At 34.9% G+C, this 57,671-nt stretch carries 54 protein-coding genes, 1 tRNA gene and 4 pseudogenes (1 of these 59 running past the window's edge); 39 read left to right on the top strand and 20 right to left on the bottom strand.

What is annotated here, in order from left to right:
- Window positions 1-68: 68 nt before the first annotated feature.
- From JN080_RS20775 to JN080_RS20785, 3 genes are all read left to right on the top strand, one after another.
- The gene (locus JN080_RS20775) at window positions 69-1,109 is read left to right on the top strand and encodes a DNA sulfur modification protein DndB (RefSeq protein ID WP_256237891.1); all 1,041 of its coding nucleotides are present in this window, start codon (window positions 69-71) and stop codon (window positions 1,107-1,109) included.
- A gap of 167 nt (window positions 1,110-1,276) precedes the next feature.
- Window positions 1,277-1,840 (top strand): competence protein ComK, encoded by a 564-nt coding sequence (locus JN080_RS20780; protein WP_256237892.1) that lies wholly within the window; start codon window positions 1,277-1,279, stop codon window positions 1,838-1,840.
- A gap of 96 nt (window positions 1,841-1,936) precedes the next feature.
- A tRNA-Sec gene (locus JN080_RS20785) sits at window positions 1,937-2,032 on the top strand.
- 121 nt (window positions 2,033-2,153) lie between these two features.
- Here the strand turns inward: JN080_RS20785 and JN080_RS20790 are convergent.
- Window positions 2,154-2,777 carry a site-specific integrase gene (locus JN080_RS20790; protein WP_256237944.1) on the bottom strand — a complete coding sequence of 208 codons (624 nt, stop codon included), beginning with the start codon at window positions 2,775-2,777 and terminating at the stop codon, window positions 2,154-2,156.
- A gap of 159 nt (window positions 2,778-2,936) precedes the next feature.
- Window positions 2,937-3,044, bottom strand: a pseudogene (locus tag JN080_RS20795) (tyrosine-type recombinase/integrase); the annotation flags it as partial.
- Window positions 3,045-3,628: 584 nt separating this feature from the next.
- Here JN080_RS20795 and JN080_RS20800 point away from each other — a divergent pair.
- The 3 genes from JN080_RS20800 to JN080_RS20810 all read left to right on the top strand — a co-directional run bounded on the left by JN080_RS20800 (window position 3,629) and on the right by JN080_RS20810 (window position 5,097).
- Window positions 3,629-4,378, top strand: a complete 750-nt coding sequence (locus JN080_RS20800) for a site-specific integrase (protein ID WP_256237893.1) — start codon at window positions 3,629-3,631, stop codon at window positions 4,376-4,378.
- Window positions 4,314-4,853, top strand: coding sequence for a hypothetical protein (locus tag JN080_RS20805; RefSeq protein WP_256237894.1), 540 nt, complete (start codon window positions 4,314-4,316; stop codon window positions 4,851-4,853). The genes JN080_RS20800 and JN080_RS20805 overlap by 65 nt, the downstream gene beginning before the upstream one ends.
- A 94-nt stretch (window positions 4,854-4,947) precedes the next feature.
- The gene (locus JN080_RS20810; RefSeq protein WP_256237895.1) at window positions 4,948-5,097 is read left to right on the top strand and encodes a hypothetical protein; all 150 of its coding nucleotides are present in this window, start codon (window positions 4,948-4,950) and stop codon (window positions 5,095-5,097) included.
- Between the two features lie 116 nt (window positions 5,098-5,213).
- On the opposite strand, the gene JN080_RS20815 is transcribed toward JN080_RS20810, so the two are convergent.
- Window positions 5,214-6,662 carry a restriction endonuclease subunit S domain-containing protein gene (locus JN080_RS20815; protein ID WP_256237896.1) on the bottom strand — a complete coding sequence of 483 codons (1,449 nt, stop codon included), beginning with the start codon at window positions 6,660-6,662 and terminating at the stop codon, window positions 5,214-5,216.
- 13 nt (window positions 6,663-6,675) lie between these two features.
- Window positions 6,676-8,826: an HsdM family class I SAM-dependent methyltransferase gene (locus JN080_RS20820; RefSeq protein WP_256237897.1), complete on the bottom strand. Its 2,151-nt coding sequence runs from the start codon at window positions 8,824-8,826 to the stop codon at window positions 6,676-6,678.
- A gap of 1,251 nt (window positions 8,827-10,077) precedes the next feature.
- Here JN080_RS20820 and JN080_RS29685 point away from each other — a divergent pair.
- Window positions 10,078-10,956 carry a GIY-YIG nuclease family protein gene (locus tag JN080_RS29685; protein ID WP_256237898.1) on the top strand — a complete coding sequence of 293 codons (879 nt, stop codon included), beginning with the start codon at window positions 10,078-10,080 and terminating at the stop codon, window positions 10,954-10,956.
- Here the strand turns inward: JN080_RS29685 and JN080_RS20830 are convergent.
- Window positions 10,844-11,984: pseudogene (locus JN080_RS20830) on the bottom strand (IS3 family transposase). The gene JN080_RS29685 and the pseudogene JN080_RS20830 overlap by 113 nt on opposite strands.
- 358 nt (window positions 11,985-12,342) lie before the next feature.
- Here JN080_RS20830 and JN080_RS20835 point away from each other — a divergent pair.
- Window positions 12,343-12,585, top strand: a complete 243-nt coding sequence (locus tag JN080_RS20835) for a hypothetical protein (protein ID WP_256237899.1) — start codon at window positions 12,343-12,345, stop codon at window positions 12,583-12,585.
- A 186-nt stretch (window positions 12,586-12,771) separates the two neighbouring features.
- On the opposite strand, the gene JN080_RS20840 is transcribed toward JN080_RS20835, so the two are convergent.
- Window positions 12,772-13,932, bottom strand: coding sequence for a thermonuclease family protein (locus tag JN080_RS20840; RefSeq protein WP_256237900.1), 1,161 nt, complete (start codon window positions 13,930-13,932; stop codon window positions 12,772-12,774).
- Window positions 13,933-14,216: 284 nt separating this feature from the next.
- Here JN080_RS20840 and JN080_RS20845 point away from each other — a divergent pair, with 284 nt between their 5' ends.
- The 5 genes from JN080_RS20845 (at window position 14,217) to JN080_RS20865 (ending at window position 20,247) form a co-directional block, all read left to right on the top strand.
- Window positions 14,217-14,357: a helix-turn-helix domain-containing protein gene (locus JN080_RS20845; RefSeq protein WP_256237901.1), complete on the top strand. Its 141-nt coding sequence runs from the start codon at window positions 14,217-14,219 to the stop codon at window positions 14,355-14,357.
- Between the two features lie 425 nt (window positions 14,358-14,782).
- Window positions 14,783-15,034 carry a hypothetical protein gene (locus JN080_RS20850; RefSeq protein ID WP_256237902.1) on the top strand — a complete coding sequence of 84 codons (252 nt, stop codon included), beginning with the start codon at window positions 14,783-14,785 and terminating at the stop codon, window positions 15,032-15,034.
- Between the two features lie 521 nt (window positions 15,035-15,555).
- A complete protein-coding gene (locus JN080_RS20855; protein ID WP_256237903.1) occupies window positions 15,556-15,987 on the top strand; it encodes a DUF6884 domain-containing protein in 432 nt (143 codons plus the stop codon).
- A 26-nt stretch (window positions 15,988-16,013) separates the two neighbouring features.
- Complete coding sequence (locus JN080_RS20860) at window positions 16,014-17,201, top strand: HNH endonuclease (RefSeq protein WP_256237904.1); 1,188 nt, start codon at window positions 16,014-16,016, stop codon at window positions 17,199-17,201.
- A 232-nt stretch (window positions 17,202-17,433) separates the two neighbouring features.
- Complete coding sequence (locus JN080_RS20865) at window positions 17,434-20,247, top strand: DEAD/DEAH box helicase (protein ID WP_256237905.1); 2,814 nt, start codon at window positions 17,434-17,436, stop codon at window positions 20,245-20,247.
- Window positions 20,248-20,252: 5 nt separating this feature from the next.
- Here JN080_RS20865 and JN080_RS20870 read toward each other — a convergent pair whose 3' ends face one another.
- A complete protein-coding gene (locus JN080_RS20870; RefSeq protein ID WP_256237906.1) occupies window positions 20,253-20,666 on the bottom strand; it encodes a (deoxy)nucleoside triphosphate pyrophosphohydrolase in 414 nt (137 codons plus the stop codon).
- 317 nt (window positions 20,667-20,983) lie between these two features.
- On the opposite strand from JN080_RS20870, the gene JN080_RS20875 reads away from it, so the two are divergent.
- From JN080_RS20875 to JN080_RS20900, 7 genes are all read left to right on the top strand, one after another.
- Complete coding sequence (locus JN080_RS20875) at window positions 20,984-21,967, top strand: AAA domain-containing protein (protein WP_256237907.1); 984 nt, start codon at window positions 20,984-20,986, stop codon at window positions 21,965-21,967.
- Window positions 21,968-22,384: 417 nt separating this feature from the next.
- Window positions 22,385-22,642 (top strand): AAA domain-containing protein, encoded by a 258-nt coding sequence (locus JN080_RS29960; protein WP_375141721.1) that lies wholly within the window; start codon window positions 22,385-22,387, stop codon window positions 22,640-22,642.
- A gap of 25 nt (window positions 22,643-22,667) precedes the next feature.
- The gene (locus tag JN080_RS20880) at window positions 22,668-23,777 is read left to right on the top strand and encodes a lactonase family protein (protein ID WP_256237908.1); all 1,110 of its coding nucleotides are present in this window, start codon (window positions 22,668-22,670) and stop codon (window positions 23,775-23,777) included.
- Window positions 23,778-24,765: 988 nt separating this feature from the next.
- Entirely contained in the window at window positions 24,766-25,416 is a 651-nt protein-coding gene (locus JN080_RS20885) for a plasmid pRiA4b ORF-3 family protein (protein ID WP_256237909.1), read from the top strand.
- Window positions 25,417-25,531: 115 nt separating this feature from the next.
- Window positions 25,532-25,909, top strand: a complete 378-nt coding sequence (locus JN080_RS20890; protein ID WP_256237910.1) for an HIT family protein — start codon at window positions 25,532-25,534, stop codon at window positions 25,907-25,909.
- 1,146 nt (window positions 25,910-27,055) lie between these two features.
- Window positions 27,056-27,406, top strand: coding sequence for a hypothetical protein (locus JN080_RS20895; RefSeq protein WP_256237911.1), 351 nt, complete (start codon window positions 27,056-27,058; stop codon window positions 27,404-27,406).
- A gap of 100 nt (window positions 27,407-27,506) precedes the next feature.
- Complete coding sequence (locus JN080_RS20900) at window positions 27,507-27,722, top strand: hypothetical protein (protein ID WP_256237912.1); 216 nt, start codon at window positions 27,507-27,509, stop codon at window positions 27,720-27,722.
- A 372-nt stretch (window positions 27,723-28,094) separates the two neighbouring features.
- Here JN080_RS20900 and JN080_RS20905 read toward each other — a convergent pair whose 3' ends face one another.
- On the bottom strand, window positions 28,095-28,313 hold the full coding sequence (locus tag JN080_RS20905) for a helix-turn-helix domain-containing protein (protein ID WP_256237913.1): 219 nt from the start codon (window positions 28,311-28,313) through the stop codon (window positions 28,095-28,097).
- A 10-nt stretch (window positions 28,314-28,323) separates the two neighbouring features.
- Window positions 28,324-28,809 (bottom strand): DUF2975 domain-containing protein, encoded by a 486-nt coding sequence (locus JN080_RS20910; RefSeq protein ID WP_256237914.1) that lies wholly within the window; start codon window positions 28,807-28,809, stop codon window positions 28,324-28,326.
- Between the two features lie 955 nt (window positions 28,810-29,764).
- Between JN080_RS20910 and JN080_RS20915 the strand changes: the two genes are divergently transcribed.
- The 4 genes from JN080_RS20915 (at window position 29,765) to JN080_RS20930 (ending at window position 32,538) form a co-directional block, all read left to right on the top strand.
- The gene (locus JN080_RS20915) at window positions 29,765-30,172 is read left to right on the top strand and encodes a helical membrane plugin domain-containing protein (RefSeq protein WP_256237915.1); all 408 of its coding nucleotides are present in this window, start codon (window positions 29,765-29,767) and stop codon (window positions 30,170-30,172) included.
- A gap of 39 nt (window positions 30,173-30,211) precedes the next feature.
- Window positions 30,212-31,390, top strand: coding sequence for an NAD(P)/FAD-dependent oxidoreductase (locus JN080_RS20920; protein WP_256237916.1), 1,179 nt, complete (start codon window positions 30,212-30,214; stop codon window positions 31,388-31,390).
- A gap of 246 nt (window positions 31,391-31,636) precedes the next feature.
- A complete protein-coding gene (locus JN080_RS20925) occupies window positions 31,637-31,765 on the top strand; it encodes a hypothetical protein (RefSeq protein WP_256237917.1) in 129 nt (42 codons plus the stop codon).
- Between the two features lie 56 nt (window positions 31,766-31,821).
- Entirely contained in the window at window positions 31,822-32,538 is a 717-nt protein-coding gene (locus JN080_RS20930; protein ID WP_256237918.1) for a hypothetical protein, read from the top strand.
- Between the two features lie 362 nt (window positions 32,539-32,900).
- On the opposite strand, the gene JN080_RS20935 is transcribed toward JN080_RS20930, so the two are convergent.
- The 4 genes and pseudogenes from JN080_RS20935 to JN080_RS20945 form a co-directional block, all read right to left on the bottom strand.
- A complete protein-coding gene (locus tag JN080_RS20935; protein ID WP_256237919.1) occupies window positions 32,901-33,089 on the bottom strand; it encodes a hypothetical protein in 189 nt (62 codons plus the stop codon).
- A gap of 471 nt (window positions 33,090-33,560) precedes the next feature.
- Window positions 33,561-33,929 (bottom strand): annotated as a pseudogene (locus tag JN080_RS20940) (cupin domain-containing protein); the annotation flags it as partial.
- The gene (locus JN080_RS29965) at window positions 33,907-34,053 is read right to left on the bottom strand and encodes a cytochrome c oxidase assembly protein (protein WP_375141719.1); all 147 of its coding nucleotides are present in this window, start codon (window positions 34,051-34,053) and stop codon (window positions 33,907-33,909) included. The gene JN080_RS29965 and the pseudogene JN080_RS20940, both read right to left, overlap by 23 nt.
- Before the next feature lie 32 nt (window positions 34,054-34,085).
- Window positions 34,086-34,397, bottom strand: a complete 312-nt coding sequence (locus JN080_RS20945; protein WP_256237920.1) for a cytochrome c oxidase assembly protein — start codon at window positions 34,395-34,397, stop codon at window positions 34,086-34,088.
- 825 nt (window positions 34,398-35,222) lie between these two features.
- Between JN080_RS20945 and JN080_RS20950 the strand changes: the two genes are divergently transcribed.
- The 6 genes and pseudogenes from JN080_RS20950 (at window position 35,223) to JN080_RS20975 (ending at window position 42,045) form a co-directional block, all read left to right on the top strand.
- Window positions 35,223-36,524, top strand: a complete 1,302-nt coding sequence (locus JN080_RS20950; protein ID WP_256237921.1) for an aromatic ring-hydroxylating oxygenase subunit alpha — start codon at window positions 35,223-35,225, stop codon at window positions 36,522-36,524.
- Window positions 36,521-37,000, top strand: coding sequence for an aromatic-ring-hydroxylating dioxygenase subunit beta (locus JN080_RS20955; protein ID WP_256237922.1), 480 nt, complete (start codon window positions 36,521-36,523; stop codon window positions 36,998-37,000). The genes JN080_RS20950 and JN080_RS20955 overlap by 4 nt, the downstream gene beginning before the upstream one ends.
- 877 nt (window positions 37,001-37,877) lie before the next feature.
- Window positions 37,878-38,975 carry a 3-phosphoserine/phosphohydroxythreonine transaminase gene (gene serC / locus JN080_RS20960; RefSeq protein ID WP_256237923.1) on the top strand — a complete coding sequence of 366 codons (1,098 nt, stop codon included), beginning with the start codon at window positions 37,878-37,880 and terminating at the stop codon, window positions 38,973-38,975.
- A 131-nt stretch (window positions 38,976-39,106) separates the two neighbouring features.
- A complete protein-coding gene (locus JN080_RS20965) occupies window positions 39,107-40,282 on the top strand; it encodes a phosphoglycerate dehydrogenase (RefSeq protein ID WP_256237924.1) in 1,176 nt (391 codons plus the stop codon).
- 176 nt (window positions 40,283-40,458) lie between these two features.
- Window positions 40,459-40,638, top strand: coding sequence for a hypothetical protein (locus JN080_RS20970; RefSeq protein WP_309144705.1), 180 nt, complete (start codon window positions 40,459-40,461; stop codon window positions 40,636-40,638).
- 177 nt (window positions 40,639-40,815) lie between these two features.
- Window positions 40,816-42,045 (top strand): annotated as a pseudogene (locus tag JN080_RS20975) (sigma-54 interaction domain-containing protein).
- 65 nt (window positions 42,046-42,110) lie between these two features.
- On the opposite strand, the gene JN080_RS20980 reads toward JN080_RS20975, so the two are convergent.
- The 5 genes from JN080_RS20980 to JN080_RS21000 form a co-directional block, all read right to left on the bottom strand.
- Entirely contained in the window at window positions 42,111-42,911 is an 801-nt protein-coding gene (locus JN080_RS20980; RefSeq protein ID WP_256237925.1) for a carbon-nitrogen hydrolase family protein, read from the bottom strand.
- A 1,241-nt stretch (window positions 42,912-44,152) separates the two neighbouring features.
- Window positions 44,153-44,476 carry a hypothetical protein gene (locus JN080_RS20985; RefSeq protein ID WP_256237926.1) on the bottom strand — a complete coding sequence of 108 codons (324 nt, stop codon included), beginning with the start codon at window positions 44,474-44,476 and terminating at the stop codon, window positions 44,153-44,155.
- Window positions 44,477-44,613: 137 nt separating this feature from the next.
- Window positions 44,614-44,934, bottom strand: a complete 321-nt coding sequence (locus JN080_RS20990) for a hypothetical protein (protein ID WP_256237927.1) — start codon at window positions 44,932-44,934, stop codon at window positions 44,614-44,616.
- 105 nt (window positions 44,935-45,039) lie between these two features.
- Window positions 45,040-45,294, bottom strand: a complete 255-nt coding sequence (locus JN080_RS20995) for a hypothetical protein (protein ID WP_256237928.1) — start codon at window positions 45,292-45,294, stop codon at window positions 45,040-45,042.
- Window positions 45,295-45,504: 210 nt separating this feature from the next.
- Window positions 45,505-46,611, bottom strand: a complete 1,107-nt coding sequence (locus tag JN080_RS21000; protein WP_256237929.1) for a GerAB/ArcD/ProY family transporter — start codon at window positions 46,609-46,611, stop codon at window positions 45,505-45,507.
- A 900-nt stretch (window positions 46,612-47,511) separates the two neighbouring features.
- On the opposite strand from JN080_RS21000, the gene JN080_RS29695 reads away from it, so the two are divergent.
- The 5 genes from JN080_RS29695 to JN080_RS21025 all read left to right on the top strand — a co-directional run bounded on the left by JN080_RS29695 (window position 47,512) and on the right by JN080_RS21025 (window position 52,236).
- Window positions 47,512-47,673, top strand: coding sequence for a hypothetical protein (locus JN080_RS29695; protein ID WP_309144706.1), 162 nt, complete (start codon window positions 47,512-47,514; stop codon window positions 47,671-47,673).
- Between the two features lie 1,129 nt (window positions 47,674-48,802).
- Entirely contained in the window at window positions 48,803-49,750 is a 948-nt protein-coding gene (locus JN080_RS21010; RefSeq protein WP_256237930.1) for a DMT family transporter, read from the top strand.
- Between the two features lie 363 nt (window positions 49,751-50,113).
- A complete protein-coding gene (locus tag JN080_RS21015) occupies window positions 50,114-50,530 on the top strand; it encodes a MarR family winged helix-turn-helix transcriptional regulator (protein WP_256237931.1) in 417 nt (138 codons plus the stop codon).
- Window positions 50,531-50,532: 2 nt separating this feature from the next.
- Entirely contained in the window at window positions 50,533-51,738 is a 1,206-nt protein-coding gene (locus JN080_RS21020) for an MFS transporter (RefSeq protein ID WP_256237932.1), read from the top strand.
- A gap of 288 nt (window positions 51,739-52,026) precedes the next feature.
- The gene (locus tag JN080_RS21025; protein WP_256237933.1) at window positions 52,027-52,236 is read left to right on the top strand and encodes a hypothetical protein; all 210 of its coding nucleotides are present in this window, start codon (window positions 52,027-52,029) and stop codon (window positions 52,234-52,236) included.
- Window positions 52,237-52,560: 324 nt separating this feature from the next.
- Here JN080_RS21025 and JN080_RS21030 read toward each other — a convergent pair whose 3' ends face one another.
- Window positions 52,561-52,896 (bottom strand): L,D-transpeptidase, encoded by a 336-nt coding sequence (locus JN080_RS21030; protein ID WP_256237934.1) that lies wholly within the window; start codon window positions 52,894-52,896, stop codon window positions 52,561-52,563.
- A 556-nt stretch (window positions 52,897-53,452) separates the two neighbouring features.
- Between JN080_RS21030 and JN080_RS21035 the strand changes: the two genes are divergently transcribed.
- The 4 genes from JN080_RS21035 (at window position 53,453) to JN080_RS21050 (ending at window position 57,367) form a co-directional block, all read left to right on the top strand.
- Window positions 53,453-54,538, top strand: a complete 1,086-nt coding sequence (locus tag JN080_RS21035; RefSeq protein WP_256237935.1) for a patatin-like phospholipase family protein — start codon at window positions 53,453-53,455, stop codon at window positions 54,536-54,538.
- 438 nt (window positions 54,539-54,976) lie between these two features.
- Complete coding sequence (locus tag JN080_RS21040) at window positions 54,977-55,111, top strand: hypothetical protein (protein WP_256237936.1); 135 nt, start codon at window positions 54,977-54,979, stop codon at window positions 55,109-55,111.
- A 28-nt stretch (window positions 55,112-55,139) separates the two neighbouring features.
- On the top strand, window positions 55,140-56,774 hold the full coding sequence (locus JN080_RS21045) for an MDR family MFS transporter (protein WP_256237937.1): 1,635 nt from the start codon (window positions 55,140-55,142) through the stop codon (window positions 56,772-56,774).
- A gap of 203 nt (window positions 56,775-56,977) precedes the next feature.
- Window positions 56,978-57,367, top strand: coding sequence for a cupredoxin domain-containing protein (locus JN080_RS21050; RefSeq protein ID WP_256237938.1), 390 nt, complete (start codon window positions 56,978-56,980; stop codon window positions 57,365-57,367).
- 264 nt (window positions 57,368-57,631) lie between these two features.
- Here the strand turns inward: JN080_RS21050 and JN080_RS21055 are convergent, their stop codons facing one another.
- On the bottom strand, window positions 57,632-57,671 hold the 3' portion of the coding sequence (locus JN080_RS21055) for an IDEAL domain-containing protein (RefSeq protein ID WP_256237939.1). The gene runs 149 nt beyond the window's last position; 40 of the gene's 189 nt are visible here — the last part of the coding sequence; its start codon lies off the right edge, out of view; the stop codon is at window positions 57,632-57,634.

The following is a 57,671-nucleotide window of genomic DNA, read 5'->3' on the forward strand; positions in this document are numbered from 1 at the left end:
ACTACCAAATCAATTGAAAACACAGCGGACGAATTCCTGTCAATCATCGAAAAGGATGGGTTGCTATTATGATGATCCACAACGTGTTTACCAAAAAACAAGCGATGCTGACTATGAACATAACAGAACTGGTGAAACGCGTTTCAGACGGAACGATCCTGATAAGAGAAGTAAATCAGCCGCATGTCAGGGCGATCAAACGGTACATTTTTGATAATTGTCATAATGGACAAGTATACTTTCCACCAATTGTCGCTCACTTAGAGGAAGGAACCTTAGAGGGGGGAGGTAATGGAATCCTCTCCATTATCGACGGCTCACACCGAATCAAAGCCTACGTTCAAGCGAAAGAATTAATGCTAAAAGCAACCAACAGTGAAAATGAAGAAGAAATGAAAAAAGGCTACAAGCTTCTTTATCTGCTTGAACACACGCAACTTGCCCTGCAGATTTTTGAAGGCTTTACTCCAGAAGAAAAGGACCAATTGTACATTGATCTAAACACAAAAGGCAAAAAGGTTTCGCTGTCAAAACGGATTTCCTATGATTCAAGAAATCATATTAATCAAATAACCAACATGGTTTTACAGACAAATAGAGGCCTTCAGACAGCAGGCGTTGAGATGGAAAAAGCAGCGATTATCAGACCCAGCAACAAAAAACTGTTGTCACTGACCCAATTGCGGCAGATTGTCGGCATCTTTCTAACGGGAAAAATCCAACACAGCACCGCTGAATTAACGTTTAAGGTTCCGTTAGACAGCAGGGAGTACATCGACTTGAATAATGTATGGTTTGATGAACTGTTTTCCATTTGTCCGGCAGCAATGATTGGAGATTATCATGAATCGATGCTGGCGGGATACCCTCTCCTAGTAAGCATTGCGCTTTATGCCAATAATGGTCTGGTGCATTCCTCTTTTGAAAAAAGAAAAAAAGCATTGATCATTAGAATGGACAGTATAAAAACAGTTGATTTTAGTAGAAAAAATGAAGCTTGGAAACAATTCTCGGGGACTGTTAAATGCAAAGAGAAATACTTTTATTTAGCTAATAATAAGAAAAATATTGAGCAGCTTGTCAATTGGCTGCAGCTGCAAGGGAGGTGAGGTGGATGTGAGAAAAAATATAAAAAACCCATAGGTGATAATGTCGTGGTGGACAGCACCCATGGACTTTCGCAAGTTGGGTATACCAACTTTATTGTAGTATACCCTTTTTCGTAAAAAAATCAATGTATTAAACTAGTAGGTTAATATTTGAAGGAGAAGGGTGAATGAAAATGGAAATAAGAATTAACTACTTAATTAATGCTAAAACAGTAGTTTTTAAAGGCGTCTATTATAAAAATGGTGAATTGATTACTGTAGTCGTAGAGGGTGACGACAAATTTCTAGTAGCTCAATCACCTGTACAGATCATCAAACATTCATTATTAAGCTATGGGTCGGATTTTAATGGGGCGTTAAACAGTTCCAAAGAACTGCTTGGAACCAAAATTAATCTGCATCCAATTATGGTGAGCGGAACATTGGATCTTTGGATTTTCCCAACTAAATCATACAAAGAGCAATATTGTATTTGGTTTGTCTTAAACCAGATCCAAGGCACAGAACGTCTGGGTGTGAAGCAAACGAAGGTATCCTTAAGTTATGGACATTCGATTGAACTTCAAATGAAAGAAATTTCTTTTAAAAACAAACGGGATAATGCAAAAGAATTAAGAGACAAAATTACAAACAATGGGAAAAACCCTTTAAGTTTTTTGCTGGAACCGCGGAAGGGATTCTGTCTTGTTGAAGGGAAGGGGGAATATAAATCTATTAAAAAAGATAAATGATAATTGACGGGCAGCTTCTTTTTTGGAGCTGTTCTATTTAATATAATAGTCTGTTCGTGAGTTTTGCAGAAGGCCGTTTTAACCCTTGATTCCATGGGGATTAATTGAGAACTGGTAACCTCCACGGTCTTCAAAACCGCTTGTGACCTGCGTGCCAGGTCAGCTGGGTTCGATTCCCAGGCGGTCCCGCCAATCCAGTTATATCAAGGGTTCTAGTGAATTCCTTACTTACATAGGGCAGAGGGCACTCGGTCTTTTTTTATTATCGAGTGCCGAAAAAGTGCCATTTATCTTTTTTGTGCCGATTAAAAGTTTAATTAAGCAATTCGTTTAAGGCTGTTACTGCTTGTTCCTGTATAGTGGCTGTTACATGAGAATAAAGATCTAACGTAATTCCAACTTTTGTGTGACCCAATCGATCGCTGACAATTTTTGGATGGATGCCAGCTTGCAATAAAAGTGTCGCGTGTGAATGACGTAAATCATGAAATCTGATATCTGGAAGATTTGCAGCTTTTAAAGCTTTCTTTAGTGATCTTGATAATTCTGACCCAGCAATGATATTGCCCGCGGAATTACAAAAGACTAAATCTAATGGATTGTATGTTTTTCCGAGAATTTTTTTTCTTTTATCGTTTTGCTCCTTGAGCTCCTTTAACAACTTTGCAAGTTCGTTCGTTAACATTACACTCCTTGCTTTGTTATTTTTAGGTCGTTGGTTTGTAAAATATTTTCCATTTGCTTCAGTGATGGTTTGGCGAACATAAATCTTTGGTTTTGGTGAATTAAGATCAACGTTGTTCCATGTGAGCCCTGTAAGCTCGCTTTTTCTCATTCCTGTATGTCCAGCAGTATAAATAATTGGAAAATAGATTGGAGTCACTTCCTTAGCTGTTTGTCCTAAAATATTAAGTTGTTCGGAACTAAGTGTTTTCATTTCTAATTTTTCAGGTTTAGGAGGTTTTGCTCCTTTTGCCACGTTTTTACTTATGAAGTCCCAATCGATAGCGTCATTTAATGCTTTAGTAAGGAGACGATGATGATGAGTAACTGTTTGGGCTGACAAAACTTCTAATTTTAAAGTATAGTAGTTTTGTAGTTGAATGCTTTTTAATTCATCAATCATTATCTGCCCCAATGATGGTTGAATATGGTTTTTGATAATTTTTTCATACTCAGCAAAAGTTTTAGGTCTTGTGTTCGTCTTTGCGTAGTTAAAAAGCTTTGTATCTTTGAGCCAAAAGGGTCAAAGAACACGTTAAACAGTTTCTCGTATCTCATCAACCGTAAGGAGTGTAAACCGAGAAAAGGCGAGATGCCAAGACTCGTTAAAATTTGGCGATTCGGATATTGCGGCAAGTGGATGGCATGAAATGAACGAAGTGGAATTGTGAAGACAAGCGGAGCAATGGCATATTGGCGACTGCCAATATGAAGTGAAAAAACGCGCAGCGTTTTTGAACGGCATTGCGACAGCGAAGCGAACAATGCAGCTGAGTGAATGAAAATGCAAAAGCGGTACTAACACACGGTTAAGTGGCTATTTCAAGCCGATTTTAATCGGAGATGAAATTGCGACTTAACCAGTGTGTAACACTGGAGGGAGACCCTTTTTGATGAAATTGTTAGCGGAACGGAAATGACGGAAGTGAAACGAAAGCATCGGTGAGGCAATTTATTACCGATGCGATCTGTCATCGAACGAGGGAAATTTGAGCTTGAAAATTCACAAAGAATGGGACGGCGGCATTTTTGGACAATGACTCATTTACCTTAGGAGGTGATTTTATGAGTAAAAAATTAGAAGCAAGTTTGAAAAAGGTGGAGGAAGTCTTTCAGAAAATGTTTGACAAAGGCATTTCCAATAAATCGGTGAAAATCGGCGACGATGGGAAAGAGATCGGCAGTTCCAGATGGAGCGAAAACACCAAAAATACATACTGCAACATGATGAAATCGTTTGTGCGGGAGTACCATGAAGTGTTTGGTCAAGCAGATATTAAAAAAATGGGCGTTGAGGATAAAGTGAACCAGCTCATCCAAAATCGGATTAATAAATACCATGCGGGTGCGACGAAAGAAGCGTACACTCTGAAAACTCTTGTTGCGGCGATGAAGGCTTTTAACCTCGGCGTTCAGGAAACCAATATTTTCAAGGGGAAAGATAAGTTCTCTCTTAGCAATCCAGATGCTATACGGCAGGAAATGAAGAAACAGCATATGATACGGCAAAGCAATACATCCATGACGCTACGCGCAACGCCTGAAGAATGCAGAAGTGTCTTGGTTAACATCAGAAACAATGGCTATGATGTGGACACCAGGAATATCGCTTATCATGTTGGACAAATATCGCTTCAGACAGGAGGACGGATCTCGGCAATTCTGCGGCTGCGGGCAAGTGATTTCCAAATTGATAAAACAAGAAATGAAATCGTTTTTGACCGTGACAAGGGCGGTTTGACCAGAACGGTTGCCATCTCAAAGGAAACGGCGGACGGACTATTTAAGTCATCTAAAAGAAGGAAAAGAGGATAATCACCGTATTTTTAGTGCCAAACGTGCGGACGGTACATTCAAGTCCATCGAGGAAACCAGAAAAGAGGTCACAAAGATTATTTCGGCTTCGGGGAAGCATTTAACCCGAAATGAAAAAGTCACGGTGAAAGGGGCGAACGGAAAAAAGAATCAGGTTGAAGTGACGAGAAAGTTTTCTCCTCACTCTTTTCGAAAAGGCTTTGCTGTTGACCGCGCGGGATATTATTTTCAAAAATTCTCATCCAAATCTGCGCTGGATCGTTATATTTCTTCCCGTCTGAATAACAATCAAAAATTAAAAGATAAATTGGATATAGTTCGTGATCGGATAAATAAAGACCGCAAAACGTACCGTGATTTATCCAGAATGGAATATGCCATCTTCTTTACTTCGGTGGATCTTGGACATTTCAGAAATGATGTGATGACTGCTTTTTATACAGATTTTAAAGAGGTTCAGCGCTATATAGAGTGATTTCCATATTTACCATAATAGCTTTTTATTTTGATAAGAAGACCAAAAGGAAAAACAAAATAAATGGTAAGAAAATATTGATTGGGTGAAATAAATGAACATTGATTTACAACGAAGAATCATCTACAATGCATTAACTTTGGTTCAATATAATAACTTTGAGGATGTCCTTTCCCAATTTACCGATGAAGAAAAGGCAGCACTTATTTCAAGAGTTGAAAGTTACATCACCGTCTTTCAATAATGTCATTTTATATAAGTAGAAAGGTCTCTGGGAAAACTTAAGGTAAAAAACAAATGGTAACAAATATCCTCAGTTAAAACAAAAGCCTGCTCATTTTTTGAGCAGACTTTGCTTTTTTAAATAAACTGATTTAAATTTACGTTTATTGCTTTATTATTAACAATTAATTCCAGTAGATCACTTAAAGAGTTTTTAAGATTTAGTATTTCGATATTTAGTTGATAAATTCCAACTTTTTTATTTCGCTCTTTCTCTAAAATAATATAATTGTTAAAATCTACATTAACATTTTTTGTCAAGTTATTATAGTATAAGGCTGCAATTGCTTTTTTCTTTTCATCAGGAAAATCAGGTACAATTGTATCTAATATATTATCATTGGTTAGCCCTTGTTTAGTTCCCTTTGATCCATTACTTAGTAACTGTATTTGTCCATACTTACTATTTAAAAACATTGCAATAAAGATTTTATTAAAATTCTCTGATGGTAAACGCAGCACTTTTAAATCCTCATTGACAAAAGCTTTTTCAAATAAGTCCTTATAAAACATTATTAGCTTTCCTACTGTGGCACCTTTACGAGTTATTAAAATATCTCCATCTTTAAGAAGTTGATAATAAACATCTGTTTTCAATTTTACCTCATTAATTTTGTTAAAACATAACCCATAGGATATATCAGCAACTGCAATCCACCAATAATTATTTGGGTTATTTTCATAAACAGGAAAATAAGTATCAGGCGTTAAACCTGAAACAAATTTCTTGTCCTTATTTTTAAACAAACTTGAAACAGAAAAATAACCATGTGTATAATTTTTTATTTTATACACTGTTTTCTGGTAATTTTCAGTGTACAATGAGGTATCTAAGCGACTTTCAGACATTTTTATTTGACTTTTTCTTGGGTAAGTAAAATTATAAGCTTCTTTGTCTTGATTGTTATTAATTTCATTTTCAAAAAGATAATTTAACTGGTTATTCTTTTTTTGTATTTGTTCTTCTTTATCTATTATATTTTGAACAATTAATGAAATTAATTTTATTATTTTTTCTGGGTCTCTGTAATTTGTTTCAGTTGGTAATGGTATTTCTAAATCCAAAAGATTACCTCTTTTTGCATTTTGTTGTGTTCCACCGCCAGAGGTAATACAGGTTAAGTATTCTGTACCATAATCAACCATAAAAAACGCTGGAGCATACCATTTATATTTTTCCTTAAATCTTAAAACAGAAATACCACCATTTAAAATAGCTTTTATATCTTCATTGACATAAGCTATTTTCCCCAAAGAAGCATTTCTACTGATTACAAAATCACCTTTTATTAATTTTTTTGAAGAAATATTATAAATGTGTGGAGAAATTTTTTTCCCCTTTGTTGGATCAAAAATCTCACCAGTCATACATGAGATGGTTCCTAAATAATAACCAGAGTCAAAATTAAGGTACTCACTTACATCTATTTGTTCTCCTACATTTTCTTCAAATACTAAATCCCTTATTTTCTTCTTATAAGAATTTTTAATATTAATGATTCTATATAGTTGTTCTTTTTGAAACAAAACTTTTCATTTATTATTCAACCCCAAATGCGTCCTTAATAGCCCTTGGTTGAGTATTTAGGAACTCTTTAAAATCCTGAATCATTTCAGTAAAATCTTCATCCAACTCATTTGTTTTTTCAAATGTAACTCTATCTATTTTAAATTTCTCCACGAATTGAATTGTACGTTGAATTTCTCTTACTTCGTAACCTACATTATCAATTTCTCTTACAAATACATCATAGTCTTCGTTTAGCATTGTTAATTCATCATGTTTAGGTTTATACGCAATAATAACGGTAGTTGCTGTACCCGTTTCACCAAACGTATTAAAAGGAAGATCAAATAATGCAACTATTCGCATTTTTTGTAGAAACCATTCCCTTACACTTTCCCAGGCTTTTATGGAAGCAATTGAGTTTGAAAGGACAATGCCCATTCTTCCACCATCTTCAAGAAGTTTATAAGCATTTTCTAAAAAGAGTACACCCATATCCATAGATTTAGGGCGCTTTCCATATGATCCATTTTTATTTTTACTTTTTTCTTTCCATGTCTCATATAGATTCATTGTAGATTCAGGTAGATCCCATTTTCCATCTTTTCCTGTTTTTAAATCTCTACCTTGTCCAAAAGGTGGATTTGTTGCAATTATTTTAAACTTTTTTAGAACCACATCTGGGTTATATTTGTGTTCCCAGGTATCTATTTCAAAATTCTTATCAGTAAAAGTGCCTTCAGGAATAATATTGCCATTTTCAAGATACTTTTGCGAAAGAGAATTCATATGTCGTAAAATTGCCCCACCGTCACCGTTTAATACTAAGTTAAGTTCCGCAAGTTTTAAATTTCCAGCTTCCAAGTCAAAACCAAAGAAATTTGGTGATATAGAAGGGTAGTTTTCTGAATTTCTATACATATGTTTGAAACCCATTGCAGGAAAATCACAAATGCCACAACAAGGATCGCATATTTCTTCCGACTTTTTAGGATTTAGCATACTAATTATTGTTTTTACTAAGGGGATTGGAGTAAAAAATTGCCCCTTATCAGCTTTTTGTTTTTCATCACCAAAATTATTGAATATGATTTGATTAAAACTTTCATTTTTGGCTTTTAATATAGCCCTTCTAAAAAAAGATTCAACTACTGCAATAAGAAAACGTTCATCATTTGAATCGCTTGGACGTAATTTGGTATCATACCAGAAAAAAGGTTTTGATAAGATATTTTCGTATTCCTTTTTGGCATCTTTGTATAACTGATTAATTCTCTCCCTAAACGTTTTGTCTGCAAGCCCATCTGATCTTTTTTCCTCTGACTTAATATAAAATGATAAAAACTGACCTTTTTCTTTGCTTCGTTTTTCATCAAAAACTTTTAATGTTAGAAATTCAACAATAAGATTATTTACAGGTGTTTTTGGTCTCACACTATCATTAGCTCGTTTCATTTCATTCATTAAATCTGTAAAATTTGTTTCATCAATAGAATCTAAGTAATCCAGTTTTAATTTCTCTGGTTCTGAAATACTTTTGTTATTTTCAATGAATTGATGGTAATTAGGAAGCTCTAAATATGTATCTCTGTGTTGGAAATTTAAACTATTTAATCCAACCCTATGTAATTCTTTTTCTTCATAAAAGCGAGTTATAGGCGAATTACCAAACTTTTTGAAAATTAGAAGTCCATCTTGATTGTCAAAATAAATACCAAATATTCTATCGACCGATTCATTTTCATTCATGGCTGGTCTAAGTTGATTTTCGATAGCATCTTCAACAGTCTTGTTATTTTTCTTTGTTTCAAAAATAACTAGCATTATTTTTCTAATATTTGAAAAGTTCTTTGTTCTCTTTGCTTCTTCATAAAGTTGAAACCAATTTCTATCTTTAAACACAACAATATCTGGGTTTATTGATTTTCCTTCATTCCCTTTTGGGATTTGGAATTCGACACATATATTTTCTTTATCGTACATATTGCTTTTTATTAATGACCAAACCATTCTTGCTCTAATATATTCTTCACTAAAATATCCATTTGCATCTTTAGTGTTAGACTTTTTACAAAAAGCTTTAACACCAAAACATTGATCATTGTACCAATTTGAATCAATTGATTCCAAGTTGTTGAAAGTTCTGTCGAAATCATCCATGTAAGTTTTTAAATTTTTCTCCATTTTTCCACCTTGATAAAATTATTATTTTTATAAAATTCATTATAAGTATTTTCATTATAACTTTAGACAACTTTTTAAGCTATAATGAGCAAATAAAATTTTAAAAAAATCAATTTTCAAAAAAATAAGAGCTATTTTATAGTCATACAATCCTGGAAAATAAAATCTTAAACAGGAAGATATTGGGGAAATAGTTAGTCCGTGATTGAAAGGGGTGAAATTAAAAATATATATAAGCATTTTAGCTATTCTTTTAAAGATGAACACTGTTACACGAGTAATTGTTTGCTGTTGTCATAAACATAGGTCAATAAGATAGGAGGGGTAGAATAAATAACCTTTTTAGGTGCGAAAATTTTAGTGCCATGCTTGGTGCCCAAATTTTTAAAATTACAAATCACAAGAAAAGACTAGAAATCAAGAAACCTTTATTTATCAATACTTGAGGGTATATCAAGGCACTAGAAAAACAGATGCTAGCAAACTTCAAAACCGCTTGAGACCTGCGTGCCAGGTCTGGTGGGTTCGATTCCCACGCAGTCCCGCTAACTAATGCGTTTCTTACATAATCTATTCACTCGTTAAAAAACAAATATAATTTATTGTTCAGGGCCTTCTACAAATAAAATGTAAGAGGTTTTTGGTGTTTTATTAAAGGAAAAATAAAAGAGTACAAAGAATACCTTACAATTAATTTTGTGAAACAAGAAAATCCGGGTCGTGCCAGGCACTGAAATTATTCCTCTTCCTGAAGCAGAAGAGTATATAATAAGAGTTAAAAAAAGGAAATTAACGGAAAAGAAATTTCCGAAAGAAATAAAACAATAAACAGATTTCTAGAGGCATTACAAAACAAAGATTATTGATGAATTTGATATTGAGAGTAGTTCTACAAAATTAAACTACAACGCTAATTATCTTCAATTAATAACAGGTCAACCAGGTGTTCAATTTGAATTTTGTTTTAGAGGAAAAAGAAATGCCTGGGAAGTGGGAGTACATTTTGAAAAAAATAACGATGATCTAGTCTCAATGATGAATGTTTAAAGTTCCAACCAGAATGGATTACTAAGGGCAATGGGCAAGAATCTATATTTTAAATAACTCTGAAGTATTAATGAGAGTTTAAAAAATTGGTCGTTAGAAAAAATGAAAATACTGTACAATACCCTTAAAGATGAAAGTCGGTATAACTAAAAAATATTTTTCTTAAACAAAACTAAGCCAGGTAAGAATAGGGGAGAGCAATAAGTGAAAAGAAGCAAAGCTAAAACAATTCAGATCTTCTTACCCGATGGAAATCCAAGAGGAGTTAAAATTGTAGAAGTAACAAATAGAACAGTTCAGGCAATTTTAATACCAAGAAATTTATTGAATATAGTCAAGGAAAGGAAGGAAGTACAAAATGTTGCTTTATACTTTCTATTTGGAAATAACGATGAGGAAACACGAACGGAAGCTTACATAGGAGAAGCAGAGGTAGGCTATGATAGATTGAAACAACACAATAGTACTAAAGACTTTTGGGAAGTGGCTGTATTAGTTGTTACTAATAACAGCCAAAATCAATTCACTAAGGCTGATGTAAAATTTTTAGAACATTTAACTTATACGGAGGCTGTTAGTGCAGGAAGATTTGTAATTAATCAAACAGTCCCTACAAATCCTTTTATTCCTGAGTGGAGAAGAGAAGATTTATTAGATATCTTTGAAACAATAAGTCTTTTATTGGGGACACTTGGATATCCCATATTCGAAAGCTATAGAGGAAACCAAGAAGAAGTGAATGAGGAAGAAAACAATATTTTCTATTGTACTCGTAGAGATGCTGACTCATTTGGTAAGTGGACTGATGATGGCTTTGTGGTATTTGAAGGTTCTAAAATGGCCAGTAGCTCCTTACCAGGATTCGAGAGTAAATTACCTAAGCATAATGAAAAAATACTAAGTTTTATAAAAGAAGGAATATTGGGAAAAGAAGGAGGGAGATACGTCTTTTTAAGGGATCAACCCTTTTCTACTCCTTCAGCAGCATCGACATTCGTGTTGCAAAGTGCCAGTAACGGTTGGATAGAGTGGAAAGATAAAAATGGGAAGACCTTAGATGAGTTAAAAAGAAAGCAGTTATAATAAGCTGTATATAATCATGTAATTCACATGTCAGATCCTCCAGTGAATCAAAAGAACGTCCTTTGACAAACTCTGTTTTAATGATTTTGAATGTGGCTGCAGCTACTGCATTATCATATGGGCATCCTTTCATACTGAGGGAACGTTTTATCTTAAAAGTCTCTAGGGCTTCATCAATCAGTTTGTTTTTAAACTCATTTCCACGGTCTGTATGGAAAAGCTGGATCTTATGGAGGTCTGCCTTAATAGAGGCGAGTGCCCGATAAACTAATAAGGCATCTTTGTTCGGACCAGTGCTGTACCCAATGATTTCTCGATTGAAGAGGTCGACAAATACACATATATAATGCCATTTTTTATCGACTCTTACATACGTCAAATCACTTACAATTGCACTCAACTGCTCGTCCTGTTTAAACTCACGGTCAAGTTCATTAGCCTGGGCTGATTCGTTACACGTTTTTGCATGTGGCTTAAACTGAGCGACAGTGTAGGAGGAGACAAGGCCTTGTTCATTCATAATACGACCAATTTGTCGTCTGGAGACGATTTTTCCCTGCTTTTTTAATTCAAATTTTATTTTAAGAGTTCCATAGTTTTGACGACTCGCCTGGATAATTTCAATAATATCAGAAGTAATATCATCCTCTGAAACTCTTTCTTTTACTTCGTAATAATAGGTAGCTGAAGGACTTTGCACAATGCTGATATCGAGTATTTGTCACGGTTATTCCGGATTACATTTACTTTCGTCCTAGTATCAGCGGAGCTTGCTTTAAAATATCGTTCTCCATTAGCAGTTGCTTATTTTCTTTACGTAGTTTGTTCAACTCAATTTCTTCAGGGGTCAGGTTGTCTTTCTCTTTAAATGAACCCGTGGTTTTGCTTTGACCGATCCATTTATCTAGAGAAGATGGTGTCAGATCGTACTCTCGAATGATATCCTTTCTTGGTTTGCCATTCAGATAAAGTTGCACCATCTGATTTTTAAATTCTTCTGTAAATGTTCTTCGCTCTCTTTTAGTCATCGTAGATTCTCCTCAAATATATTATCTGTAGTCTACTTGACCTTAAAATTTCTGTCTAGATAAGTGTAGCCGATCCACATATTCTTTAATAATGAGTTTTTCTAATGTATCTGGTTCGTATGACTCTGCTAAATCTACATAATTTTGAAGCCGTTTTATTCCCCATTTGCTCTTTTAACAGAAATCAATTTTGCCCTAAAGCACCTCCTTCTTGAAAGGATTCTACTATTCTGCTCTTTAACCTTTTGACAATAATTTGGCGATTTTGATAAAATTCCGTTTGGAATTAATAATTAATAATACATTTTTCTTACATTGTGGTAATATTTTACTAGAATGTTGATAGGGGGATAGAGTAGTGAAAAAGATATTATTTGTTTTATTTCTTCTTTTGAGTTTAGTATCAACACAATTGCTGCCAGCTGGCACAGCATTTGCAAGGAGTAATCCGCATTCAACATATGTCCACGGCTATACTAAACACAATGTAACACATATAAGTGGTTATCATCGTACGGTTGCAAACCACACCAAACTCGATAATTACAGTCATAAAGGAAATTATAATCCTTGGACACATAAGTATGGCACGAGGCGATAATACCAGTCATAAAGTAACTCATAAAGTAACTCATAAAGCTTATTACAAAGTACATACACATTCGTTAGAACAAATAACAAGCCCCTCAATTTAGAGGGGCTTTCATCTTTTCAATACAAACTTAAACACCTTAAAAGTTGTCTAGTTTGTGTTGACAATCCACAGCAGCAGTAGCATTTTCTCAATTTATTGTTCACATGCATAATTATCATGATCTCTGTCCATTTTAGCCTGGTAAGCAGGATGAGTGGAAGGTACACCATTAGGATATTTCTTTCTTAGTTCAGTGCAGTTGGCAAAATATTCACTTTCTCCACTAGCTGGTGCCGGTGTAGTTGCTGCAGGAGTAGAAGCAGCGGGCGCTGATGAGTTTGTTGTATTACTAGAAGACGATTGGGAACTAGATACTGCAGTACTTTGGTCAAGATCACCTTTAGTTGTTCCATTTACCCCATATGCCCAAAGACCAGTTCCTTTATCTCTTGCCTCCCTAGCATATTTAACGAAGTAATCACTGTATTTTACATCTGGCGGGTAGGTTGAAGGTTCTGCAAATCCATTTAAAACTAAATCAGCATTGTACATCTTAGTCTTGATCTCATTTTCATCCATGTCATTTGATGGAACAGCTAACCACACAATTCTTAACAATCTTCCATATCGATCTGTCTCAGAAACATCTTTTTGTAACCATACTTGCTTTCCAGTTAATTTCGATGTTGTATAATTGCTAGCTTCCTTTCCATATGTTTCATGTCTTGTTGTGGACTCAGGAGTGTTAACTCCAATAAATCTCACTTTCCTACCATCGGTTAGTTCTATAGTATCTCCATCTACAACCCTTGAAATTGTTGCAGCTACAAGACCAAGGCTTTCAGCAGTTTGCTGTTCTTTTCGAGCAGCTTCTTGTTTTGCTTGCTCGGCAGATTGGGCTTGTTTAGCTTCTTCTTCTTGTTTTGCTTGTTCTTCAGCTTGCTGTTTAGCGAAGGCTTCCTTTTCATCCTCCTCTTTTGCTTTTTTCTCATCAAGTGCTTTTTTCTCATCTTTTTTTATTTGTTCACTTTTTACTTTTTGGTTAGGACTAACATTTTTTGCTGTATCGTTTGAGGGTTCGACAAAAATCATAGCCATTACAAAGCTGAATAGTAACCCTCCGATAATATATAATTTTGGATTAGAAAGAATACTCCTACCAAGTACTTTTGCTTTACCCTTTTTAAGTTGACTATTTTGGTATAAACCAAAAAGAAACAAAATTAATCCTATCCATGCCCATCCAGTAATCGTAAGTGCAGAAAGTAACAGTAATAGAGCAAAAATTAATAAAATAATCCGCAATATTTTCAACTTTTTTCCCCTCTTTTTATCTATTTATTTGTAAATTATATTTATAAACCCAAGCTTGTAATTAGTAATCTTTGTTTCTTGGCTGGGCTAATTATTCATTAAGAATTTGCCTCTATTATAATATCATGAAACACGTTATCTTCGTTAATGGTAAATTATTAATAGCTGAGTCTCTGATTTTTTCATCTTCAAGTAACATATCGTTTTTTGATTTTAAAAGCGAAGGTGAAAAAGTTATCATTATTATAGATAGCTTTCATATAAAAAGAGGATGGTGCCTTTTAATGAACAATTTAAAATCAAACTTAGTGATATTGAGAAAAGATAAAAATCTAACACAACAAGATATAGCAGAATATTTAGGTATATCAAGAACCTCTTACACCAGGTATGAGAGTGGCATTGAGCCCAACAAGTTGATCTAATAAAACTTGCGGATTTATTTCAAGTTTCATTAGATCAACTTGTTGGTAGGGTGCCTTCTGATAATCAAAAAGTTGTTATTAATTTCTTCACAAAGAAAGAAATAGAAAAACAAGCTAAAATAATATCGAGAAAGGTATTATTGGAAGCTTTTAATAAAATATTGGTTGATAAAGAAGAGGATATTATCAATAAAGTTTGATATAAAATTAACAAACAATAAGGTATGGTTTGTATTCGATAAATATTTTGAAACCGTATAGAGGCAGATGTCTTCTTAACTTTAGATGCTTATGCTTAAGATGAGGGTTGTTGTAGTGCTCATATTTGGTCAGCTAACGAAGCAGGTAAAGAGAAGAAATGGTTTATTTATATCGAAAATTACTCATACCGCCTCACTAAATTGAAATGAATAAGGTGGAAATAAATGAATGTGACAATAGAAATACATTATATTGCTGCTAGTAGATTAACACAGAGTGGTTCCTTTCTGTTAAGGGGCAAACAACCTGTGCAAGTGGCTTTAAATTTCTGGAAGCAGATAAAAAAAGAAATGTCTTTTCATGCCAAGTTAGAAAAGGTTATTGTTGATGGCGATAAGGATATTACTGATTTAGTTAAGGAATCAGAAAAATCGGAATGGAGAAATGTTGAGAATAATTGTGATTTGCCTTTCTAAGGAACAAAACGACCGTAAATTTATGATTTTATCAAGAGAGAGGGCATATAAATTTATCTATTTACAATGATTTTAGATCGCCTATAAGAAAAAATATTTACCATCATTCAACGATTCAGATAAAATTTTTACAGAGGCACCGGGTTATTGTTCTGACAGAAAAGCAAAAGAAGGTAAGAAAAAATAGTGGTAAGAAAACAATAAAAAGGCCAAACCTTGATACAATTAGGGGATTGTTGAAAGATTTCTGAATTACAAACAGACAGAAGGAATGTCACCACGAACAATTAAAGATTACCAATCGCATTTTCCTATTTAATGAAGTTTTTAGAAAAACGAAGATATTAGTAAAAAAGAAATGACAAAAGATTTATTACGGTGGTATGAGTGGCGTGGAGACTAGCTGTCTCCCCCTATCCTAATTTAGTTGTGATGATTTTATTATGAAATAGGATAGAGGTTTCAGATACGTCTAAGAAATGGTATGATTTTCCTATGCAAATTAAAGGAGTAGGCTGTATATGAAGGTAGCATTAGTTAGTTGTACAAAATTAAAAGCTGATTATCCATGCATTGCAAGAGAAATGTACCAAAACTCTACTTTGTTTAAGAAGGCTGTTAAATATATTGAACAGAAAGATTATGACAATTGGTTCGTACTATCTGCAAAATATGGATTATTAAGGCAACAAGAACAGATTGATCCTTATGAATTAACTCTTAACAATATGAAAGTATCTGAACGAAAAGAATGGTCTAAGTTAGTTCTAGAACAAATTGAGAATCTACATGTGGATATTGCTGAAATTGATTTTTATGCTGGAGCAAAATATCGAGAATACTTAATACCTGTACTTGAACATAAGGGAATTAAATGTAATGTACCGCTAGAAGGTAAAGGCATAGGTGAGCAATTACAGTTCTATTCTTTAAATACAAGTAACATAGGCTGATAAATGGAACACAGAGGTGATTATCAATGGCAATACCTAAAAATATTAATAGAGATCACGTAATTTTAGCGATTCAAAAGATTGATAGAGAAGGAATTCCTGAAAAAAGGGAATCAACAAGGTTTAACCTTACATATGAGAGTAAATATTATCCACCAAAGTATGTAATCTCAATTGCTAACATATTTGCAAATGGTGAAGAGTATTCGCCCTCTTTGTTTAGTGGTGGAGAAGAAACAAATAAATTCCTAAATAATCTTGGTTTTATAATAGTTGAAAATAATCTTAATGGAACAGATGATGAAAAAGAGAAAACTGATTTTAAATTAGAAGTACCTGCTATCAGATTGTTACCAATGTCGGAAAATGACCCAGAATTTACTGGAAAATCAATAGACGAAGTACAAGAGTGGTTTATAAATGAATTACCATATAGAAAATATAATTTTAAAAATGGAATGAATGCAGCCTCTGGAACGCTAGTTCTATTTCAATATAAAGGGCATGTAATTGCTTCTGCAATCCTTGAAGAAAAGATAATGTATGATGAGGATAATGAAGGAAGTTATAGAGGGGCATATTATTTTACTCCTACATCCATAGCTGTTTTCACTCCTATTACTACTGAAGAGATGGGAATTATTTGGATTCAATTTAAGGGATTTAATCAATCTCTACAAAAATTAGATGTTAATCAGTACGAATTATTGTGCCAACTATTATTAAGAAAAAATATTAGATATTTATTTGATAAAGATGTGGATGAAGATTCTTTTCAAAAACAAGTTGAAACAGTATCAATTAACCATAATGATGGTGTTGTAGATAAACCAAGAGAAAAGAAAGGATATTTTTATTCATCCTCACAAAAATTAATTAGAAATCCTGTTTATTCAAAAAGAGCTATTACTTCAGCAAAATATTTATGTGAAATTGATGCTAATCATAAGGATTTTATTTCAAAAGTTACAGGGCAAAATTATGTTGAAGCACATCATCTCATACCAATGGAATATCAAGATGATTTTGATAAAAGTATTGATATTGAAGCAAATATAGTAAGTTTATGCGTATCCTGCCATAAGAAATTGCATCATGCAGTATTTGAAGAAAAAGAAGAAGTTTTGAAAACACTCTATAATAATAGAACAGACAGATTAAGAAAATGTGGAATCAATCTCAGAGAAGAAAATTTATTAAGTTATTATGAATAGAAACGGAAAATTAAAAATAGTACACAGTTTTCTCTAAATATAATATTAGAATTGTGTACTATTTTTAATTGGTGTGTTTTTCTCTAAAATGACTATTAACTGTAGAAGGATAATGAAAATGGTGTGAAAAATTGAGGTGCTATTTATCCAATCTGAAATATAGTACAATAAAAATATCCAAAATATAGTAAGAGATATAGTAGTAATGAATTTAGTGTCTGGGGGGGTAAACATGGATATGGTAGAAAATAAATTAGTCATTAATTCGGATAAAGGAAATTTATTAATTGAATTAATAAAATCAATAAATGATTGTGAGCAGTTTTATTTTAGCGTCGCATTTATTAATTATAGTGGGCTTCAACTCTTACTAGATGCTTTAAAAACAGCTGAGCAAAAGGGGATAAAAGGGAAGATCATTACTTCTACCTATCTAAACTTCACAGATGCAAAGTCTTTAGAGAAAATAAAAGAGTTCAACAATGTGGATTTGAAGGTGTTTGTTACTAATAAAGAGATAGGGTTCCATACAAAAGCATATATATTTGAATACAAAGAAAGCTATAAGGTAATAATCGGATCATCCAATATTACTCAAAGTGCTTTGAAAAGTAATATAGAGTGGAATGTTGAAATCATTTCTAAAGAAGAATCCTATTTTATAAAAAAAGTTTTAAAGGAATACAAGAACATTTGGAATATTAGTTCAGAAGCTGATCAAGAATTTATAGGTAGATATGAAGACTTTCTTAGAAGTTTAAAAAAAACTCAAATGACTCATCAAATGATCTATGAAAACAAACAGTACATAGTCCCAAATAGAATGCAAAAAAGAGCAACAGAAAATTTAGAAAGACTTAGAGGGTTTGGTGAAAGCAAAGCCCTCGTTATAGCAGCAACCGGTACGGGGAAAACTTTTATGTCTGCCTTCGATGTAAAAAGTTTTAAACCAAGAAAACTACTTTTCATTGTACATAGGGAAGAAATATTGAAAAAAGCGAAGGACACTTTTGAATTGCTTCTTCCTAATGACGGCCTCACTTTTGGCTTGTTAACCGGAAATCATAAGCAAAAAAATGTAGATTATGTTTTTGCTACAATTCAAACAATCTCAAAATGCTTTCATGAATTTGAAAAGGATGAATTTGAGTATTTGATAATAGATGAAGCACATCATTCTACAAGCCCCACTTATCAAACCGTATTAGATTATTTTGAGCCAAAATTTACTCTTGGCATGACCGCAACACCTGAACGAAGTGATGCGCTAAATGTTTTTGACATTTTTGATAATAATGTGGCCCTAGAAGTACGTTTACATGATGCCTTGGACGATGACCTGGTCATTCCATTTCATTACTTTGGAATTACTGACATTGAAAGTATCGACCTAAGTGATGTAAATATTGACGACATTGCGGAAATTACAAAAAGACTAAAGGTCAATGAGCGTGTTGAATTTATTATTGAAAAAATGAATTTCTATGGTCATGACGGGGAAAAGAGAAAATGTCTTGGATTTTGTGCAAGTGTTGAACATGCACAGTACATGGCTAGTGAATTTAATAATAGAGGTTACAAAAGTGTATGTTTACATGGCGGGGATTCACCTGAAAAACGGGAATTATTCATAAACAAACTGGAGAATGATCTTGATGAATTGGAATTTATCTTCACTGTAGATATATTTAATGAAGGGATTGACATTCCTTCAATCAATACAGTTCTAATGTTAAGGCCAACCAATTCTCCAATTGTATTTATCCAACAACTAGGAAGAGGATTACGGAAATATGCTAATAAGAATTTCTTAACTGTCCTTGATTTTATTGGCAACCATAATAAAACATTTTTAATTGCACTGGCACTTAATGGAAGTCGATATTATGACAAAGAGAGTATAAAGGTTGCAATAGCAACTGGGTTTGCAAATATTCCTGGCTGTTCTCATATTCAAATGGACAAAATTTCACAAGAAAGAATTTTGGCTCAGATTGATAAGGAAAATTTCAATTCAATGAAATATTTAAAAGAAGAGTATTTTGAATTTAAAAAGCTCAACCAAGGGCGAATTCCATATCTATTATTGGATTATCTGAAATATGATGGGGCACCAGACCCAATCAAGTTCATTGATAGGGAAAAAACCTATCTACAATTTGTGGCGAAAGTAGAAAAAAATGGTTATTTAAAGGAACTTTTACAAAATGAAGCATTTGAAAAAGCTCTTAAAGAATTGTCTAATATGCTTCCACTGAAGCGAGTTTATGAGTTTGTCATTATTCGTTATTTGTTCGACTACGAAGAAATAATTCCTGATGTGGCCAAAAATCAAATCTTAAAGCATATTAATAATGTAGATGATGATAGTATATTACATGCATTTGAATGCCTGAATCAGGACTACATGGATAGTGTTCAGAAAAAGTCTTATCCCCAATTGTTTCATTTTAACAATGGTAAATTGGTTAAGGATCAGCTGTTGAAAGATCTTATACAAAATGAAGAATATCGAAAATATCTTGAAGATGTTGTTACCTATGGGATTTTCCGGTACGAAAAAGAATTTAAGGAAGAATACTATGGTGTTCCACACTTTAAATTATATGAACAATATCAAATGATAGATGCTGCCTTACTTTCGAACTACCGAAAAATTCATACTTCCTTTAGGGGCTCGGGGCTATTGGCTAATGGGAATGATTATTTCTTGTTTATTGATCTTCACAAAGAAGAGGATATTAAAGAAAGCATCAATTATAAGGACAAATTTATAGATGAACGCTATTTCCAATGGCAAACGCCTAATAGCACTTCACAGCATTCTGAAAGAGGACAGAATATTATTCATAATAAGCGGCGTGGAATCAATTTGCATTTATTTGTAAGAAAGTATCGGGAAATTGACGGAAAAAATGAGCCGTTTATTTATATTGGAACGGGAAATACAGTCGAATTTGAAGGAGAGAAACCAATCACAACTCAAATTAAATTGGATAATGAAATTCCACCCACCTTATTTACAGAGTTTACGAAAAAAGTTTAGTCTTCTCATTGTGAGAAGACTATTTTTTCATTTATTAATTGTTCTACAGCGGGAATGTCAGCAGGTGCCCATTTTAAGGAATCTAAATTCTCTCTTTTAAGCCAGATCAACTTTGAATGCTCACTTCGTATCGGCATTCCTTCCACAACTTTACATTTAATGGATAGTAAATTAATAATGAATGTATCATATTCATGGGTGTTTTCATTAAAAACTTCTTCCTGTGTTTCAATTTTACATTCCAATTCCTCAGAGATTTCTCTTCTCAATGCTGAAAAAATATCTTCATTTGCTTCAACTTTTCCACCAGGAAACTCCCACCTATTAGGAATGGACATAACAGGGGATCTTAGCGCACAAAGAACTTCATTTTCTTCATTTTCAATGATAGCTGCAACAACTTTAACAAGCTTTTTCATGATAGCCTCCAAATCATTTGTTAACATTTATTAATATGATACCATTATTATTTTTATAGTTAAAATCCTTAATCATGAATACTTCATCCCAATTAGGTAAATATGTTAGATTCCTAGACTTGGTAGAATAATTCCAATTGCTCATTGTCAAGTTTAGAAAAGAAGTTCCTATCTTACTATAACTGTTTCTCCATGTATTAATAATTATGGTATTATTTAGTAATAGATTGTTTTTTAGTTAAAAACACCTATGACCACAATACTATAAAGAATATATATGTAATATATAGGCTATAAGTAAAGGGGTGCAATCTAAATTGAATATAGATTATCATCTTATTCTTATAAAAAGTGAAGATAAAACTGATAGCATCGAATATTGCAAGTACGTTAATGGTAAATGGATGGTCAAATACCAAAATACAAATAAAGTATATAATTACAAATACGAAAACATAATCTGGTACACGAATCCGAAAAATATCAACCATGAAGCATGCGTTATTTATGAAAACAATCACCCTATAACTGGTATTGTAAAGATACTTGACTTTGGTGATTATGTAAAACTTTTATTTAAGACTGGATTTAAAAAGCTTTATAAGAGGACTCAAATTACTTTAGAAGAATCTTGCCTAACAAATTCCAAAGCAAAGAGCACATTTGAATATCTAAAATCAATTGCGAATCATGTAAGTATAAAACTTGATGAAGACATCAACTTTTTGAAAAAACAGTATAATACGCTAACAATGATTAGCCCAAGAAGTGTATTGTCAGCTTATTTAGAAGGCAAACCTTTGAAGCAACAAAATCGGCAGGAACAGCAAGTTATCTTTCCTTTTGGGTTTAATATTAGTCAAAAATTAGCAACGGAAAAAGCTATGATTGAACAGGTAAGTATAATCGAGGGTCCTCCCGGGACTGGGAAAACACAAACGATCCTTAACATAATAGCAAATGCGATCCTAAACAATAAAACGGTTGCAGTTGTATCAAATAATAACTCAGCAACAGCGAATGTTCTTGAAAAGTTGCAAAAATATGGAGTGGGTTTTCTTGCTGCATATTTAGGAAATAATGAAAATAAAGCAAAAATTTTTAACGAACAATCAAATACATACCCTGACATAAGTGATTGGTCTATACCACATTCAGAGTTTGAAATGTTTAAGGCAGCCTTAAAAGCATCTCAACAAAAATTAAATCAAATGCTTAAATACCAGAATAAGAGGGCGGTTTTACAGCAGGAACTATCCAATCTTAAAACAGAATACGATTATTTCCAAACAATATTATAAGGAATCCAACTTCAAGACTCCTCAATTGAATTCCTTTTTAAAATTTAGTGCCGATAAGATTTTAAAATTACTTGTAGAATATAAACAAAATAGTAATAAAGGAAAAATAACGTTTAGAGAAAAAATTTACAATTTGTTTTTTCACGGGATATACAACCTGAAATTCTATAAGTATCCTTCAGAAATCGTTATTTCTTTTTTGCAAAAAATGTATTATGAGAAAAAACTCATAGAGATCCAAAATGAAATCGATGAATTATCGAAAAAACTTGAAAACTATAACTTTGAAAATGAAATGAAAAATTACACCAACAGGTCAATGGAATTACTCAAGTCAAATTAGCTGATAAGTATAGTGTTGAAGGGGATAGGCCCATTTTTACAGGTGATGTACTTTGGAAGGACTTTAAAACCTTTATTAAGGAATATCCTGTAATCTTAAGTACGACACATTCATTGCGTAATAGTCCGGAAAAAAATTATCTATTTGATTACGTAATTATCGATGAGGCTTCACAGGTAGACTTAATTACAGGTGCATTAGCTCTTTCTTGCGTCAAAAATGCCGTAATAGTCGGGGATGTAAAGCAGCTTCCAAATGTAATTCCATCCGAAGTTGCTCGTATTATTGTAACCTCTCTTTGTAAAACAATTTACTTCAAATTGGGGAATTGAAATAGCAAAAGAACCATATAAAATTATGAAAGGAGGGAACGAGTATTATCGTACGAGTATGAGTATGGTCTACATTATGACTAATAATGAAGTAATGAATCAAATCATTTCCTTTTATAGGGACATGAATGGAATGCTCACTTTTGTAGGATCTTACCTAACTTATGGCAGAGGTACTGGAACAAAGGAAGTCTCCACTGCAACAGCAAACGATGGCGTCGACCCCCTTACTTCACAAGGCGCCCTAACTTTGTCCCGTGATGGACGTTTCCTACTTGCCGTAAACGCAGGAAACCATAGTATCAGCAGTTTCATCATAACCGACAGCGGAACACCTGTCCTCGTGGATGTAAAGCCGTCAGGAGGTGCTCAGCCCAATAGTGTTGATGTGTTTGGTAACCTTGTCTATGTTTCCAATGTAGGTAATGCCGCAAACAATTTTTCATCAAATATCACTGGTTTTCACATCGATGATAACGGACGCCTTACTTCTATTCCCCATTCTCCCCAATCTCTCAGTACTTTCAATGCTCAACCGGCGCAGGTTCTCTTTACTCCTGATGGCAGTAAAATCCTTGTTTCCGAACTTACTTCAAACCATCTCAGTGTATTCAATGTAAATAAAAATGGTACCGTTACAGGACCAATCGTTAATGATTCTTATGGTCAAGGACCATTGGGTGCATATTTTCTATCCTCTGGAATCCTCTTAGTTACAGAAGCAGATTCAAACGCGCTGTCATCTTATTCATTGAGCGCCGACGGGATCCTTCATGTGATCAGCGGATCTGTACCAGACGGATATAAGACAGCATGCTGGGTTGTACCAACGAGGGATGAACGTTTTGCATACGTTACCAATACTTTAAGCGGCACCATCTCCACCTACCGAATTGATCCCAATGGAGCACTGTCAGTGGTAAGGCATATTACCAGTACACCGCCAGGTACAGCACCAGGTCTGCCGATTGACGTTGGAGTGAGTAAAGATGGACGGCATTTTTACACCCTTAACGGAAATCAGGGTACAGTCTCAGTATTTAAAATACAAGATGATGGTAATCTGGTTAGATTGCAGGTTGCTACTTGGACTAACATTCCTTATCTTGGGTCACAAGGGTTAGCTGTTCTTTGATTCTATTGGGTGGAATAGATTGCGAACAGTGCCAGTCACTGTTCGTATTCTGAGGAAAAAATCAAGTATATAAAAAAATGGTTAAGAGAATATGAACTTGAGCATTATAGACCAACAGCCGAAGATATAAACACTCAAGATTCAATTAAAGTGGGTATTCTAGTTCGAACAACTATGTGAAAACTAGTCAGAGCTCAATTACTTTCAGACGATAGGGTCAGATTATTACAGGAAGCAAGTTATTGTAAATCGACATTTGATATTAATTATCCTTTATTAAAAAAGGTTTTATGGGATTCACCCCTTTCAGAGCAAAGAAAAATAAATGGATATGGACGCTATTGGGCAGATGTAGAATTGATTAACGGAGTGAGATATCTTGTATGCAGTCAATTGTACGAAAGAAATAAACCCAAATTTATGAAGTGGGTCAAGGAATTAAAAAATGAAAGTTCTACAAAGGGAAGGAGATAACACAGATGAAGGCAGCTGTTTTATGAGAAAAGCTTAGAGAGAAAGCTAGATTATCAGAATTTGAAATACAAACGGTTCCAAAGAATATGAGTATTCCATTATGGTTTGTTGTGGATGTTACGGATCGTCATGTTGTCATTAAGAAAGCAAAACTTCATACACCAAGTATCAAAATATCGATGGATAGGGTTATAACGTTTAAGGACTTTGAATTTGTGTGCGAACAGTGCCAGTCACTGTTCGTAACGGAATCCTTTATAAATCCTTGGGCTAGCTTGTCGAATTTTTTAAACATCCAATGCAAAGTAGTTTTTTGATTCGTTCAATTTGGTTAATTTGCTAAACTGGCAATCCAAGAACAGAGAGCTAGGAGTCTTTGACGATACTCAATCGAGTGTCGAAACGAAGGATGGGCGGGCCATTAGGAAGTATAGAGTCGATCGATTTCCGGGAGAATGGGAGTAGTCTGTAAAATCATAAAAGAATAATTCGGAAAGGAATTTAGGTGAAGTCTATGAAAGCTTATCAGATAGAAATCCAATTGATAGATTCCAATCCTTTAATATGGAGAAGAGTTATTATTCCAGCAGGTGTCACATTTAAACGTCTTCATGATACGATACAGTTTTCGATGGACTGGTGGGATTATCACCTTTATGAATTTGATTTTCCGCAAGAAAAGCTTCGAATTACTAACGATGTAGAATCGTATGAAGAATATAAATTCTATTTAGCCAAGTACAAAAGTAAAAAACTTACCGAGAAGGAAGATCCTCATGGTTTTATAGCCAGGATACTTGAAACAACTATCAGGCAGCCTCAAACAATCAAAATTGACAAGTATCTGGAGAAGTACAAGGTCTTTGAATATATCTATGACTTTGGAGATTATTGGCGACACAGAATAAAACTCGAAAAGGTCATAGATGATTATAAATTTGGTTACCCTCTGATTCTTGAGGGGGAGGGCACTTGTCCACCTGAAGACGTTGGAGGACTTGCTGGTTATGAAGAATTCCTAAAGGCATGGAATAATCCTGATCATTCAGAATATGAATCCATGCGCCAGTGGGGAGAAAGCCAGTATTACCGGGATTTTGATATTGATTTCAGGAATAATCTGCTTAAGACTTGTTTGAAAATCAAGAAAGTTAAGCATGACTGATAAGAAGGTAAATAGTATTTGAGCAAAGGTTTTTGCCGAAAAAAGTTACCCCCTTTAAGTTTAGGCGGGATATATTAATTAATTATTGTAAATTTAATTAGGAAAGGAAGCTTTTATGGATTGTGTTTTTTGCAATATAAAGGATATCGTTGTAGAAAATGATCTTGCCGTTGCTTTTTATGATAAATATCCAGTTAACAAGGGCCATTTGCTCTTCATTTCCAAAAGACATGTTGAGCAGTATTTTGATTTAACTGATCAAGAAAAACGCGCGATTGACCAATTAGTATTGGCAGGTAAAAAGATACTAGACGAACAATTTCAACCGGACGGATACAATATTGGTATCAACTGTGGTGAAGCAGCTGGTCAAACGATTTTTCACGTACATGTTCATCTAATTCCGAGATATAAGGGAGATATGGAAGATCCACGAGGCGGTATTCGGGGGGTTATTCCAAACAAGCGCATGTATGAACAACGTAGTTTTTAATGATTTAGAGGCAATAGAAAAGACGATTTATTAAATTAGAGCAGTGAGGTGAGAAGGGGTTCACTTGAGAATTCCGATGGAAGCTCTCAAATGAACTGCCCATATAGATATCTTTTAAATTTTTAAGTGCACCACTGCTAAAAGCATAAAAATAAGATAAAGATTTTAATTTTTCCGAAATACTCCTTTTTGCTAGATTAACAAGGATCCCTTTATTCTTGTAACGATTATATCCACCTAAATCAAGTTTAAGTTTTTAAACCAAAAAGTCCCCGCCTCTAAAAGAGGTGGGGACTTTTTGACGTTTACGTTTATCAACTATTTTTAAGTAGAAGCCTTGAATTATGGAAGTTATAACTTAAGTTGTTTAATGTTTTCTGGATTATTTTTTTGAAATGTCTTTTTTAAAAGTTTTATTCTCTTTTGGGATTGTATAAAACTAATGAAGCAAAGGACCGACATTGGGGCACAGTACCAAACGAAGATAAATCCTCCGTTGTAATAAAAAGGAATATAGGCAATTGATACCCCAAATAATACAAACGATAAAATTAAATAAATACCAATGCAGTGATGATAAAAGTTATAGTGAGTAAAGGTTGTTTTTCCATTTTTCATGAAGGAACTTAAATTTTTATCGGTTCGATAAAACAGAAACAAAGAGATGAGCAGTAAAAATGCATAGATGGGAAGTGAGTAAAAATAAATGGAAACGCCTAATATGCAGAAGTAGAAACTCAAACAGAAGGCAACTCCCGAAAAAAATAATGGAATTAGAAATTTGTAAGTGTTTTTATTTCCATCTAATTGATTCACACCATTCCCCCTCGAATTCTTTATTAAACCATTTTATGCAGCAAAAACTGAAAACTAAATTTAAGTCCCCCCTTTTATTCGCTTTCTTTAATTATTCTATATATGTGAAGAAATTCCTTTTCATTCACCAGCTGAAAAAGCAGTTTGTTAGGCTCCTTTAATCACCATTTTAAATTAGAATCGTGCATTTCATCCATGTAACAGCCTGAATTGATATAGACATATTTACATATACTTCACAGAATTGTATCATTTTTAGACACTGCCAGGGAGTATAATCTATATATACCCAAAGAAAGTTCTCTTAAATTTTAAGGGGTGATGATCGCTGTGCCAACCATCATTCAAGTAAATAATCAAAGTTTTAAATATCATGATCAGCCGCTGGTTGCATTTTTTGAAGAGCCTTTAGAGTCTGTCTATTATGTAAGAAATCCCGAACAGCACATTGAAAAGACATCACCTAAATTATTTCGGATTAAGAAAAAGGGAGTGGAGTTTGCCATTAAAATGAAGGTTCTGCCAGATTGTATACATTGTGGAAGAACCATGCAAGTTACAAAAGTAGAACCGTACATTCATGGAAACTATCGGATCACTTTTCATTGTCAAAATAACCAATGCGGTAAACACATTCAAACCATTTATTATGAAAATGTGCTAAATGAAGAATTTTGTTAACTTTGATAGTTTTAAATCATTTAATTAATATAAAAGGGAAGTAAATACAACCTCATTGAGAGTAGTGAAATTCATTTTTGCTTTTAAGGGGAAGTAATTTTTGAATCTCGAATCACTCCAATCTATTGAATATGAAAGTGCCCTATTGGTCCGGCTTACAACAGCCTATAGCCCTAAATTAGGTGAATTGGATCATGATTTTTATTCAGAAACTCTTCAAAACTGGTCGACGTTGGAATTAAAACAATTGGAAGCGAACTTAATTCGTCTAAATAAAGATTTTAAAAAACGAAAAAATGAAAAACAAGAGATGTGAAAAAACAAAGGCTTATGACAATGTGTCTAAGTAGTTCAGTTTTGGAGTACAAAATGTAAAATAACACTTCAAAACGAACTACTTTTTTATATGCTTTCCACAATATGAATCGTATGCTAATTCGTATAATTTTAAAGAGTAGATTGGAACAAAAAATACGGAGGACTTTAATGAACAACAGGCATTTTACGGGTTACCTTTTGAGGTGCAAACATTGCTAATCACATCACATATTTTTTATCACTAATATCAATGCAATTCTCAATGGAATTCTCTAAGTAAATAACATAAATAAACGCAAAGAAGGGATAGCTTAATGACTATCCCTTAAATTCTCTATTGACTCTCGTTAAATAAATTTGTTGTCTGTTTTTATTGAGTGTCTTCGTTGCTTTTGTACTCCAAAATATCTCCTGGCTGACAATCCAAAGTCTTACATATCGCTTCTAATGTTGAAAAACGAACCGCTTTTGCTTTCCCATTCTTCAGAATAGAAAGATTCGCCATCGTAATTCCAACCCTCTCCGAAAGCTCCGTTACGCTCATTTTTCGTTTTGCTAACATCACATCAATATTAATAATAATTGCCATATCCTCCACCTCAGACCGTCAAATCATTTTCTGATTTTATGTTAATCGCTTCTTGTAGAAGCCGTTGGAGGATAGCAGCAAAAACGGCAATAACCAACGAAGCAAAAATGATGATGAGTCCCATTAATCCAATAGGAGGGTCAACTTTCTTCGCTATAAAATGAAAGAGTGGCAAACCTAATACATACAAACCACTGATTGTAATCGCACAGCACTTTATGTTTTTTAACGCCTTTACAGATAATTCCGAGAACGCTGTGTTCTCGTCAATATATCGTAAAAGGTTGAACGCCTGATAGAGAGCAAAGTAAAAAGGCACAGCCGCTCCATACATCACAATAAAAATGAAATATTTCATTGGGGCAATATTTGGATACAATTTTGCTGCTAAATTCGCCATATGGGGCACTAAAAATATACATAAAGCAAGAACTGGGATTCCTATAATAAAAACAGCTATTTTTAAAAAGAGTGTCGTAACTTGAACTTGTTTCATAAAAGCACCTCACTTAATTATATTAAAATTCATTTTAAATTATAATTTATCGATTTACAATAAATTTGTATCGTTTATGATTATATTATTATCGTTAATGTAATATCCTTTTTATTTTAAGTAAAAAATAAAAAGCATTTCCCATTACAAAGAAATGCTCTACCGGCAATTTTATATCGACTAGGCTTGTATTCTAAATCCTCGAATCTTTTTTGGGTTTCACCAAACCATTTAACAATTTCCCTTGATTGCTCCGAAATAACCCAGTAACTTTTTTGGCATTTAAACCTCTTGTCTCCAAATAAATCATTGCGAATCACTAAATTTCCGTTTGGATTTTTACAACTATTTTAGCACTTAAATTCGTAAGGCTCTAATGTAAATTTCAGTCTTACGAATTGGCATCCGGAGTAATATACGAATTATGGATATATATTGGCTATAATACTGATATAACAAGAAAAAAGACATACGAAATCATTGACGACTTCGTATGTCTTTTTAAGTGTTTTTTAATTGTTTGTACCCCAAAAGTGAAATGTGTCACGGTCTTTTTTATTTTTACTTTTTTATCTGGCTCAATCATTTCTGCAGTATCATCTGGATTGGTCTTTCTAATTATAAGAGAGTCATTCAGGGCTTAAGTGCAGGGCTGTCGTTCTTAACCATCTTGCCGGTTAGCTTAAGATTCTTCCCAAATGCAATCCAAAATATCTTTTTGTTTAAAGAATTTAAACATAGTGCTAATATTATTTAAGAGAGATATATGAACATCAGAAAACATGTAGGACTTAATAAAAGGAACGTAAGGGTATATTACCAAGTAATCTATAAATGGATATTCCGAACATTGGAAAATTGTAAACTATTATGTGTACTTATTCACAAATTGACTATTCTTTTTGGAATACTTGCTGCCTACTATTCTTACGGCCAATCGGAAGGGGAATTAGTTATGTTAAATGTAATGGAGAAACAAAAGTCAGAACAACTTGAAGTACTTGACCAGCTATTAAAACCAGAGGTTCAGGAATCATTAACCACATTAGTTGAACAACTTCCTAAATTGACTGAGATTGTAAATTTATTAACAAAATCCTATGATTTCGTCCAAGCAGTTGCAACTGATGAAGTATTGAAAAATGATACGGTTGGAGCCATAACTGAAATTGTAGAACCTATAAAAGAAACAGTAAAAAGTGTTGCTGCGACTGCAATTGAAGCCAAAGATCGTGCTGAGGATAGTAATGAAGTGATCGGTCTCTTTGGACTTTTGAAAATGCTCAAAGATCCACAAGCGCAGAAGCTTTTCCGCTTCATCAGCGCCTTTCTTGCAGTTTCCGCAGAACGCTCATCTAAATAATTCTTGATTCATTTCATCTATAAGGACGGGGGAAAAACTATGTCAAAGAACATTGTCATTTTGGGTGCAGGTTATGGTGGATTATTGGCTGCCATAAATGTTCGTAAATATTTAAATAAGGATCAAGCACAGGTTACTGTCGTTAATCAGTATCCTACACACCAAATCATTACAGAACTTCATCGTTTAGCAGCAGGAAGTGTTTCCGAACAAGCCGTTGCAATGCCTTTGAAGAAGCTTTTTAAAGGAAAAGATATTGATCTGAAAATCGCAAAGGTTGAATCATTTTCAGTAGATCAAAAAGAAGTAAAACTTTCAGACGGATCTTCATTATCCTATGATGCCCTTGTAGTAGCTTTGGGAAGCAAAACAGCATACTTTGGTATTCCAGGATTAGAAGAAAATAGTATGGTCTTAAAATCTGCAGATGATGCAAATGATATCCATAAACACATCGAAGATCGTATTCAAGAATATGCAAAAACGAAAAATGAAGCGGATGCAACGATTCTTATTGGCGGCGGCGGCTTAACCGGCGTTGAGCTGGTTGGTGAAATTGCTGATAAGATGCCTGAACTTACCAGAAGCTATGGCGTAGATCCTAAAGAAGTGAAACTACTTCTAGTAGAAGCAGGTCCTAAAATTTTACCAGTATTACCAGACCCATTAATTGAACGCGCAACTGCAAGTCTGGAAGCACGTGGTGTTCAATTCTTAACAGGCCTTCCTGTAACAAAGGTAGAGGGCAATATCATTGATTTAAAAGACGGTCAAAAAATTGTTGCGAATACGTTTGTTTGGACCGGAGGAGTACAAGGCAATCCTTTAGTAGGTGAATCAGGCCTTGAAGTAAATCGTGGACGTGCAACGGTTAATGAATATTTGCAATCAACTTCACATAAAGACGTATTTGTTGTTGGTGACAGTGCGATTGTCATTGGTCCAGAGGGGCGTCCATTCCCGCCCACTGCACAACTTGCATGGCAAATGGGTGAACAAACAGGCTACAATGTTTATGCTTACTTGGAAAACAAATCCTTAAATGAGTTTACTCAAGTAAACTCAGGTACACTAGCAAGTTTAGGACGTAAAGATGGAGTGGCGATCATTGGTGGTAATTCTACTCCACTTAAAGGTCTGCCAGCATCATTGATGAAAGAAGCAAGTAATGTTCGTTACTTATCACATATTAAAGCATTGTTCAGCTTGGCTTATTAAAGAAATGTTAGAGTAAAAAGGTATAGTAAGATAGCAATTTACTAGCAATCTATATCTTATTAATTCTATAATATTAATTGGCTTTCTCAAAGTGAACCACAGTGTGTTGTCAACACTGTGGCTTTTTTTTATAAAAAATAAATGGAATGGAGGAATGCACTCCTAATAGTAAAAAGTTTTTTAGTATGGGTGCTAGCCTGCTTTGAACCAAGATATTTTAATTAATATTATTTTGAGAAAGTTCCATTGGATGAAATGCTCATTCTCTACGGGGTTAAATGGACACATCAATACCCGATCATCGACATCATTAAGCGGTCGTTAAGTGCAGAAGGGCTTCCTTATTACTGGATTACAGAAGATTTTCTTGTTTAAAGGGCATTTTTAATTTGGTAAAAATAGACATTAAAAGTTCCTTCTAGGGGGATGTTATGAAATTAATAAAGAACATTTCGATTCTTGTGTTTTTAACCATCTTATTAGCTTCATGTAGTAATCAAGTTGTTGAAAAACATAAGGGTTGTCCTGACGCTATAATTGAATGGGCAGATGTTTTAATGATTAACGGTATTAACTACCAACATCCTATTCCGGATCAACACGATGAAAATGTACCACTTTCGCTTAAAAAAGGAAGAAAAATTGGTAAGGTAACTTACAAAATGGCTGATCACGCATGCAAGGATCACAAAATGAAAAATGGTGATGCTTCATATTTAGAAAAAGGTACTCCTATTTATGATGTAAAGGGATATCCATCAACTTTTATTGTAATGGCGGATGACAAAGTATATGTAGCAGATCGAAATAAAAAGGTAAAGACAGCTGGTGAAATGTACCCATTGCACGGGTTAGTAAAAAACATTCACATCGAAAGTACAGAAGTCGGTAGACGATTACACACATTGTCAGCCCCATCAACGAATAAGTTTATACACGAATGGTATCAATTAAAATTAGAAGATTATGATACTTTATATAAAAAGAAGCGTTTTGAAGGCGAACGTGTATTTTTAGAAATTGAACTGAACAATGGAGTATCATTTAGACAAGTTTACTGGGCAAATACGAATACCTTTAATGTTGGTGCGGTCGGAAACAATGATATAAAAGAAACAATTACTAATGAGTTATCGAAAATTAAATAATGTTTGAATGAACGGTGCGTATGTTAAAAATAAGGTTTCCAACATACTGACAGCTTTCCTTATTGAAGTAACGGACAGGATAGTGACAAAAAGGGGGATACTGTTGACAGAGAATTCAATTCGAATCGGGGTAAAAAATGGCCTAGCTAGCCGAATAATCTTTAGCCGCAAAAAATATTAAGCAATAAATGGTATAATTTTTGTCAGAAGTAAGGATGGGCTCAGTCACAACCGAAAAGAATGGAGCGATCAAAAAGATAGTGCATATGGGGCCGAGGTTTTGTTTAAAACTGTTCGTAAACTGGCAATGGAGAATTAATTTTTAAAAACAAAAAAAGCTGTCAGTAGGGGTCTTTAATTTGTTAAAAGCTTTCTTTCATGAGAGTAAAATTCTTAAGAAGTTCATTTTCATCAATCGATATTCTATCCGTTAAATCTTTCGTTCTCAATACAAACTCTTTAACCCCTATAAATTCTGATTCACTAATCAAGTAAAACTGTGTTCCTTTTTTATATCCATTAAACCGCTGTTTTAGTTTATATACCTTCATTTAATAACCTCTAGTGATGAAATATAATGATTATTTATTAGTATAGTGCTATTCTTTAAAACAAGTCTTACTTACAAACTCTTATAACTTTATTTTTTTCTAATTCTTCATCAGTAGCAGGAATAGCAGTTGTTCCTTTTTACCTGATGACAATACTCTATTCGCTCATATCTAAATAAATATTATTGTGTACACAAACCTCATACGTCACTGCGAAATAATACTTTTTCATCGTTCTACTCCCTAAAATTTTTTATTACCCTAATATAACCAATCCTTGTTGAACTTTTCTGCCGCGATAGTAGAATAAATATCCAACGTTTCACTTCTATAATTAAGGCAATGATTCCTCTATTAAAGCCAATTTAAGGAGGGGCATTCACCTATCGCACAACAAGAAAAAGCTGCCGTAACGACAGCTCTGATCTTCAATTCTCCCACCCGTTGGAAAAAGAAGATATTAATCAAATTCTACGATTCCGCTGCTAAAGCCTGTGCTTTAGTTAAATGAACTGTACCAAATGGATGTTGTGGAGGAGCATATATAGAATAAAGTTTTAAAGGGGTATTACCTGTATTGGTAACATTATGCCAGGTGCCAGCAGGTATCATAATAGCAAAATCATCATAAACCTTTTGAACAAAGTTTAAATGATCTTTTCTCTTTCCCATTTGCACAACCCCTTGACCTTGTTCAATCCGTAAGAATTGGTCAACGTTAGGGTGAATTTCTAAACCGATATCGTCACCAACATTAATACTCATCAATGTAACTTGCAAATGATTTCCTGTCCACAAAGCGGTACGATAGGTATTGTTATGCTTCGCAGCCACATTTATACAAGCTGGTATAACCTGAATGCAGCCATACATTTGTTTTAATTACATCAAAAATAAGAGGTACATGATAAAAAGAAAAAAATCCCTTAAATAAGATCAGCGCAAAGATGGGCCTGGTGAACAAAGTAAATACTGGCCTTTCCAGCTAAGAAGGATCTACCAACTCCACCCGGGAATCCCTGTAATGAAGAGTGGTGGTATAACTAAATAGAGAACTGCACTTTGGATCATATGGGCGTAAAACACGAGATGGCTCATTAAATCGATAGGTGATCCTTTGACAACGTATAAAAGAGTGATTCCAGTCAAGAACCTAAATGCTTGTTTACTGGTAAGAGGCTTACTGTTTTTGAACCGATAACGGAATTTTACGGTTATCAGAAAATAACCCGCTGTAATGAAAATTAGTGTGGCCAAAAGATACGGGCTCCATAATGCCTGAAAACCAAAAATTGCAAGTCTACCCATTGTTAACTCACCCCATCAACTAAATATGTTTTAAATTCAATATACTCCTTATTCAACGTGCTTTCCAAATCGCCTGGAAAAGAGAGAATTTCTTATGTACATTATAAAGGTGAGATTTACTCTTTAAGTACAACACTTTTCCTAGTCCGAATAGATCATTTTCATAATAAGAAATTCGTTATAGCCAATGAGAAGATAATATGGGAATAAGCATTTTTGTTTGTGTGCTTATTTCCAACATAAAGTTTTTAAATTTAGTATATCTATTTACGGACTACTTCTAAAAATAGGGAATACATCAATAGTTTGTTTACCACAGTGTTAATAGTATAAATAAAATCTTGAATTATGGTAAAAAAAGAAAAAAATTTTCAATTAGATTTTTTCTAATTTAATACTTACAATTAAATCAATAAGAGAATATTTTAAATATTCATATACCTATATATTTAGATATTTAGATATAATCTTATTGCTTTATCTCTATTCCAACTTTACCTTTGCATTAACCCTATGCCGAAGTATGAATGTAACGTAATTTTTAATCTTAAAATTTGTACACGTTTACATATGAACTGAAAGATGGGATGGTTAGTGCTTAAGGTAAACGGGTTCTGTCTTGTCCAAAGAAGAAACTGCCTGTTTTTCATCAATGAACAGCTATGATTTAAGAAAAAAATCAGAAATGAAAAAAGATGATTTGAGGGGACAGGATGCAAGAGTAGTAAAGCCTTTTCAGAAGAAATTGTTTTCCTAGCATTATTACTATAGCGGAAGTTAATTGTGGTAAGTAATGAATATAAAAATAACCTTAGGAGGCAAGTCATGAGCAAATATGTAAAAGAAGATCAACAGAAATGTTCATTTAAAGTGAATCGTCAAGCTTTTATTGATCCGCAAATTTATGAATTAGAACGAGAAGCTATTTTTAGCAAGTGCTGGTTGTATATTGGACATGAATCAGAATTAAAAAATAACGGAGATTTTCATAGGAGAAAAGTAGGCGGACGCAACCTTTTATTTACTCGCGGCAGTGACGGAGTAATAAGAGCATTCTATAATAGCTGTCCACACCGTGGCGCTTTAGTTTGCCGTGAAGGAAGAGGAAACTCCAAGGTATTCCGTTGCTTCTATCATGCCTGGAGTTTCAATAACCAGGGGGAATTAGTTGGAATGCCTGATAAATCAGGTTTCACCGAAGATCATAACTGTGATGGTTCTAAAAACCTGGCAACGGTAAAACGCCTTGAAAGCTACCGTGGTTTTGTATTTGTTAATTTTGATGACGATGCGATTTCTCTAGAAGATTATCTGGGAAATGCTAAAGAATATCTTGATTTAGTTGCTGACCAAGCAGCTGCAAGTGAAAATCCAGAAGCAGGTATGGAAGTTTTATTGGATCCACAAGAATATAGTGTACGCGCTAACTGGAAATTACTAGGGGAAAATAGTGTTGACCTTTATCATGGTGTACCAACACATAAGACTTATTTTGATATCGTTGCTACTCGCGGTGGCGTAATGGAAAAAGATAGTCTTAAGGGCGTTGGTGTTGACTTAGGAAATGGCCATGCTGTTATGGAATATTATTCTGCTTGGCCAAGACCAGTAGGAAAATGGATCGAAGGCTATGGAGAAGAAGCAAAAGGCATCATCGATGCAAACATCGAAAGATTAGAAGCAAAGTTTGGTGAGGAAAGAGCGCATCGGATTGCTAAAAAGAACCGTAACATCTGGATCTTCCCTAACCTTGTTATTAACGATATTATGGCGATTACAATCAGAACATTCTATCCAACTGCACCAGGCTACATTGAAGTTACTGGATATGCCTTGGCAGCGGCAGAGGAAAATGAGAACTTCAGACAAGTTCGTAACGACAGCTTCCTAGAATTCTTAGGCCCAGGCGGTTTTGCTACTCCTGATGACAATGAGGCTCTTGAACTATGTCAAGAAGGTTTCCAAAATAGTCAAGAAGTTGGATGGAATGATATTTCAAGAGGTATGAACAGAGAAGTTCCTACAGCAACTGATGAAGCACAGATGCGGGCTTTCTGGCGTGAATGGAATGACAGGATTACATTTGCAGAAGCTAAACAAGAAGAAGCTGGGAGGGTAAAAGCATGAATATAACACGTCAAGAAATTGAAGATTTTTTATATCATGAGGCTGCACTTCTAGACGATTGGAAAATGAAGGAGTGGTCAGCATTATTCTCAAGCACTGGAACTTATGCGATCCCACCAATCGGCAATCCTGATGCGGATTTTAAAAAATCGTTGTTTTTAGTTCATGATGACCGTGATCGTTTAGAGCAAAGAGCATTACGCTTATTGAAAAAAGAGGCTCATGTGGAGTATCCTCATTCAACAACTCTTCACAATGTAAATAATGTAAGAATCGTAAATGTTGAAGAGAACTCAGTAAAGGTCAAATGTAACTTCGCAACTTACCGCACAAAGCGTGAAACGCTTGATTGTTATGTTGGAGTTAACGAATACACATTAGTGAAAGAAAACGGCGAACTAAAAATTCAAGATAAGAAGGTTGTTCTTAAACTTGATAGTCTTCGTCCGCATGGAAAAGTAAGCATTATTTTATAGGCTATATTTACCAGTTGAAAGCAAAAGAACCTATGTTAAACATGGGTTCTTTCGTTTTTTAACTATGCTTTTTTGTTTCCCCTTAGAGATTCACTTTATTGATAAAATCGTCTTTATTCAGGAAAAACTTGATCCAGCACTGATTGAAAATTTAGCTTCGATTGATCATAAATCCTGTTAGATTATCGGTAATATCTTGTAAGATTACGAAGGTTTAAGAGTCTCCTTGAAGTTTTAAAACTGAGTAGTAAACAAAAGGAAAAAGTCAATGAACTCCGTATGCGGTACCCTTTAATCCTCTACTAAGACTTTAATTTTTTCTAAAAGTCAATCTTTTTTAGCTTCTAAGTCTCGATTTCTTTTTTCTAATTCTACAGTTTTTTGTTTAGCTTTAATATGCTCAATGTATTGTTTAGGGAAAAAAATTGAAGGCAACGGTTTTTAATCTCAATTATATTCAGGGTAGCAATCTTTTGAATTTTTTACAGAAACTACGTTAGATCCGGGTCTATTTACTGCGCTTCTAAGTTTTCCAAAGTCTATATTCTCCATTACGCATCTATAGCGCTAAATGCTTTGTATTCATAGTATTCCCCTATATACATAATGAATTTGTTATGATTACATAATAATAATTATATTTGTATTATACTTTAATTCATGCGAATATAAAAATATTAAAAACATTTAAAACTTTTTAGAAATTACTTAGCGGGTATTACTTGAAAAAATAATAGCCATATATTTTTGTTCGATAGTTCATCACCTGATTAATTTTTAAATATGCCGATAGGTTATTTAAATTTTAATATTTTAAATATTTATATTCCTCTATTGTTGGGGATATATGAGTTAAAACATAGGAGTGGGAGAAAAAATGAGTTTACAAGTCAAACGTGCGTACAATTTTAATGCAGGTCCATCTGCCCTTCCTTTAGCTGTTTTGGAAAAAGCACAGCAGGAACTGGTCAACTTCCGTAGTACCGGTATGTCCGTAATGGAATTAAGCCACCGTAGCAAAGACTATGAAGAAGTGCATAATCAGGCAAAAGATAATTTAATTGAATTGCTGTCGATCCCTGATGATTATGAGGTACTTTTCCTCCAGGGCGGTGCCAGCTTACAATTTTCAATGGTTCCGATGAATTTCTTACAGCCAGGCCAAAAAGCTGGTTATATCTTAACCGGCTCATGGTCTGAGAAAGCTTTAAAAGAGGCAAAATTATTCGGAAATCCTTATGAAATATTCGGTGGTAAGGAAAGTCAGTATCGCCGTATTCCAAATCTCGATGAATTGTTATTTGATCCGGCTGATGCTTATGTCCACTTGACATCTAATAATACGATTTATGGTACAGAGTGGAGAGAATTCCCGAATATAGGTGATATTCCATTGGTAGCTGATATGTCAAGTGATATTCTTTCAAAACCATTTGAGGTCAGCCAATTTGCTTTAATCTATGCCGGTGCTCAGAAAAACCTTGGACCTTCCGGTGTAACAGTGGTTATTATTCGTAAGGATTGGATTGAAAAAGCCAACACCAATATACCGACCATGTTAAAATACAGCACACATGCTGAAAAAAATTCTTTGTATAATACACCGCCAACCTTTGGTATTTACATGCTTGGTGAAGTTCTCAACTATACCAAAAAGTTGGGTGGAATCGCTGAAATAGCCAAACGCAATGAGGCAAAAGCAAAAGTCATTTATGATGTTATTGATACCAGCAATGGATTTTATGTTGGCCATGCGGAACCGGAAAGCCGTTCGCTCATGAACATTACCTTCCGCCTCAAGGATGAAGCATTAGAGAAGAAATTCCTCGCAGAAGCGAAGGAAGAAGGGTTCGTTGGTGTAAATGGTCACCGCTCTGTTGGTGGCTGCCGTGCCTCGGTATACAATGCCGTACCATATGAAACATGTAAAGCATTCAGTGAGTTTATGGAACAATTCCAAAAAGTAAATGGCTAAGACGTAAGCCCAGCGCTAGCTAATCTACTATATTTCTAGATATATCATCCTCGTTTTCTAGCATTCTATGCCGAGTAAAGTAGCTTTTTGAAATTGTTTAAAATAAATCGTATATAAAGGAGAAAACCAAAGTGTACACAATTAAGACGTTAAACAACATTGCTGAGTGTGGCTTAAATATATTCAACAATGAAAATTACAAGATTGATAATGACAGTCAAAGCCCTGATGCCATCCTTCTTCGCAGTTTTAACATGCATGATATGGTGATCGACAAAAATGTAAAAGCCGTTGCGCGTGCTGGTGCAGGCGTCAATAATATTCCTGTCAGCAATTACACAGAGCTTGGTATTGTGGTATTCAATACACCAGGAGCCAATGCTAACGCTGTAAAAGAAATTGTCCTGACTTCCTTAATAGCCGCTTCCCGTAACGTATTTGCGGGTATAAGCTGGACCAAGTCCTTAGAAGGCAAGGGAGACGAAATTCCGAAACTTGTCGAATCCGGAAAAAAACAGTTTGCTGGAAAAGAAATTACAGGCAAAACATTAGGAGTCATTGGTTTAGGGGCAGTTGGTGCCCATGTTGCCAATGCTGCACTTGCTTTAGACATGGATGTAATCGGATTTGATCCATACATTTCTGTCGATGTCGCCTGGAACCTATCCCGCAACATCCAGCGCGCTATGACGATTGAGCAAGTATTTGCCAACTCTGATTACATTACCGTTCATGTTCCATTAACGAATGAAACAAAAGGGATGTTCAATAAAGAAAGCTTTGGTCTGATGAAAGACGGCGTAACGATTTTGAACTTCTCCCGCGGCGGCCTTGTCAATGATGCCGATATGGCAGAAGCGCTTGAGAGCGGAAAAGTCGGCAAATACGTTACTGATTTCCCAGATGAAAAAGTATTGAAAATGAAAAATGCCGTGGCCATTCCTCATCTTGGAGCTTCCACAAAGGAATCGGAAGAAAACTGCGCTATCATGGCTGCCCGGGAAATCAGGGACTATCTTGAAACAGGAAACATCAAAAATTCCGTTAACTTCCCTAATGCCGAGATTCCTTATACAGGTAAGAAACGAATCACCATTTTCCACAAGAACATTCCGAACATGGTCGGGAAAATTACTTCCGGCCTATCCAACTACAGCTTAAATATCGCTGATATGGTCAATAGAAGCCGCGGCGAATATGCCTACACCATTATCGACATTGACAATGAAGTAGGCGAGGATGTTCTTTCTGGTTTGGAAACTAAACTGAACCAGATCGACAGCATCGTTTCTGTTCGAATTATTTAATCTGGAACCTAAAAAGGAGGACCGAGGACCTTAGCTGTAAGCTTTGGTCCTCTTTCCTTGGAAATGGAGATTGGAAACATCAATAAAAGCGTTAGTACGGGAAACCCAATAATGGCGATTTCTTTTTTAATCATTCATCTCATTATTAAGGAAAACGGTAGCGTGAAGGAATAGATGTGGCGTTACAAATGGGTGTTAGGTTTGGACGCCCAAAAGCTAAGATTACAGAAGACTTTAGAAAAGTATACAGTCGCTGGAAAAAGGGAGAGATTACTGCCGTTAAGGCTATGGAGGAATTAGATATGAAGAAGACAACTTTGTATAAGTTGGTTAAAGAATATGAAGGTAACCTTTAAAGAATTCTAAAAGTATAAAAGAAACTCGTTAAAAGTAGCCTTTACTCACATAACGGAAGTGTTTCCATTTAATAAATTGAAAATTCCAATAGTAGACGATCAAAATACTCTTATAGGGACACTGAGTCAAGAAGATGTTATTGAAGGTTTTGTGGAGGTTCATAAAAAATTAAATCGATAGAAAATAGTGCTGAATGGTTTAAAGTTTGTTTTGACACTATCTGTGAAGGCATTATAGTTGTTGATGAAAATGGGATCGTAAGGATGATTAATGAGGCATATAGTCATTATCTTGGTGTAAGAAAAGAAGAAGCGATTGGTCAGCATGTAACAAAAGTAATTGAAGGGACTCGGTTACATATTGTTTTAGAAACAGGTGTTCCGGAACGAAGTCAAGTTCAAGAGTTGAAAGGGCAAGAAGTAGTTGCTCATCGCATTCCAATATGGAAAAACGATAAAGTCATTGGGGGAATAGGAATACTTGTTTTTCAAGGGGTTTCTGATTTATATAATATTTTTAATAGTATACAGGCTTTACATCTCAAAGAGGGTAATCCATTGACAATTCCCGAACCACCAATGCGGAAGGAAAAGATTATCACCTTTGATCAAATTATTGGTGAAAGTACAAGCATATCTAACGCTATAAGTATTGCACGACGTGCAGCTAAATCACCAGCAACCATTTTGATTACCGGCGAAAGTGGCGTAGGAAAGGAGATGTTTACGAAAGCTATTCATTATTTAAGTAATTATCGCGAAGGGCCATTTATTAGTGTAAACTGTGCATCCATTCCAGAACAGCTATTAGAATCGGAATTGTTTGGTTATGAAGAATGAGCTTTTACAGGTTCAAGGAAAAATGGGAAACTAGGAAAATTTCAGTTAGCACATAAAGGTACACTGTTTTTGGATGAGATTGGTGATATGCCGTTACACATGCAATCGAAAATATTACGAGTTATCCAAGAGCGAGAAGTAGAACCTGTTGGAGGAACGAAGGCAATTCCTATAGATTTTCGTCTGATTGCTGCAACAAACCGTTCACTTGAAGATATGGTTAAAGAAAAGACATTTCGCGCAGACCTCTTTTATCGTATAAATGTCATTCCGATACATATTCCACCGTTACGAGAAAGGAAAAATGATATTCCTTTTCTCATTGCCCATATCATTCAAAATATTTGTAAAAAATATGATTTACCTGAAAAAGAAATTAGTAAAGAAACAATGGCTGAGTTTATGAATTATCATTGGCCTGGAAATATTAGAGAACTAGTAAAATTAGTAAAAGGAACACGTATTTATTTGGATGATTTTCACCGTTATTTTATGCAACACAAAATAGTTAATATAGAAACAAAGTTGGAAGAAAAAAATATATTTAATAAAACGGAAGTTTATTAACGTTACCTCCATTGTTCAATTCTTTGGCAACAAGCGTAAATATCATAGCAATCGCTGGTAAGAAACTATAAATCATAAAATTCTGCTCTTCTGTCAGCTACACTGGGCAGCTTGTCACGAACGCGTTTAATCCTTTCAAGATCTATTTCAGAAATGATGATCGTTTCTTCTTCACCTGCATTTGCCTTTACAACTCCCATGGGATCAATAATCATACTTTGCCCTGAAAAGTTATTTCCAATTTGATCAGCTGCAAAAACATAAACTGTATTTTCAATGGCTCTGGCCCGAAGAAGAATTTTCCAATGCTCTTCTTTCATTACTCCGTCTACCCATGCTGCCGGAATAAAAAGAAAATCTGCACCTTTCATAGCTAACCGTCTGCTAATCTCCGGAAATCTAACCTCATAACAAACCATCAATCCCACTTTGCCAAATTCAGTGTCAATCACTTCTTGAGGAACCGTCCCCGGGATAATCGAATCAGATTCTTTATAGTTAAATGCATCGTATAAATGCGTTTTGTGGTAGGACTGCAGCAATTCCCCATTTCGTCCAAGGAAAACAGTTGTGTTATAAGATCTAGTGTTTTCACCAGGTTTGGACTCAAATATTCCGCAAATAACATATACTTGGTTTTCCCTTGCACATTCAGCCAGACCGCTTACAAAAGGACCGTCCAAGGGTTCTGCAATTTCAGCATATCTACTTTGTCCCAATTTAGGATGTAGAAAAGCCATATACATTTCAGGCAGCAAAACAAAATCTGCACCCAGACCTTTCGCCTTTTTAATATACTCTTTCGCTTTTTGTAAATTAGCACGTTTATCTGAACTTGATTTTAATTGAACCGCAGCTACCTTCATTCAAAACCCTCCAAAAATTTATTATTAAGTATCTTTTTCTGAAATTAAGCAATGTATTATTGCAACCACAAAGTAATAAAAGATATCAATGTTCTTCTAAAAAATAACAAATTAATTTTATTATTTCTTCCTTTTTTTCTTAACTTTATAACTGACAGCTTTATTTAAACGATCAATCACTTTTTTCGGAAAACCAAAAGGAATGGCTATCAATAATGAAAACCAAATGTACAAGGTTAATAAAACAAAGATCCAAGTCCAAAGGGGATGACTATCAACATATTCTTCGAAATTCGATAAACTATAAAACAAGATATAAGCAATTAGAAATGGTGCAAAACCAATGCCAACCGAATCATACTATCCGGACCAAATTTCTAACGTGGAGTATATTCTAAATTATAAAAATCCTCTTCTGTTAATTTTTTCAATTTTTCTCTCTCCTTCAATACTAACATTCTATTTTTATTTTCTGCACATTTCAATTGCAAAGATAAAGATGCTGGTGCCTGACCCCCGATGCGTTAACGCTTTAACACACTGGGGGTCAGGCACTTTTTTGGACTATTTCCTTTTATTGATTTCACGGGGTTTTTGTGGCAAATTGATGTTAAATAACACTTTAATTCGCACCTTTTTTAGCAAGGTGACAGAAGTTATTGTCATCTATAATATGTCTCAAGTCATATTGAACTTATTACTTAAGATACTTTTTAGAGAACTTGTAAGTTAGTATCCTAGAATTATAAAAACCATTCGATTTAACAAACCAATTCCCACTAGAAGCTCAACATAAAATTATATCGTGAGTAGAAAACGATTCGAAAATAATATTCTTACTTTACTTTGCATCCTAGTTAGCCGAACAATCTTTAGCTGCAAAAAAAATTAAGCGAAAAATGGTATAATAAAGATTGCTAATGATAGAGGGGGGGAATTTATATGAACCTATTAGTAGCCATCTTTATTTCGGTTATTGGAATTATGGCAGCGATAGGAATTAGAATGAATTTGGAATAAAAAGCAAAAGACTGCAGTATGAAGCGACCCTTGTCAAGTAAACATATATGTATTAATATTTTTAGATAGTCTGAGTGTTTTAGCCACCTCATAATATCCTATTCATAAAGTTTTTAAAAGGGTTATAGTTTTTCAAACTACATATGTAAACAGCCTCGGTTAGTCGCCGAGGCTGTTTTGGTTTCGCTATTGCATGTGACCATTTTTGAATCCAGATATATTCATATAACTAAAGGTTTAAAAGTTGGAAAAGGTTTTTGGGACTCATAAAGGGACGAGAGGCTGGTGATTTCAGCAACAGCCATGATTTTTTCCCAAACAGACATGACCTTTGCAGATTGGTGTGCTTTTTCTTTTGCCTCGGAGGATTTCCACTCTGCTATTTCAATGATGGTTCCGTCTCCCGCTTGAAGCGTTACTGGTTCACGATCAGTAATTAAACCTTCTTCTCTTAATGTTGGGATATGTACCTTAAGAATTTCCATTAACTCATTTTCATTTTCAGATTTGGGACGATACAAAGCCATGAAAACTAATGATGACATCCATTCCACCTCCAATCATGTAAATATGATAACATCTGATTGAAAATTTAAAAAGAAACGTAAAATAATTCCCATCTAGAAAATAGAGGGGATATTTTACGCTTACGTTTTCAATAACATTGAAACCATCGAACCAATCAGAGAAAAAAACGGTAAGGATTCCTCCTAGTCTCCAATTCAGCGTTAGTCTCGTTCTTAGCTGGATATACTAATTGATCCCATAGACTAAGCCGGATGGAAGATACTCCTTCTTCGGTAGGATCTGGTTGTCGAAAGTTATCGAAGGCTGATAAAGTAACGACTTTTTCAAGTAACATATCCGTTACGATTGTCTGTTTATTAAGCAACCTTACAAATTTTTCGATCTCAGCAGGAGTACCTACTGCAGTGACCGTTTCCAGCGCCCCTGCCATGGCTTGTTCTAGTCTTGAAATGGCTTCACGAAATGAATCTGCCATATTCTTATCACCTTTCCAATAATAGGCTGAAAAACCTGAATTAAATTAACCTACCTCTGTTGGTCAAATGGTAAGCAAGGATTGAATTTATAAAATATATAAATTCTAATTGGCTGGGGGAGTGGTGACTTTTTCCACAACATTGATAACATCTTGAAGAATAATATCAAGCGCGAGTTCTTTTCTAATGGTTAATGCGATTAATGTCATTAAATTATCCGTAAATAGTTCTAATTGATCTGACTTGAAATTTCCTTTATTGAGAATTCTGGTTTGAGCATTTATTGCATCTGCTAATGCATTTTCGATGCTGGCAACAGAGGAAAGGATTTCAAGAATTGTTTCTCGGGATGAACTCATTCTAATCACCTTTAATTTTAGACTTGTATTCTAATGTATGAGCATTTTTAAAAAATGACATTACAAAGCTAATCAAATGGTTAAACCTAAATTAGAATTTTGAAATGTTTATCCCTGTTTGGTCCATGTTTTCCTTTTAATACAAAAAGCGAAGTATCACAATATTGTGCTGGAAATGCGTCAAAAGTGGGAGTGTGGATATATCATTCCCTACATTTTTGTTGCTTTGGAAGCAGAACGTTTTTTTACTTTTCCAATCATTAACAACAACAGCGGTAGAATAAAACAAATTGTGAAGGAATAAGGTGTTAACGTTTTAGAAATTAATTGATTTATACTGACGATATTTGGACTCATAAAGATTGCAAAGGGAATAATTAAAAACGCTAATGGAAAGGTAAGGATTTTGTAGTTTTTTAAGCCAAATAATTGAGCTAACCCAAGCGAAAGTCCGAAATAACAAATTGCCATTTTAAAATATATTGTCAACATCCAAATAATTGCGACGATGACTTCCACTCTTTGTAGAAAGGTCCCAATTCTTACTTTTTTTCCTAACATATATGTAGGATAGGATTGCCTTGCAGTCAAATCAGCACCTAATACTAAAATACTCAGAGTAATCACAGTCACCATAACAATTCCACCGATTAAAAACCCTTTATAAAAGGTTTTTTTCATTTCTTCTTTTTTAGCAACATACGGCATGATCATTAAGAAGATGCCCATCTGTAAAGTTTGTCCCCAGTTAATGTAAACATTCTTTATAATTGGTTTCAAACCTTCCCCAAAAACAGGCTGAATATATTCTAATTTTATTTGTGGGATAACAAATAAGCATAATAAGACAAACAGCATGATAATCCACGGGAAAAAAATTACTGCCGAACGGCAAATAACTTCTAATCCTAACCGAACACCAATTAAGCTTGTCAATGTAAAGATGATCATGATCATCTGCATCGGAGTATCAACTAATATTTCCGTCGTAAAAAAATCCCCAATATCTCTAACCTGTCCGCACACAATAAAGAAAATATAAAAAAGATAGGGAAGGGTCAGGATTTTCCCGATCCATTTTCCATATATTTTTTCATTGTACTCAACATATGTCATGGAAGGATAAAGGGTTGCTAATTGATTAAAAATGAAAATTATAAATAAAGTTGTAAAAAGCGTAATGACAGCAGCAATCCAGGTATCCTGCCTAGCAGTTTCTGCACCTGGAGCCGGGACAACAAGTATGGAACTTCCAATCGTAAATGCAGCTACTACTACTAGAAATTCACCGGCGTTAATTTTTCCTTTTTCGAGCATAATTTCCTCCAACTGTATCATTAATATTTTAGTTTTCCAATAAATTCTTATATTATTATTTATAAACAAAGATAGGTATGAGTTAAGATATTGTGAGAGCTTTCGCTTAAACTAACGATCAGGTGTGCGGCCGAGCAAGGTCGTATCATATAGCGGGTGGGATCTCCGCCGAGTAAGAACTAGCCATTCGCTAGCAGCGAGTCTTGGAGGACTAAAGGTAACTTTAGTCTTTAAGCGTAGACAGTTAGGTAGCGGGCCGAAAGCCAGATGGTTGAAGGAATTGAGCTCCATAAAGTTGGTAATTCGAGAGGGCTGATGCTTTACCTGAGTCAGAAAGCTACATTTTATCCATCGTTAGGGCAAGAGGGATAAGTATCCAGAAATCGCTCCTTTATGAATTGATGTTTCCTATCCCACTGTGACACTCCTGTAATGACGACAAAATATCAATTATTAAATTGTCTATTTAACGTTCGTTTTATGAACACTTTTAGAAAAACAACAACAAAAAGAAAGAAGTGGTATTGTATTCGTCTATAAACTCGTCTATCCAAAGAACATAAAATGATTCTATAAAAGGTATGGTCAAGGGTACAACTTTATATAAACTTTGTAGAATTCTGTTTTAGTAGTTTCACATTTAAATATGTTGAAAAAAGATTCATTTAAATCATCCATCAACAACAATAAAATTCAAGGTGTACGTAAGGTTCGGTGGGAGCTCTTGGAGACCTACCGTATCATACGGCAAGTCGTCGGGTTCTTACCATACTTATTGGATACCACTCAATTTAAAGATAGTTTAGGTACTATCATTGCCAATCTAGTTTACAAATTCTTTCTTGGATGGCTGAAGACGAACGGAACCAAATTCGAAAACGGCAGCGTGAAGGAATTGATGTGGCGTTACAAATAGGGGTACAGTTTGGACGGTCGAAAGCTAAGATTACAGACGACTTTAAAAAAGTATATAGCCGCTGGAAAAAAGGAGAGATTACTGCAGTTAAGGCTATGGAGGAAATAGACATGAAAAGGAATACTTTTTATAAGTTAGTTAAATAATTCGAAGGAAACCTTTAAAAGTATTGCTCCCTTTGAGCAAGAGGTAGGTGTTATTTATGTTTCAAAACTATTAAAAATATCGAAAAAATATTTGTTGGATGAATGGGATTATTCAAAAAATAGTGAATTAACTCCGCGAAATATCCTTTAAATTATACCAAGATATTGATATATCTGGATGTGAAAATTTGCGAGCACCCATTTATTTCAAAAATATCCTCCAGCTAGCACTCATTACAGGTTTATCCAGTTGTATGAGCACATATAAAAAGTGGGATTAGATAAATTTATTTATAGAGGAACAGACATTTGGTCAGTTCAAATTAAAGAGTTTATTCACATTTAGGGTGCTGGAAATAGCGTGCTAGAATGAACGTCGAGAAAAACTTGACACATACTTGGTACTCAAAATATTTGACATAAATAATAGAACCATGTAAAATGGTAAGGTTGGTTTTTGGAATCCTACATCAAGGCCACCCTCACTCAAACGTTGTTTGCTTTTGTTCACTTGATCTATATTTTCCTGGATAAATCCAATATGGATATTTTTCAAGGGAATCCTTTTCCATCCATTAAAGTTATATAAAACCATCTTCGGTACATATTACTGAAAATCCACTTCCCTAGTTGTTTATACATATCCTTCAAAATTTAGTTTTGGAAAATCTTGGTAATTTTAGATGTCCTTAACATTAAGATTGAGGTGTATTTTTCTTCGTTTGTATTATGTAAACAATGCTCTTTGCCCTCCTATTATGATATTACTGTTGATAAGGCACAGGGAAATCTATATCAGGAACTAAACACTTTGAGCTTATATTGCTTAACCTGAAAAAGTCTTTATTCTGTGCAGAAAAATTAAATATACATTTCCAGCCGGCACAAAGAAGGGATATGGAATGGAACAGTACGCGCCATTTTGTATTTTCTAGCGGATCGAACAAATGTGACATGCATATTCCTTTTCTTATCCTCACCTATATAAGAAACCTAAAATATCTGAGGTTATTTATATAGTGTGATTGATTTAATTAAATAGTTAAGTGGAATTATTTATCAGATTTTAAGCTGACGATTAATCTGGCCGGTTTCCAGTGAAATGATTTTTGGAAAAGAGGTTAAGTTAATGAATGTAAAAAGGATTAAAAAAGCTAGAATGGGAACATTCCTCGGGGAAACTTCAGCTATTGCTTGGGGAATCGATACGGTGATAATTGGCATTATAATTGCTAGTACACATTTTAAACAGAATGTGGTATTTGCACCAATTATAGCAGCTTTCATGCATGACTTTTTCTCAGCACTTTGGATATCATTTTTTATGATCTTAAAAGGTGAATTTATTAATGTATTAAAATTACTGAAAACAAAGAGCGGAGCAATTTTAGTTTTTGGAGGATTGTCTGGCGGACCTTTAGCAATGACCTTTTATTTTCTTAGTATTCAATATGTAGGAGTAACTTATGCGGCAAGTATTTCTTCTATATTCCCTGGAATAGGTGCTTTGCTTGCTTTCATTTTTTTGAAGGAAAAAGCGAGCAGAAGAACTTGGTTCGGCGTTGTTTTGAGTATAGTTGGAGTGTCTATATTAGCATATACTCCATCGGAGTTTAACGCCGATCGTCACTTCTACATCGGAATTTTGTTTGCATTAGGTGCCGCCATATTTTGGGGATTAGAAGGAGTAATTAGTGATTGGGGAATGAAAGGAAAAGAGGTAGTTCCTCTTTATGCGATTAATATAAGACAGATGACCTCTGCACTCTGCTATGCAATATTAATTGTTCCATTCATACATGGATATTCTTTAGCATTTCAAGTAGCGTCATCCAACATCGTATGGCTAATTATTATAGCAGGTTTATTAGGTACTGCCAACTATTCTTTGTACTACACATCAATTCATTTAATCGGTACTGCTAGAGGTCAATCTCTAAATAATACCTATGTTTTTTGGGCAATAGTAACCGAAATTATATTTATAGGTACCCCTATTAGCTTACAATTTGCTATAGGTGCGGTAATAGTCATTTTAGGTTCAATCCTCGTTTCAAGAACCCCAAAAGGTAAATAAATAATGGATCCATGAATCTAGACACGAAATAAGGAGATGTTAAAGTAGGTTTATGACAAAAAGAAATCGATATAAACCAGAGTTTTAATCTCAAATCGTGCTAGAAATATTTAAGGAAGAGAGGTCGTTAAGCGAACTCGCTTCCCAACAGTGTTCTTTTTGAATTGGAAGTTGAATAAGTAGGTACTTTTGAAAGGTTATAGAAGTTGTATTAGAAGATGATTTCTATACTCATTTTTACCTACATGCTTATTACTAATAAAGTGTCTAAGTTTTGACAATTCCATAAAAAAGAGTAAAGTAGAATTCGTCAACAGCTTTAGTTAACCAAGGTAACTATTTTGCTTTTTAGGAGGTAATTGCATGCAGGGCTTTTTTCAATGTTTTCTCGCACTTTATCGTCCTCTAATTAGTCAATTAAATGAACTACTTAGTGAATACGAGCTATCATACTCTTTATGGCAAGTTATTTTTTATTTAAAAAACAACGGCACGTCCGCGTTGATAGATATTTCGAATTACTATAATGTTGAAAAGCCTAGCATTACGAGAAGAGTCCAGCGTTTGGAAAAAATGTGTATCGTGAAGGAAATCCCAGGCCAAGATAAGCGTGAAAAGATCATTCAGTTAACAGATGTAGGGGAAGAAATTTATCAATCATGCCGGCAAAAGATAACGGAGTTGGAGTACAGTGTGATGAAAGATACATCGAAAGAGGAACAAATGGCTGCATTCCGGTTACTCCCTAAAATGAAAAAAAACATTTTGGAAGGAGAGTAGATATGAATAAAATTAATTTGTGGACAAAAGATTTCTTGATTGTTTCAATAGCCAACTTTTTTCTTTATTTTACATTTTATTTATTAATGGTAGCCACGACAACCTTTGCTACAGAAAAATTCCAAGCAACACCGAGTATGGCGGGTCTCGCCTCGGGAATATTTGTTATTGGAATACTGCTTGCCCGCCTTTTTTCTGGAAGATTCATCAACCAGGTTGGATGGAAAAAAATGCTTTATATTGGGGTTGTTTTTTTCTTACTTACGACATGCTTGTATTTTGCGGTGAATAGTTTTTCGTTCTTGTTAGTGAATCGGTTTTTAAATGGTGCAACATTAGGAATTGCTTCCACTGCAACAGGAACCATTGTTGCAAAAATTATCCCCAATGAACGGCGTGGGGAAGGGACGGGCTATTATGCTTTGAGTGTTGTGTTGGCGGCAGCATTTGGTCCTTTTTTAGCAATACTTCTAACGCAGCAAATAGGCATTATGAGTAATTTCATTTTATGTGTTATTTTGTTAGTCATCAGTTTTATAGCAATCTTCTTTTTAAAGGTTCCGGTAGTAACATTTGCAAAAGAAAAAAAAGAAAAGCAGAAAGGATTCTCGCTTCACAATTTCTTCGAGGTAAAAGCAGTCCCGATTGCCATTATTGGTTTTTTTGTTGCTTTCGGATATTCGAGTATTTTAACTTTCCTTAGTGCTTATACACAAGAAATTAATTTAGTTAATGTCGGCAGCTTCTTCTTTGTAGTCTATGCCGTATTCACAATCGTTTCCAGACCTTTCACCGGACGCTTATTTGATACAAAAGGTGAAAATTCGGTCATGTATCCTGCCCTGCTACTATTTGCCGTTGGTTTGTTCCTCCTTGCTGAGGCACGTCAAGGCTTCGTTCTTTTATTAGCTGGGGGACTTGTAGGACTTGGTTATGGGACATTTTCAGCCAGTGGCCAGGCGATTTCTATTAAAGTGTCACCAAAGGACCGCATGGGATTAGCTACTTCAACCTTCTTTATCTTTTTAGATGCGGGAATCGGTGTAGGTCCATTCATTCTAGGTATATTTGTTCCATCCATAGGCTACCACGGGATGTATTTGTGTATGGCTGTTGTGTTAGTTATCTGCTTTATCCTATATTATTTCTTACACGGCCGAAACAAGGGGAAAAATACAGAATCTATTAAACAGGAACAGACGGTATAAGATATTTCATGCAGGGGATAGTCTTTTGGTGCGTTAATACATTAACCGCGTCCGGGGGAGTTGTCCCTTGTTTGCTCTCACCTGTTAATTGCAAAGAAAATCAACCATATTCATACCTTTTACTTAAGATCTTTTTTATAAACTAACGATAATCATACATTCAGGAACGGATGCTAATAGCTCATTAATCCCTCCTCGTAAATTTGTCCCTATTTGGACAAAATATGTTACGGGACAGTGCTGCTAAAACAATAGCACTTCCCTATAAAAAATGAGGGAGTGAAATAGATGGCTGATATCAACGAACGAAAACGTGACGATTACGATACTGGCGAGGCAGTAGGAACTAGTGTAGGTGCTTTTGCTGGGGATACTATAGCTTCTGCTCTTGATCCATTTGGCAGTGCTGCAGGTGCTCCTATTGGTGGAGCGCTGGACAACAAGGCGGGGGAAGGTACCGTTGATGACGACAATCATGGCTCCCAAAAAAGAGATTAGAATTAAGTAAAGTCATCCTTTAATCGAAGGGTTATGGCATGAAGTGGACTTCCTAAAAGGGAGTCCTTCTATTAAATAAAGTAGTAGGAAGCTCCAAAGCAACTTGCATAGAAGGTGGCTGACAGATGTCATCTACTTCAATTAGAAAATGTGCCTTTACATTGAAAACATTATCATATAGAGAGTATTTATGGGTTATTGTGAAGATCTGAGAGAAATGATTGGAAATTCTTCATTTATCATCGTGCGACCAAGTGAGCATTCATTAATGATAAAGGAGAAATTGTACTGAGTAGAAACGTAGGTGGAACGTGGACTATAGAGTCATTTATGAATAAAAACCTTAGTACCAATTGGAACTAAAGATGATAATTCCTTAACATCATGATTAAACATTCTAATACACCCATGCGAGACATTCTTACCTATAGAAGAAGGATTATTTGTTCCATGTATACCGTAATGAGGTCTTGACAATCCCATCCAAAGCACTCCAAATGGCCCGCCAGGATTAGGATCCTTGTTGATAATCTTGTATGTTCCAGTAGGTGTTGGTGACAATATTTTTCCAACTCCAATTGGGTAAGTTTTTAAAAGTCTGTGACGATCAAAAAGTTTTAATTGGTGTTTTGATGTTGATACATCAATCCATTTCGCCATGAAGATCAACTCCATTTTTTGAATATTGTATGAAGTAAATCAGGCATACGTTAATAAATTAATAAAACCTCTATTAATTAGATCTCCATCATGAACTATTTCCAAGTCGGTTAATTTTCGGGATACCAATAACTTTCTACTAAATTTTACTTTTTTAAAACACCATTTTTTACAATGTTGACAAGAATTCCTTTATTCTTGTGGCAATTAGATGCATTAACGCTTTAACATGCTGGGGTCAGGAACCTTTTTCTGAAATTGCAGGAAAACTTCCCATCGTAATTTAGTTTACATGTGGCAATTCTAACTAAACAATCTTTTTTAGAAGATCATTTGATAAATGGTCTTCTTTTTATTTGGTGAAGATTTTTATTTATTAAAAAATTCCAATAAATTAAACCCGTTTAACTCAATCAGTCCAGCTTTTTTGATATAATTTTTAATAAGAAAGGAATCGACGTACGCCAAAGTAAGACCAAACGTTCACACCCAATCGAAATGATTCGTTATAAAATATTTCTATTTCATAATGAAATTTTTAAGGAGGATAATAAATTTGGAAAAAAAGAAGATTCTCTTAGCCTTACAGGGCGGAGGGGCATATGGAGCTTTTACATGGGGAGTTCTCGATCGATTACTTGAAGAAGAAAACTTGGAAGTTGTGGCTGTATCAGGTACCAGTGCAGGTGCGGTTAACGCTAGCCTGTTGGCCTATGGATTGACGATTGGAAACAGGGAAACGGCGCGAGAGAAGCTGGGCTTATTTTGGCGTAAAATCTCTGAATGGGGAATGTTTTCTCTTTTTCAACCGACATGGCTGGACAAAATAGTGAGCCGTGGCAATATGGATTTCAACCCGTTCTATCAATCATGGGGTACTATTTCTTCATTCCTGTCCCCTTATCAGCTCAATCCTTTCGATATTAACCCGCTTAAGAATATACTGAATGAGACGATTGATTTTGAGAAGATCCGTAACAATCAGGAAATAAAGCTCTTCTTATCTGCTACGAATGTGAGAACCTCACAACTTAGAGTGTTTGATACCCATGAAGTTACAGTCGATACGGTCTTAGCTTCAGCGTGCGTTCCGCAAATCTATAGGGCTGTTGAAATCAACGGAGAGCATTATTGGGATGGCGGTTATGTGGGGAATCCTTCTCTCTTCCCACTGCTATGGGAGCATGATTGCAATGATTTAATGGTTGTCCAAATTGAACCGACCAATTACCCCAAGCTGCCGACAAATGCTCATGAAATACTTGATCGTGCATATGACATCAGTTTTAACACTAGTTTAATGCGTGAAATACGCGTCATCAACTCGTTAAATAAGCTGGTCGATCATGGATTTGATTACCATGGTCAATTAGAGAAAGTCAATATTCACTTTATTAATACAGTTGAAGGTTTGAACAATTTAGATGGTTCAAGTAAATTAAATGTTTCTTGGGACTTTCTCATTTACTTGCGTGACTTCGGCCGAAAGAATGCTGATTTATGGATCAAGGAAAATTATGATAAGATTGGCGTCAAGTCAACATTTGATGTGGAAAAGTTTTTTGGTTCGGACTCCCCTGAAGCTTTGGTAAAATTCCCAGGCAGGCAAAAAGTTCGACCTTTTGATTGCTTTTTCTGTTAAATACAGTAAGAATTCTAATTGAATGGTATTGAAAGATATTTAGAAAATAATAGCCGGATATTCCTTTCGTAAACGTACAGAAAGGAGTCCGTGAATTCTGGAGCCTGACCCCCGATGCGCTAACGCTTTAACACACTGGGTCAGGCACCTTTTTCCTTCTGCCATCTTCATCAACTCCATTTGCCCATGTATATGGTTCCAGGGACACATAATTTCTTAACAAACTGTTAAATTTTCATGAATAATAAGATCCATTCTGAATGGTAAGAACAGGTATCCAGATAGTGGACTACGTTGTTCATTGGATATGGTTAAAAGGTACTTTTACTTAGGCAGGGATTGTTAAGTTAAAAAAATTTATTTATAAACGGTAAACATTAGATATTACAAACTTAAATATATTAAATATTAGACTCTAAAAGGGGAGGGAGTTGAGTAATGCACCAGAACATCGACAAAATCATAGATCGTTTAATAAACGAGTTTTATTGTGCTGCTGCAACTAATGGATTGGGTTCCTTTTTTGGGTTAAAGAAATTTTCATCCGTTACCGAACGATGTAATCATAATTAATAGGCTATCTTGTAAGGAGGGGAAAAGGATGGCTCATTCAGAAGTACAGACAACCAATCAAATAACGGGTTCAAAAAAGTGGTGGGCGCTTGCTACCGTTCTTATGACAATGTTTTTCTCATCCATGGATCAGACAGTTGTGTCTACAGCAATGCCCACGATTATAGGGGATTTACATGGATTAAACTTGTATGCGTGGGTCTTTACTGCCTATATGATGGCTTCTTCGGTGACAATTCCAATTTACGGTAAGTTATCTGATGTGTTTGGCAGAAAGCCGTTCTATCTGTTTGGACTCATCATGTTCGCACTCGGATCCGCGGTATCCGGTCAGGCTCATACAATGTTGGAACTTGTTTGGGCTCGTGCATTTCAAGGTATTGGGGCCGGTGCAATGATGAGCATGCCGCGTGCTACTGTCGGTGATATTTTTTCTCCTAAAGAAAGGGGAAAATGGATGGGGGTTATGATGGCTGTATTTGGTCTGTCCAGTATCCTTGGTCCAGCACTCGGTGGTTGGATTACTGATTCCTTTTCATGGCGCTGGGTATTTTATATTAATTTACCGTTTGCCCTACTTGCCATCATCGGCGTAATTGTTACGTTACCGAAGGTCCGGGCAGAACACCGGGTGAAGGTTGACTGGCTGGGTTCGGTTATTTTGATCATCGGTTTAATTCCGATTTTGCTGGGTTTTACATGGGCAGGTACGAAATATGCCTGGAGTTCTCCGCTTGAATTAACACTCTTTATAGGTGGTATGGTTGTCCTTATCCTCTTTATTTTGTGGGAGCGTAAAGCAAAAGATCCGCTTTTAGATCCAGCTTTGTTTAAGAATCGTATTTTTAGCACCTCACTGATCTTGGGGGTGTTAGTCGGTATGACGATGTTCGGCAGTCTCATATTCTTGCCTGTCTATGTTCAAGGGGTAATTGGGCTCAATGCGCAAAGCAGCGGCTGGGTTATGTCGCCAATGATGCTTGGTTTTATTTTCGGTAGTATAGTTTCAGGACAAATTATGTCGCGCACAGGTCGTTACAGGTATCTTGCATGGTGTAGCGGTGCTGTGATAGTGGCGGGCTCCCTTTTGTTGAATCAAATGAATATTCATACTACCTGGTCTACAGTTGCCATAAACATGGTTGTGCTTGGACTTGGCATTGGCTCGTTAATGCCTCTAATGAACATGGTCGTGCAAAACGCATTCCCTTACAAAATGATGGGCACAGTAAATTCAACACAGCAATTTGTAAGTTCGCTAGGCGGAGTTATTGCTTCTCCTATTTTTGGTTCGATCCTAAACAAAGCGTTTACCAAAAAATTTAGTGAAACTTTACCAGATTCAATGCAACAGTTTAAAAATAAGCTGGCGGATCTGAATCCACAAACGCTCCTAACGTTACAAGCACAACAATCTATTGCAGCAGAGTTCAATAAATTGGGTAATGCAGGACATCAAATGTACCTTCAACTGATGGAGGCCGTGAAGACTTCTTTAACATTTGGTATCCAACAAATATTCCGTGTGGGATTAATCTTTGCCATTTTATGCTTCATTGGTACCTTCTTCTTACCCGAGGCCAGGCTTAAAGGCAAAGAATTCTTTTTGTCAGGAAGTTCTAAGGACGAGATACAAAGTAATGAAGGTGTAACGAAGGAATGATAACCGAGTTTTAAACACTTGAATCCATACTAATAGAAAATAACTTATTATTTAAGCCCACTTGATCTATCCGGTGGGCTCTTTTTTTATATATGGGGGGGTATCCATAAAGGTTACTTATTTGAAGCACATTGGAACCCAATTTAATGTGATAATATTTTATGAATTGGAAAAAGATAGTCTTAGGAAAGGAGGGATTGCGAATGTCTGTGAAAAAGTGGTTAACTGGATTGGTCGTTTTGCTTACGATGATTGTGGTTGTAACAACTTCAGGCTCACTCAGTGTATTTGCCGAATTCGGCGGCGTAACACAGCCTATTGAGTCAGTGAAAGCGATTGAGGTTAACTTGAACGATGATTACTTTAATCCGAAAGTCATCACTATTTCGAATGGAAGTACGACAAAGTTGATATTGAAAAACAAAGGTAAGAAAAAGCATACCTTCACAGTGGAAAAGCTCGGAATTGACGCCGAAGTGCAGCCAGGAAAAGAAAAAACCATTACCGTGAAACCGAAAAAGTCCGGAACATATGAACTGATATGTCGGTATCATTTACAGGAAGGAATGGTTGGAACTGTAATAGTCAAATAACAGGCAGGCCCAATCGGGCCTTGCTTGTTTTAATCAATTCTCTCTTGTAGCTTTTTTCAACAGTGCCGTTCTACCCCGGATACCGTTATATAAAACTCTATAAAAATGGCCAGTCAGAAGTGAATCTTATAATACGAACGAGTGCATTACTTGAATATCCTGCTGCCAATTTTGACAGAATGAAACAAATCCTTATAAGGAGAATTGCTTTATCAGTTTGGGCGAGAAGACCCATTCCTGGAAGGAGCGGGAATTTAAGTTACCTTACATCCCAGAGGTTAATTGATAAAACCATTCCTTATCC

The sequence above is a fragment of the Bacillus sp. EB600 genome, from assembly GCF_024494385.1.
In the GTDB taxonomy this organism is placed as follows: domain Bacteria; phylum Bacillota; class Bacilli; order Bacillales; family Cytobacillaceae; genus JAEVLT01.

Excerpts from the sequence above, each read along its gene's own strand:
- JN080_RS20775 (WP_256237891.1), top strand. The coding sequence starts at position 69 with ATGATGATCCACAACGTGTTTACCAAAAAACAAGCGATGCTGACTATG.
- JN080_RS20780 (WP_256237892.1), top strand. The coding sequence starts at position 1,277 with ATGAAAATGGAAATAAGAATTAACTACTTAATTAATGCTAAAACAGTA.
- JN080_RS20790 (WP_256237944.1), bottom strand. The coding sequence starts at position 2,777 with ATGAAAACACTTAGTTCCGAACAACTTAATATTTTAGGACAAACAGCT.
- JN080_RS20800 (WP_256237893.1), top strand. The coding sequence starts at position 3,629 with ATGAGTAAAAAATTAGAAGCAAGTTTGAAAAAGGTGGAGGAAGTCTTT.
- JN080_RS20810 (WP_256237895.1), top strand. The coding sequence starts at position 4,948 with ATGAACATTGATTTACAACGAAGAATCATCTACAATGCATTAACTTTG.
- JN080_RS20820 (WP_256237897.1), bottom strand. The coding sequence starts at position 8,826 with ATGGAGAAAAATTTAAAAACTTACATGGATGATTTCGACAGAACTTTC.
- JN080_RS20845 (WP_256237901.1), top strand. The coding sequence starts at position 14,217 with ATGAACAATTTAAAATCAAACTTAGTGATATTGAGAAAAGATAAAAAT.
- JN080_RS20850 (WP_256237902.1), top strand. The coding sequence starts at position 14,783 with ATGAATGTGACAATAGAAATACATTATATTGCTGCTAGTAGATTAACA.
- JN080_RS20855 (WP_256237903.1), top strand. The coding sequence starts at position 15,556 with ATGAAGGTAGCATTAGTTAGTTGTACAAAATTAAAAGCTGATTATCCA.
- JN080_RS20860 (WP_256237904.1), top strand. The coding sequence starts at position 16,014 with ATGGCAATACCTAAAAATATTAATAGAGATCACGTAATTTTAGCGATT.
- JN080_RS20865 (WP_256237905.1), top strand. The coding sequence starts at position 17,434 with ATGGATATGGTAGAAAATAAATTAGTCATTAATTCGGATAAAGGAAAT.
- JN080_RS20870 (WP_256237906.1), bottom strand. The coding sequence starts at position 20,666 with ATGAAAAAGCTTGTTAAAGTTGTTGCAGCTATCATTGAAAATGAAGAA.
- JN080_RS20880 (WP_256237908.1), top strand. The coding sequence starts at position 22,668 with ATGAAAGGAGGGAACGAGTATTATCGTACGAGTATGAGTATGGTCTAC.
- JN080_RS20885 (WP_256237909.1), top strand. The coding sequence starts at position 24,766 with ATGAAAGCTTATCAGATAGAAATCCAATTGATAGATTCCAATCCTTTA.
- JN080_RS20890 (WP_256237910.1), top strand. The coding sequence starts at position 25,532 with ATGGATTGTGTTTTTTGCAATATAAAGGATATCGTTGTAGAAAATGAT.
- JN080_RS20905 (WP_256237913.1), bottom strand. The coding sequence starts at position 28,313 with ATGGCAATTATTATTAATATTGATGTGATGTTAGCAAAACGAAAAATG.
- JN080_RS20910 (WP_256237914.1), bottom strand. The coding sequence starts at position 28,809 with ATGAAACAAGTTCAAGTTACGACACTCTTTTTAAAAATAGCTGTTTTT.
- JN080_RS20915 (WP_256237915.1), top strand. The coding sequence starts at position 29,765 with ATGTTAAATGTAATGGAGAAACAAAAGTCAGAACAACTTGAAGTACTT.
- JN080_RS20920 (WP_256237916.1), top strand. The coding sequence starts at position 30,212 with ATGTCAAAGAACATTGTCATTTTGGGTGCAGGTTATGGTGGATTATTG.
- JN080_RS20930 (WP_256237918.1), top strand. The coding sequence starts at position 31,822 with ATGAAATTAATAAAGAACATTTCGATTCTTGTGTTTTTAACCATCTTA.
- JN080_RS20935 (WP_256237919.1), bottom strand. The coding sequence starts at position 33,089 with ATGAAGGTATATAAACTAAAACAGCGGTTTAATGGATATAAAAAAGGA.
- JN080_RS20945 (WP_256237920.1), bottom strand. The coding sequence starts at position 34,397 with ATGGGTAGACTTGCAATTTTTGGTTTTCAGGCATTATGGAGCCCGTAT.
- JN080_RS20950 (WP_256237921.1), top strand. The coding sequence starts at position 35,223 with ATGAGCAAATATGTAAAAGAAGATCAACAGAAATGTTCATTTAAAGTG.
- JN080_RS20955 (WP_256237922.1), top strand. The coding sequence starts at position 36,521 with ATGAATATAACACGTCAAGAAATTGAAGATTTTTTATATCATGAGGCT.
- serC (WP_256237923.1), top strand. The coding sequence starts at position 37,878 with ATGAGTTTACAAGTCAAACGTGCGTACAATTTTAATGCAGGTCCATCT.
- JN080_RS20980 (WP_256237925.1), bottom strand. The coding sequence starts at position 42,911 with ATGAAGGTAGCTGCGGTTCAATTAAAATCAAGTTCAGATAAACGTGCT.
- JN080_RS20985 (WP_256237926.1), bottom strand. The coding sequence starts at position 44,476 with ATGTCATCATTAGTTTTCATGGCTTTGTATCGTCCCAAATCTGAAAAT.
- JN080_RS20990 (WP_256237927.1), bottom strand. The coding sequence starts at position 44,934 with ATGGCAGATTCATTTCGTGAAGCCATTTCAAGACTAGAACAAGCCATG.
- JN080_RS20995 (WP_256237928.1), bottom strand. The coding sequence starts at position 45,294 with ATGAGTTCATCCCGAGAAACAATTCTTGAAATCCTTTCCTCTGTTGCC.
- JN080_RS21000 (WP_256237929.1), bottom strand. The coding sequence starts at position 46,611 with ATGCTCGAAAAAGGAAAAATTAACGCCGGTGAATTTCTAGTAGTAGTA.
- JN080_RS21010 (WP_256237930.1), top strand. The coding sequence starts at position 48,803 with ATGAATGTAAAAAGGATTAAAAAAGCTAGAATGGGAACATTCCTCGGG.
- JN080_RS21015 (WP_256237931.1), top strand. The coding sequence starts at position 50,114 with ATGCAGGGCTTTTTTCAATGTTTTCTCGCACTTTATCGTCCTCTAATT.
- JN080_RS21020 (WP_256237932.1), top strand. The coding sequence starts at position 50,533 with ATGAATAAAATTAATTTGTGGACAAAAGATTTCTTGATTGTTTCAATA.
- JN080_RS21025 (WP_256237933.1), top strand. The coding sequence starts at position 52,027 with ATGGCTGATATCAACGAACGAAAACGTGACGATTACGATACTGGCGAG.
- JN080_RS21030 (WP_256237934.1), bottom strand. The coding sequence starts at position 52,896 with ATGGCGAAATGGATTGATGTATCAACATCAAAACACCAATTAAAACTT.
- JN080_RS21040 (WP_256237936.1), top strand. The coding sequence starts at position 54,977 with ATGCACCAGAACATCGACAAAATCATAGATCGTTTAATAAACGAGTTT.
- JN080_RS21045 (WP_256237937.1), top strand. The coding sequence starts at position 55,140 with ATGGCTCATTCAGAAGTACAGACAACCAATCAAATAACGGGTTCAAAA.
- JN080_RS21050 (WP_256237938.1), top strand. The coding sequence starts at position 56,978 with ATGTCTGTGAAAAAGTGGTTAACTGGATTGGTCGTTTTGCTTACGATG.